This window comes from Variovorax sp. Varisp46, from assembly GCF_059491885.1.
The window spans coordinates 3,236,954-3,291,751 of record NZ_CP168515.1; the positions used below are offsets into that span (position 1 = coordinate 3,236,954).

The 54,798-nt window shown below is 65.6% G+C and carries 54 protein-coding genes, 4 tRNA genes and 2 pseudogenes (2 of these 60 only partly in view); 22 read left to right on the top strand and 38 right to left on the bottom strand.

Features of this window, described 5'->3' with window-relative positions; genetic code table 11:
* Together ACEN9N_RS15225 and ACEN9N_RS15230 are read right to left on the bottom strand one after the other, a co-directional pair.
* Window positions 1-602: the 5' portion of a bifunctional metallophosphatase/5'-nucleotidase gene (locus ACEN9N_RS15225; protein WP_495653907.1), read on the bottom strand. The gene continues 1,237 nt to the left of window position 1, outside the view; 602 of the gene's 1,839 nt are visible here — the first part of the coding sequence; the start codon lies at window positions 600-602; its stop codon lies off the left edge, out of view.
* A 93-nt stretch (window positions 603-695) separates the two neighbouring features.
* On the bottom strand, window positions 696-1,172 hold the full coding sequence (locus ACEN9N_RS15230) for a hypothetical protein (protein WP_495653908.1): 477 nt from the start codon (window positions 1,170-1,172) through the stop codon (window positions 696-698).
* Window positions 1,173-1,327: 155 nt separating this feature from the next.
* On the opposite strand from ACEN9N_RS15230, the gene ACEN9N_RS15235 reads away from it, so the two are divergent.
* A complete protein-coding gene (locus ACEN9N_RS15235) occupies window positions 1,328-1,537 on the top strand; it encodes a hypothetical protein (protein WP_056589843.1) in 210 nt (69 codons plus the stop codon).
* Window positions 1,538-1,638: 101 nt separating this feature from the next.
* On the opposite strand, the gene ACEN9N_RS15240 is transcribed toward ACEN9N_RS15235, so the two are convergent.
* The 4 genes from ACEN9N_RS15240 to ACEN9N_RS15255 form a co-directional block, all read right to left on the bottom strand.
* Window positions 1,639-2,013 (bottom strand): HU family DNA-binding protein, encoded by a 375-nt coding sequence (locus tag ACEN9N_RS15240; RefSeq protein WP_478180137.1) that lies wholly within the window; start codon window positions 2,011-2,013, stop codon window positions 1,639-1,641.
* A gap of 144 nt (window positions 2,014-2,157) precedes the next feature.
* On the bottom strand, window positions 2,158-2,448 hold the full coding sequence (locus ACEN9N_RS15245) for a glutathione S-transferase N-terminal domain-containing protein (RefSeq protein WP_495653909.1): 291 nt from the start codon (window positions 2,446-2,448) through the stop codon (window positions 2,158-2,160).
* Window positions 2,445-2,918: a MarR family winged helix-turn-helix transcriptional regulator gene (locus ACEN9N_RS15250; protein WP_413316055.1), complete on the bottom strand. Its 474-nt coding sequence runs from the start codon at window positions 2,916-2,918 to the stop codon at window positions 2,445-2,447. The genes ACEN9N_RS15245 and ACEN9N_RS15250 overlap by 4 nt, the downstream gene beginning before the upstream one ends.
* Before the next feature lie 48 nt (window positions 2,919-2,966).
* Window positions 2,967-3,557 (bottom strand): TetR/AcrR family transcriptional regulator, encoded by a 591-nt coding sequence (locus ACEN9N_RS15255; RefSeq protein WP_413316054.1) that lies wholly within the window; start codon window positions 3,555-3,557, stop codon window positions 2,967-2,969.
* Between the two features lie 306 nt (window positions 3,558-3,863).
* Between ACEN9N_RS15255 and ACEN9N_RS15260 the strand changes: the two genes are divergently transcribed.
* From ACEN9N_RS15260 to ACEN9N_RS15270, 3 genes are read left to right on the top strand one after another with little or no spacing between them, the layout of a single operon-like run.
* Window positions 3,864-5,048: an acetyl-CoA C-acyltransferase gene (locus ACEN9N_RS15260; protein ID WP_413316053.1), complete on the top strand. Its 1,185-nt coding sequence runs from the start codon at window positions 3,864-3,866 to the stop codon at window positions 5,046-5,048.
* A 16-nt stretch (window positions 5,049-5,064) separates the two neighbouring features.
* Window positions 5,065-6,843: an acyl-CoA dehydrogenase C-terminal domain-containing protein gene (locus tag ACEN9N_RS15265; protein ID WP_495653910.1), complete on the top strand. Its 1,779-nt coding sequence runs from the start codon at window positions 5,065-5,067 to the stop codon at window positions 6,841-6,843.
* A gap of 9 nt (window positions 6,844-6,852) precedes the next feature.
* The gene (locus ACEN9N_RS15270; protein ID WP_495653911.1) at window positions 6,853-8,373 is read left to right on the top strand and encodes an AMP-binding protein; all 1,521 of its coding nucleotides are present in this window, start codon (window positions 6,853-6,855) and stop codon (window positions 8,371-8,373) included.
* A 50-nt stretch (window positions 8,374-8,423) separates the two neighbouring features.
* On the opposite strand, the gene ACEN9N_RS15275 is transcribed toward ACEN9N_RS15270, so the two are convergent.
* The gene (locus ACEN9N_RS15275; protein WP_495653912.1) at window positions 8,424-9,410 is read right to left on the bottom strand and encodes an NAD(P)H-dependent flavin oxidoreductase; all 987 of its coding nucleotides are present in this window, start codon (window positions 9,408-9,410) and stop codon (window positions 8,424-8,426) included.
* Between the two features lie 7 nt (window positions 9,411-9,417).
* Window positions 9,418-10,158 (bottom strand): SDR family oxidoreductase, encoded by a 741-nt coding sequence (locus tag ACEN9N_RS15280; RefSeq protein WP_413316049.1) that lies wholly within the window; start codon window positions 10,156-10,158, stop codon window positions 9,418-9,420.
* 161 nt (window positions 10,159-10,319) lie between these two features.
* On the opposite strand from ACEN9N_RS15280, the gene ACEN9N_RS15285 reads away from it, so the two are divergent.
* Both ACEN9N_RS15285 and ACEN9N_RS15290 read left to right on the top strand, forming a co-directional pair.
* Window positions 10,320-10,910: a 2-hydroxychromene-2-carboxylate isomerase gene (locus ACEN9N_RS15285; protein WP_495653913.1), complete on the top strand. Its 591-nt coding sequence runs from the start codon at window positions 10,320-10,322 to the stop codon at window positions 10,908-10,910.
* Window positions 10,911-10,925: 15 nt separating this feature from the next.
* The gene (locus ACEN9N_RS15290; RefSeq protein ID WP_495653914.1) at window positions 10,926-12,617 is read left to right on the top strand and encodes an AMP-binding protein; all 1,692 of its coding nucleotides are present in this window, start codon (window positions 10,926-10,928) and stop codon (window positions 12,615-12,617) included.
* A 431-nt stretch (window positions 12,618-13,048) separates the two neighbouring features.
* Here the strand turns inward: ACEN9N_RS15290 and ACEN9N_RS15295 are convergent, their stop codons facing one another.
* The 14 genes from ACEN9N_RS15295 to folC form a co-directional block, all read right to left on the bottom strand.
* The gene (locus ACEN9N_RS15295) at window positions 13,049-13,720 is read right to left on the bottom strand and encodes a glutathione S-transferase family protein (protein ID WP_413316046.1); all 672 of its coding nucleotides are present in this window, start codon (window positions 13,718-13,720) and stop codon (window positions 13,049-13,051) included.
* Between the two features lie 59 nt (window positions 13,721-13,779).
* Window positions 13,780-14,307: an isocitrate/isopropylmalate family dehydrogenase gene (locus ACEN9N_RS15300; protein WP_413316045.1), complete on the bottom strand. Its 528-nt coding sequence runs from the start codon at window positions 14,305-14,307 to the stop codon at window positions 13,780-13,782.
* 4 nt (window positions 14,308-14,311) lie between these two features.
* Window positions 14,312-15,229 carry a Bug family tripartite tricarboxylate transporter substrate binding protein gene (locus tag ACEN9N_RS15305; RefSeq protein ID WP_413316065.1) on the bottom strand — a complete coding sequence of 306 codons (918 nt, stop codon included), beginning with the start codon at window positions 15,227-15,229 and terminating at the stop codon, window positions 14,312-14,314.
* Window positions 15,230-15,323: 94 nt separating this feature from the next.
* Window positions 15,324-17,318, bottom strand: coding sequence for an aconitase family protein (locus ACEN9N_RS15310; protein WP_495653915.1), 1,995 nt, complete (start codon window positions 17,316-17,318; stop codon window positions 15,324-15,326).
* An 81-nt stretch (window positions 17,319-17,399) separates the two neighbouring features.
* Window positions 17,400-18,296 (bottom strand): LysR substrate-binding domain-containing protein, encoded by an 897-nt coding sequence (locus tag ACEN9N_RS15315; RefSeq protein WP_495653916.1) that lies wholly within the window; start codon window positions 18,294-18,296, stop codon window positions 17,400-17,402.
* A gap of 834 nt (window positions 18,297-19,130) precedes the next feature.
* Window positions 19,131-19,207, bottom strand: a tRNA-Asp gene (locus ACEN9N_RS15320).
* Between the two features lie 69 nt (window positions 19,208-19,276).
* Window positions 19,277-19,352: transfer RNA gene (locus ACEN9N_RS15325), tRNA-Glu, on the bottom strand.
* Between the two features lie 51 nt (window positions 19,353-19,403).
* Window positions 19,404-19,479, bottom strand: a tRNA-Ala gene (locus tag ACEN9N_RS15330).
* A gap of 36 nt (window positions 19,480-19,515) precedes the next feature.
* A complete protein-coding gene (gene gltX, locus ACEN9N_RS15335) occupies window positions 19,516-20,904 on the bottom strand; it encodes a glutamate--tRNA ligase (RefSeq protein WP_007835507.1) in 1,389 nt (462 codons plus the stop codon).
* A gap of 4 nt (window positions 20,905-20,908) precedes the next feature.
* The gene (locus ACEN9N_RS15340; RefSeq protein WP_413316064.1) at window positions 20,909-22,135 is read right to left on the bottom strand and encodes an O-succinylhomoserine sulfhydrylase; all 1,227 of its coding nucleotides are present in this window, start codon (window positions 22,133-22,135) and stop codon (window positions 20,909-20,911) included.
* An 11-nt stretch (window positions 22,136-22,146) separates the two neighbouring features.
* Window positions 22,147-23,649, bottom strand: coding sequence for an amidophosphoribosyltransferase (gene purF, locus ACEN9N_RS15345; protein ID WP_007835511.1), 1,503 nt, complete (start codon window positions 23,647-23,649; stop codon window positions 22,147-22,149).
* Window positions 23,650-23,661: 12 nt separating this feature from the next.
* On the bottom strand, window positions 23,662-24,147 hold the full coding sequence (locus ACEN9N_RS15350; RefSeq protein ID WP_007835514.1) for a CvpA family protein: 486 nt from the start codon (window positions 24,145-24,147) through the stop codon (window positions 23,662-23,664).
* 21 nt (window positions 24,148-24,168) lie between these two features.
* Window positions 24,169-25,035, bottom strand: a complete 867-nt coding sequence (locus ACEN9N_RS15355) for an SPOR domain-containing protein (RefSeq protein ID WP_495653917.1) — start codon at window positions 25,033-25,035, stop codon at window positions 24,169-24,171.
* A 61-nt stretch (window positions 25,036-25,096) separates the two neighbouring features.
* Window positions 25,097-26,404 carry a bifunctional tetrahydrofolate synthase/dihydrofolate synthase gene (gene folC / locus ACEN9N_RS15360; RefSeq protein WP_495653918.1) on the bottom strand — a complete coding sequence of 436 codons (1,308 nt, stop codon included), beginning with the start codon at window positions 26,402-26,404 and terminating at the stop codon, window positions 25,097-25,099.
* Window positions 26,405-26,440: 36 nt separating this feature from the next.
* Here folC and ACEN9N_RS15365 point away from each other — a divergent pair, with 36 nt between their 5' ends.
* From ACEN9N_RS15365 to argG, 4 genes are all read left to right on the top strand, one after another.
* Complete coding sequence (locus ACEN9N_RS15365) at window positions 26,441-26,794, top strand: ArsC family reductase (RefSeq protein WP_413316039.1); 354 nt, start codon at window positions 26,441-26,443, stop codon at window positions 26,792-26,794.
* A gap of 59 nt (window positions 26,795-26,853) precedes the next feature.
* Window positions 26,854-27,438: a hypothetical protein gene (locus ACEN9N_RS15370; RefSeq protein ID WP_495653919.1), complete on the top strand. Its 585-nt coding sequence runs from the start codon at window positions 26,854-26,856 to the stop codon at window positions 27,436-27,438.
* Between the two features lie 125 nt (window positions 27,439-27,563).
* Window positions 27,564-27,887: a pyrimidine/purine nucleoside phosphorylase gene (gene ppnP / locus ACEN9N_RS15375; protein ID WP_495653920.1), complete on the top strand. Its 324-nt coding sequence runs from the start codon at window positions 27,564-27,566 to the stop codon at window positions 27,885-27,887.
* A gap of 16 nt (window positions 27,888-27,903) precedes the next feature.
* Window positions 27,904-29,244 carry an argininosuccinate synthase gene (argG, locus tag ACEN9N_RS15380; protein ID WP_413316036.1) on the top strand — a complete coding sequence of 447 codons (1,341 nt, stop codon included), beginning with the start codon at window positions 27,904-27,906 and terminating at the stop codon, window positions 29,242-29,244.
* A 74-nt stretch (window positions 29,245-29,318) separates the two neighbouring features.
* On the opposite strand, the gene ACEN9N_RS15385 is transcribed toward argG, so the two are convergent.
* Together ACEN9N_RS15385 and murB are read right to left on the bottom strand one after the other, a co-directional pair.
* Window positions 29,319-30,161, bottom strand: a complete 843-nt coding sequence (locus ACEN9N_RS15385; RefSeq protein ID WP_495653921.1) for a glycine-rich domain-containing protein — start codon at window positions 30,159-30,161, stop codon at window positions 29,319-29,321.
* A gap of 4 nt (window positions 30,162-30,165) precedes the next feature.
* On the bottom strand, window positions 30,166-31,218 hold the full coding sequence (murB, locus tag ACEN9N_RS15390; RefSeq protein ID WP_007835527.1) for a UDP-N-acetylmuramate dehydrogenase: 1,053 nt from the start codon (window positions 31,216-31,218) through the stop codon (window positions 30,166-30,168).
* Window positions 31,219-31,263: 45 nt separating this feature from the next.
* Between murB and ACEN9N_RS15395 the strand changes: the two genes are divergently transcribed.
* Together ACEN9N_RS15395 and ACEN9N_RS15400 are read left to right on the top strand one after the other, a co-directional pair.
* Window positions 31,264-31,749, top strand: a complete 486-nt coding sequence (locus ACEN9N_RS15395) for a YajQ family cyclic di-GMP-binding protein (RefSeq protein WP_007835529.1) — start codon at window positions 31,264-31,266, stop codon at window positions 31,747-31,749.
* A gap of 10 nt (window positions 31,750-31,759) precedes the next feature.
* The gene (locus ACEN9N_RS15400) at window positions 31,760-32,404 is read left to right on the top strand and encodes a retropepsin-like aspartic protease family protein (RefSeq protein ID WP_413316329.1); all 645 of its coding nucleotides are present in this window, start codon (window positions 31,760-31,762) and stop codon (window positions 32,402-32,404) included.
* 10 nt (window positions 32,405-32,414) lie between these two features.
* Here the strand turns inward: ACEN9N_RS15400 and ACEN9N_RS15405 are convergent, their stop codons facing one another.
* Genes ACEN9N_RS15405 through ACEN9N_RS15420 form a run of 4 tightly spaced genes read right to left on the bottom strand, consistent with a single transcriptional unit; the run spans window position 32,415 to window position 35,014 of the window.
* Window positions 32,415-32,768 carry a RidA family protein gene (locus tag ACEN9N_RS15405; RefSeq protein ID WP_413316331.1) on the bottom strand — a complete coding sequence of 118 codons (354 nt, stop codon included), beginning with the start codon at window positions 32,766-32,768 and terminating at the stop codon, window positions 32,415-32,417.
* Between the two features lie 7 nt (window positions 32,769-32,775).
* Complete coding sequence (gene plsY / locus ACEN9N_RS15410; RefSeq protein WP_007835533.1) at window positions 32,776-33,411, bottom strand: glycerol-3-phosphate 1-O-acyltransferase PlsY; 636 nt, start codon at window positions 33,409-33,411, stop codon at window positions 32,776-32,778.
* Between the two features lie 53 nt (window positions 33,412-33,464).
* Window positions 33,465-33,956: an aminoacyl-tRNA deacylase gene (locus tag ACEN9N_RS15415; RefSeq protein WP_007835536.1), complete on the bottom strand. Its 492-nt coding sequence runs from the start codon at window positions 33,954-33,956 to the stop codon at window positions 33,465-33,467.
* Window positions 33,953-35,014 (bottom strand): aldo/keto reductase, encoded by a 1,062-nt coding sequence (locus ACEN9N_RS15420; protein WP_495653922.1) that lies wholly within the window; start codon window positions 35,012-35,014, stop codon window positions 33,953-33,955. The genes ACEN9N_RS15415 and ACEN9N_RS15420 overlap by 4 nt, the downstream gene beginning before the upstream one ends.
* A 126-nt stretch (window positions 35,015-35,140) precedes the next feature.
* Between ACEN9N_RS15420 and ACEN9N_RS15425 the strand changes: the two genes are divergently transcribed.
* Window positions 35,141-36,070 (top strand): alpha/beta fold hydrolase, encoded by a 930-nt coding sequence (locus ACEN9N_RS15425; RefSeq protein WP_495653923.1) that lies wholly within the window; start codon window positions 35,141-35,143, stop codon window positions 36,068-36,070.
* 258 nt (window positions 36,071-36,328) lie between these two features.
* Here ACEN9N_RS15425 and ACEN9N_RS15430 read toward each other — a convergent pair whose 3' ends face one another.
* Genes ACEN9N_RS15430 through ACEN9N_RS15445 form a run of 4 tightly spaced genes read right to left on the bottom strand, consistent with a single transcriptional unit; the run spans window position 36,329 to window position 39,088 of the window.
* Window positions 36,329-36,679, bottom strand: a complete 351-nt coding sequence (locus tag ACEN9N_RS15430; protein ID WP_495653924.1) for a hypothetical protein — start codon at window positions 36,677-36,679, stop codon at window positions 36,329-36,331.
* 25 nt (window positions 36,680-36,704) lie between these two features.
* Complete coding sequence (locus tag ACEN9N_RS15435) at window positions 36,705-37,532, bottom strand: MetQ/NlpA family ABC transporter substrate-binding protein (RefSeq protein ID WP_007835546.1); 828 nt, start codon at window positions 37,530-37,532, stop codon at window positions 36,705-36,707.
* A 28-nt stretch (window positions 37,533-37,560) separates the two neighbouring features.
* Window positions 37,561-38,223, bottom strand: a complete 663-nt coding sequence (locus ACEN9N_RS15440; RefSeq protein ID WP_495653925.1) for a methionine ABC transporter permease — start codon at window positions 38,221-38,223, stop codon at window positions 37,561-37,563.
* Entirely contained in the window at window positions 38,216-39,088 is an 873-nt protein-coding gene (locus tag ACEN9N_RS15445; protein WP_495653926.1) for a methionine ABC transporter ATP-binding protein, read from the bottom strand. Before ACEN9N_RS15445 ends, ACEN9N_RS15440 begins: the two co-directional genes overlap by 8 nt.
* 240 nt (window positions 39,089-39,328) lie before the next feature.
* On the opposite strand from ACEN9N_RS15445, the gene ACEN9N_RS15450 reads away from it, so the two are divergent.
* The 7 genes and pseudogenes from ACEN9N_RS15450 to ACEN9N_RS15480 all read left to right on the top strand — a co-directional run.
* Window positions 39,329-40,141 carry a MetQ/NlpA family ABC transporter substrate-binding protein gene (locus ACEN9N_RS15450; RefSeq protein WP_495653927.1) on the top strand — a complete coding sequence of 271 codons (813 nt, stop codon included), beginning with the start codon at window positions 39,329-39,331 and terminating at the stop codon, window positions 40,139-40,141.
* Between the two features lie 204 nt (window positions 40,142-40,345).
* Window positions 40,346-41,450, top strand: a protein-coding gene (gene prfB / locus ACEN9N_RS15455; protein ID WP_108137465.1) for a peptide chain release factor 2 whose coding sequence is annotated in 2 segments (ribosomal slippage) — window positions 40,346-40,426 and window positions 40,428-41,450 — 1,104 coding nt in all. Because the reading frame shifts where the segments join, the coding sequence is not laid out codon by codon here.
* Window positions 41,450-42,121: an HAD family hydrolase gene (locus tag ACEN9N_RS15460; protein WP_007835554.1), complete on the top strand. Its 672-nt coding sequence runs from the start codon at window positions 41,450-41,452 to the stop codon at window positions 42,119-42,121. Before prfB ends, ACEN9N_RS15460 begins: the two co-directional genes overlap by 1 nt.
* Complete coding sequence (gene pepN, locus ACEN9N_RS15465) at window positions 42,108-44,804, top strand: aminopeptidase N (protein WP_413315794.1); 2,697 nt, start codon at window positions 42,108-42,110, stop codon at window positions 44,802-44,804. Before ACEN9N_RS15460 ends, pepN begins: the two co-directional genes overlap by 14 nt.
* A gap of 23 nt (window positions 44,805-44,827) precedes the next feature.
* Entirely contained in the window at window positions 44,828-45,841 is a 1,014-nt protein-coding gene (locus ACEN9N_RS15470) for a class 1 fructose-bisphosphatase (protein WP_413315795.1), read from the top strand.
* A 25-nt stretch (window positions 45,842-45,866) separates the two neighbouring features.
* Window positions 45,867-45,942, top strand: a tRNA-Thr gene (locus ACEN9N_RS15475).
* 185 nt (window positions 45,943-46,127) lie between these two features.
* Window positions 46,128-46,292: pseudogene (locus tag ACEN9N_RS15480) on the top strand (IS30 family transposase); the annotation flags it as partial.
* Between the two features lie 12 nt (window positions 46,293-46,304).
* On the opposite strand, the pseudogene ACEN9N_RS15485 reads toward ACEN9N_RS15480, so the two are convergent.
* From ACEN9N_RS15485 to ACEN9N_RS15500, 4 genes and pseudogenes are all read right to left on the bottom strand, one after another.
* Window positions 46,305-46,550 (bottom strand): annotated as a pseudogene (locus ACEN9N_RS15485) (transposase); the annotation flags it as partial.
* Window positions 46,551-47,051: 501 nt separating this feature from the next.
* Window positions 47,052-47,393: a hypothetical protein gene (locus ACEN9N_RS15490; protein ID WP_413315796.1), complete on the bottom strand. Its 342-nt coding sequence runs from the start codon at window positions 47,391-47,393 to the stop codon at window positions 47,052-47,054.
* Window positions 47,394-47,395: 2 nt separating this feature from the next.
* A complete protein-coding gene (locus tag ACEN9N_RS15495) occupies window positions 47,396-48,217 on the bottom strand; it encodes a hypothetical protein (RefSeq protein WP_495653928.1) in 822 nt (273 codons plus the stop codon).
* Window positions 48,218-48,244: 27 nt separating this feature from the next.
* Complete coding sequence (locus ACEN9N_RS15500) at window positions 48,245-48,403, bottom strand: hypothetical protein (RefSeq protein ID WP_413315798.1); 159 nt, start codon at window positions 48,401-48,403, stop codon at window positions 48,245-48,247.
* Window positions 48,404-48,793: 390 nt separating this feature from the next.
* Here ACEN9N_RS15500 and ACEN9N_RS15505 point away from each other — a divergent pair, with 390 nt between their 5' ends.
* Window positions 48,794-49,786, top strand: a complete 993-nt coding sequence (locus tag ACEN9N_RS15505; protein WP_413315799.1) for a helix-turn-helix transcriptional regulator — start codon at window positions 48,794-48,796, stop codon at window positions 49,784-49,786.
* A gap of 319 nt (window positions 49,787-50,105) precedes the next feature.
* Here the strand turns inward: ACEN9N_RS15505 and ACEN9N_RS15510 are convergent, their stop codons facing one another.
* Window positions 50,106-53,714 carry an indolepyruvate ferredoxin oxidoreductase family protein gene (locus tag ACEN9N_RS15510; protein ID WP_495653929.1) on the bottom strand — a complete coding sequence of 1,203 codons (3,609 nt, stop codon included), beginning with the start codon at window positions 53,712-53,714 and terminating at the stop codon, window positions 50,106-50,108.
* Between the two features lie 92 nt (window positions 53,715-53,806).
* On the opposite strand from ACEN9N_RS15510, the gene ACEN9N_RS15515 reads away from it, so the two are divergent.
* Window positions 53,807-54,328, top strand: coding sequence for an Lrp/AsnC family transcriptional regulator (locus ACEN9N_RS15515; RefSeq protein WP_007835568.1), 522 nt, complete (start codon window positions 53,807-53,809; stop codon window positions 54,326-54,328).
* A 38-nt stretch (window positions 54,329-54,366) separates the two neighbouring features.
* Here ACEN9N_RS15515 and ACEN9N_RS15520 read toward each other — a convergent pair whose 3' ends face one another.
* Window positions 54,367-54,798: the 3' portion of a DUF2252 domain-containing protein gene (locus tag ACEN9N_RS15520; protein WP_495653930.1), read on the bottom strand. It continues 771 nt past the right edge of the window; only the last 432 of its 1,203 coding nucleotides appear in the window; its start codon lies off the right edge, out of view; the stop codon is at window positions 54,367-54,369.

Below are 54,798 nucleotides of genomic sequence, written 5' to 3' on the forward strand. Positions count from 1 at the left end.
TCGCCCTTCACGGTGTTGGCCGCGAGGAAGCCGAAGTTGGCGCCCGGGAAATTCTTGTTCACGCGGCAGGGTTCGAGCGCGGTGTTCTTCGCGCAGCCACCGTTCTTCATGCGCAGCAGTTCGGTCTGGCCCTTGTCGAACTCGTGGTTGCCGACCGCGTTGAAATCGATCTTCATCGCGTTCACGGCCTCGATGGTCGACTCGTCGAGGAACAGCGCCGACACCAGCGGCGAGGCGCCGATCATGTCGCCGGCCGACACCACCGCGTTGTTCGGATTCTTCTCCTTGAGCGAAGCGATGGCCGAGGCCAGGTAGGCCGCGCCGCCGGCCGGCACCGGCACCGTGCCGCCGCCCTTGGCGGGCGCGTTGATCGACAGCTTCGGCGGTTCGAGGTTGCCGTGCAGGTCGTTAAAGGCAATGAGCTTCACGTCCACGGTGCCGGGCACGGCAGGTGCGGGCGCCGGTGCCGGCGCAGGCGGATTGCTGGCCGCGGATGGCGGCACGAAAGGAACGAAATTGTTCGAACTGCCGCTGCCTCCGCAGGCGGCCAGGGTGGCGGCCACCACGCCCGCGACGGCAAGGTGCTTCAACGATGGATGCATGGACCTCTCCTCTGTTTTGGAATGCAGCCGATGCTGGAGACGGCACATGACGAGACCGTGAAGGCCCCTCGGCTGCGCAAGGGGATCGGCCGCTCAGGGCAACGGCACGAGGCGCACCGCGACCCCGGGGCCGAAGGCGGCCTGCAGCAGCGCCCTCGCCTGCACGCTGCGCTCGTCGGTCAGCGACTGCACCGCGAGCCAGCCTCCGGTCGGCCCGCGCTGCAGGTGCCAGCCCTCCTGCCCGAGGCTGATGAGCCGCGCGAGCGACGCTGCGTCGGCCACGGGCAGCGCCGTGGGCGTGATGTCGAGCCAGTCGGTCACCTGGTCGCTCTCGCCGCCCAGGCGCGCGGCCGCGCCCTCGGCAAGCGTTTGCTGCGTGGCGGCGTCCTGCACCGCGCCTTGCAGCACGATGCCGCCGCCATGCCAGCGGATTTCCAGCGACGGGGGAGCTGCACCAGCCATGCGGACCTGAGCGTTGCTGCCGGCAGTCGGGTGCCACGCGACGGCGGCCGCCAGGATCGCGAGACAGGCGATCGACGCCGCAAGAATTCTGCCGAGGGGATTCGTCATTTCGAGGCGCGAGCGTGCCACGCCACGCGTGACGCCGGTGTGACGGCCGCCCCGCCTACACGCATCGCGGCGCCGCGATGACCCCGAGCCGAGCCGGATCCGATACGCTCGAGGTCCGCCTCCCGCATTCCCCAAACATCCCGAGGAACGAACCCATGGCAGCGAACGCGAAAGTCACAGGAAATGTCGAATACCGGGCCGGCGACGGCCCCCTGATCCTCATTCCCCAAGGACCGATCGAGGTCGAGCTGGCACCCGACAGCGCGGTCATCAGTTGGGGCGATGCCGGCAACATTCAGACCACGGCCATTCCGCTTGCCGAATACCAGCGCTACCTGAGCGAGGGCGTGATCCAGACCGACTGAAGCGATGCGCATGCGCACCGCCAATGAAAAACGGCCCCGAGGGGCCGTTCTTCATTGTTCTGCATCCGCAGCGCGAGGCTGCGGTGCATCACAGCCGGTTCTTACTTCTTCTTCGCAGCGACGGCCTTCTTGGCGGGTGCGGCGGCCTTCTTCGCTGCGGGCTTCGCGGCCACGGCCTTGTCGGCCTTGCGCTTTGCAGCCTTCGGGTCCACGGCGGCCTTGAAGGCGGCGCCCGGCACGAACTTCGGCACCTTCTGTGCGGCGATCTTGATCTTGGTGCCGGCGCTGGGGTTGAAGCCCGAGCGTGCGGCGCGCGCCACTTGCTTGAAAGTGCCGAAGCCGACGATCTGGACGGGGTCACCCTTCTTCACTGCGGCGACGATCGAGCCCGTGACGGTCTCGAGGATGCGCGCGGCTTCTGCCTTGCTGACGTTGTGGGCGGTGACGATTTTTTCGACGAGTTCGATGCGGTTCAACTGAGTTTCCTGATAGGTTTGATTTCGCCATGTTGCCTATGGCGGCGCAGCACGAATACAAGCTGCAAGCGGGGCGGAGTTTATTCGACTGCGAGAGCCCGGATGTAACGCGGTCGCTTCAGGCCTTGGTGGATCAGCCTTCGATCAGGCCTTCGGCCAGTATCGCGGCGCGAACGGCGGGGCGTTTCGCGGTCGATTCCATGTAGCGGACGATTGCCGGCCAGGGGGAAAAGTCGAGGCCCGGGTGTCCGCTACCAGCACCGCACCGTCGTCGAGTTCGAGCGCGGGCACCTTGCCCATCGGATTGATCGGCAGATAGCTCTGGCCGGTGGTGGGAAGCGTTTTGGTCTCGAAGTCGACCATCTCCGCGCTCAGGCCGGCCTCGCGCAGCACGATGTGCGGGGCAAACCCGGGACATGGTTTGATGTCGTTCATTCCATTGCTGAAATGCGCATCAAGCACTCCCCGATGAGCGCATGCAATGCGCTGGCATTTCGGCTCCCAATCAACTGGTGCACTTTGGCTTGGGCCATGCTCCAGTGAGGCATGCCCTCGGCACACTTGTCGCGGCCCGCAGCGGTGATACGCACGCTCCGAGTGCGCCCGTCAGTACCCGGTCCAAGATCCACCCAACCTGTCGAGATGAGGGGCTTGAGAGTGCGTGTCAGCGTTGATGGAGAGAGCGACATCGTCTCGGCCAGATCGCAGGGGCGCACCGGCCCGTGTGCCAGGACTTCCGTCAACAGCCGGTACTGCGTGATTCTGAGACCGACCTTGCCGAGTTCCGCGTCATAGTGCTGCCTGATCAGGCGGGCGAGCTGATGCGCCTTGGTGTCGGTGCAGGCTGACCGCTGAAGGCCCGCGGCAGCCACCACGCTTACCTGCGGTGCAGAAAGCGTTTGCATCAGCGCAATTGCAGGAGTGGCGCGCCGAGACAACATCGGTGTCGGCTGTCAGGATGCTTTGGACGGCTTTGCGGGGATCTCGTCCAATGTGTGCGTCTGGTCAATGAAGCGGCGGCTGGAGGCCAGGATTTCCTTGCGGGTGCGCTCCGATTCGACCGCACGCGACAGCACCAGTGCGCCGACGCACTGGGCAATCAGCGCCCATGCCGCATCCGGGTCGCCGATGCGCGAGCTCCAACTCTTCTGCAGGCGCTTCAATCCGTCTTCGACCGCAGCACGCACCTCGGGCCCCGCCCTTGCGATCTCCGGCCCGAGGGCCGGCAGAACGCACCCGGTTTCAGGGTGCAGCGCGTGGTACGAACTCAGGTAGCTGCGCAACCGCTTGGCGACATGATCGGGTGGAGAGTCTCGGTCTCCGGCCAGCATGTCGGTGCTGTTGGAGATCTCGTGTTCGAGGAGCTCGGCGAACAGCGCCTCCTTGGACGGGAAATGCCCGTAGAAGGCACCGCCGGTCAGGCCGATGCTCGCCATCAATTCATCGACGCCAGTGGTTCCGAAGCCGCCCTTCTTCGCGATGGCGCGGGCATTCGCGAGCAGTTTCTTGCGGGTTTCCTCTTTGTGATTTGCCGGATAGCGCATGAATAGGCCTCTACAGATCGTGGAGCATCCATCATAGCATTTCGCCCGTTTGTTAAACGATCGTAATTTTACCAGTTCATCGACCTTCCGGGCGAGGGTTTCTCCCTGCTGCAAACCCACTCCAGCGTGTTGACGCTGCCCGTGCTGCAAATCTATAGTTCACCATCGTTTATCAAACGATCGTTATTTAAAGTCAAGCGGGTCATCCGATGACCCAACTGACCCAGTTGATGGTGCAAGGCAAACCGCAGGGTTGTGGCGAGCCGCTACGCCAACCTTTTTAACGCCCCCCTTGGAGTCTGAACCATGAGAGAAGCTGTCATCGTTTCTACCGCGCGCACGGGCATCGGCCGCGCGTTTCGCGGCGCGTTGAACAACATCAAGTCGCCCACGCTGATGGGCCATGCGATCCAGCACGCCGTGCAGCGGGCGGGCGTCAATCCCGGCGAGGTGGAGGATGTGGTCATCGGCAGCGCGATGGCCGCCGGCACCGCGGGCATGAATATCGGACGCCTTGCGGCGCTCGCGGCAGGACTGCCGCAGTCGGTGCCGGGCCAGACCATGGACCGGCAATGCGCCTCGGGCCTGATGGCCATCGCGACGGCGGCCAAGCAGATCATCGTCGACGGCATGGACGTGACCGTGGGCGGGGGGCAGGAAAACATCTCCGCCGTGCAGAACCCGTTCGTCAAGTGGGTGGGTGAAGAGGCCGACCCGCTGCTCATCGCGCGCGTGCAGCACGCCTACATCCCGATGCTGAACACGGCCGAGATCGTGGCGAAGAAGTACGGCATTTCACGGGAGGCGCAGGACGAATATTCCGCGGAAGCCCAACGCCGCACCGCGCTGGCCCAGGAGCGCCGCCTGTTCGACGACGAGATCGTGCCGATCACGGCCAGCATGGCGGTGGCCGACAGGCAGACAGGCGCGATCAGCTACCGCGACGTCACGCTGGATCGCGATGAAGGCAACCGCCCCGACACCACGCTAGAAGGCCTCTCCAAGCTCAAGCCGGTCATCGAAGGCGGTGTCATCACCGCGGGAAACTCGAGCCAGCTTTCGGATGGCGCATCGGCCTGCGTGCTGGTGGAGCGCGCGGTCGCCGAGCGCCGCGGGCTCAAGGCGCTGGGCACGTACCGCGGCATCGCGGTGGCCGGGCTCGCGCCGGAAGAAATGGGCATCGGCCCGGTCCTGGCCGTGCCCAAGCTGCTGAAGACCCACGGGCTCAAGGTGAGCGACATCGGCCTCTGGGAACTGAACGAGGCCTTTGCCTGCCAGGTGCTGTACTCGCGCGACCGCCTGGGCATCGATCCGGAAAAGCTGAACGTCAACGGCGGCGGCATCACGATCGGCCACCCCTACGGCATGACCGGCTCGCGGCTGGTGGGACATGCGCTGATCGAAGGCAAGCGGCGCGGCGCACGCTTCGTCGTCGTGACGATGTGCATCGGCGGCGGCATGGGCGCCGCGGGCCTGTTCGAAGTGGCTTGAGACAAGGAAGATCACGATGACTTATCAGGCTCCCATGCGGGACATTCAATTCGTGCTCCACGAGGTGCTCCAGGTGCCCGCCCTGCTGGAGGCCTGCGGCCAGCCGGAGTTCGACGCCGAAACCATCGACCAGGTGCTCGCCGCGGCCGGCCAGTTCGCATCCGAGGTGATCGCACCGCTCAACGGGCCCGGCGACGAGCACGGGTGCAGCATGCCCTCGCCCGGCGTGGTGCAGACCCCGCCCGGCTTCAAGAAAGCGTACGACGAGTTCACCAAGAACGGCTGGGCTGGCCTGGCGTGCAGCCCCGAGTTCGGCGGCCAGGGCTTTCCTTCGGTCGTGGCCAATGCGGTCTATGAAGTCTTCGGCGGCGCCAACATGGCGTGGTCGTCCTACCCTGGCATGTCGCACGCCACCTACGTGAACGTGGCGGCCAACGGCTCCGAGGAGCAGAAGGCGCTTTACCTGCCGAAGATCGCCTCGGGCGAGTGGGCCGGAACCATGTGCCTGACCGAGCCCAATGCGGGCACCGACCTGGGCCTGATGCGCACGCGCGCCGTGCCGCAGCCCGATGGCAGCTACAGCATCACCGGCAGCAAGATCTTCATCTCGGGCGGCGAGCAGGACCTGACCGAGAACATCATGCACCTGGTGCTCGCGCGCAAGCCGGACGCGCCGCCCGGCGTGAAGGGCATCTCTTTGTTCATCGTTCCCAAGTTCCTGCCCGATGCAAGCGGCACGGCCGGCGCGCGCAATGCGGTGGTCTGCGGCTCCATCGAGCACAAGCTGGGCATCCACGGCAACTCGACCTGCACCATCAACTTCGACGGTGCCACTGGCTGGCTGCTGGGTGCGCCCAACAAGGGGCTGGCGGGGATGTTCGTACAGATGAACCACATGCGCGTGCTGGTGGGCATGATCGCCATCGGCCTGATGGAAGCGGCCTACCAGAAGGCCCTGGCCTATGCGAAGGAGCGCCTGCAGGGCCGCGCCAGCGGGGCAAGGTCGTCCAGCGAAGTGGCCGACCCGATCATCGGGCATGCCGATGTGCGCCGCATGCTGCTCACGCAGAAGGCGAACATCGAGGGCGCGCGCGCTCTGGCGCTGTGGGCGGCGCAGCTCAGCGATCTGCAGCGCCTTCATCCCGATGCGGCCAAGCGCAGCGAGACCGCCGAACTGCTGGGCCTTTTGACCCCGCTCGTGAAGGCACTGTCGAGCGACCTCGCGGTGGAATGCACGCTGCTCGCGATGCAGGTGTTCGGCGGACACGGCTACATCCGCGAGAATGGTGTGGAGCAGCACCTGCGCGACGTGCGCATCGTGGGCCTCTACGAGGGCACGAACGGCGTGCAGGCCATGGACCTGCTCGGGCGCAAGGTGCTGGCCGACCAGGGCCGGCAGATGGGCGTCTTCCTGGACATGGCCGGCGCATTTGCCGAGGCGTGCAGCCCGCGCGAGGCGATGCGCGAGTTCGCGCAGCCGCTCGCCGGGCTGGTCGCCGACATCAGGCAGCTCACCCGCGAACTGGTGGACACTTCGGCGCAAGACCCGCACGCCGCAGGCGCGGCTGCTGCGCCCTATCTGCGCCTGGTTGGGCACCTGGCGCTTGCCTGGAGCTGGGCGCGCATGGCCGAGGTGGCGCTCAGGAACGCCGATTCCACCGACCCGATCTATGCGTCGAAGATTGCCACGGCCCGCTTCTACTTCCAGCGGCTGCTGCCGCAGACGGCAGCGCTGTGCGGCGAGATCCGGGCGGGCTCGTCCGCATTGATGGAACCGGCCGTCGATCTTTTCTGAACCCCGGGCATGTACCACCTGAGCCGCTTCGCGGCCGCCACGCCCGGCAAGCTGGCGGTGCACTTTCTCGAATCGGGCGAGGCATTCAGCTTCCAGCAACTGGAACGCGAGGCGAACCGGGCGGCCAACGCGTTGCTGTCGCTCGGCCTGAAACGCAACGACTGCATCGTGCTGTGCATCGAGAACGCGCCGGCGTTGCTCTTTCTTGCGCTCGGCGCGCAGCGCATCGGGCTGTACTACGTGCTCGCCTCGACGCGGCTGTCGGCCGCGGACTTCGAGTACATCGTGAAAGACTCAGGAGCATCGGTCGCCATCGTGTCCTTGGCCTGCATGAGCGCCGAAACGGCTTCGTCGCTGGACCTCGGCAGCGCACGGCGCGTCGGCATCGGCTTTGCGGATACGGCCATGGAACGCTGGGAGACGCACTTTCTCGCTGCGCCGGACGGCCTGCCGCCCACGCCCGCGCCAGGCCGCGAGATGCTGTATTCATCGGGCACGACCGGCCGGCCCAAGGGCGTGCGCAAGCCGCCCTTCGAAGGCGCCTTCGATGCGGTGGACAACCGCAACGCCGCGGTGGCGCGCTCGTTCGCGCTCGACGCCTCTTCGGTCTACCTGTCGACATCGCCGCTGTATCACAGCGCACCGAACCGGTTCCTGTCGGCGGCCATCCATGCAGGCGCCACCAGCATCGTGATGGCGAAGTTCGATGCCGAACGTTCACTCGCCGCCATCGCGCATTTCGGATGCACCCATTCGCTCTGGGTGCCGACCATGTTCCACCGCCTGCTGCGCCTGGAAGCGGAGGTACGCAGCCGCTACAGCACGGCCTCCATGGTCCACGCGGTCCACGGCGCGGCGCCCTGCCCGGTGCACGTCAAGCAGGCGATGATCGACTGGTGGGGCCCGGTCCTGCATGAGTACTACTCGGGCACCGAAGGCATCGGCGCCACCGCCATCAGCTCCCGCGAATGGCTCCGGCACAAGGGCTCGGTCGGGCGCGCGACCGACGGCATCCTGCACATCCTGGACGATGCCGGCCGTGAGCTGCCGCCGGGTGAGACCGGGCAGATCTACTTCGAAAGCAATGCCCAGTTCGAGTATTGGAACGACCCCGCCAAGACCCGCGCGGCGGCGAGCCCGCAGGGCTGGCGCTCCTTCGGCGACATCGGCCATCTCGATCGCGAAGGCTACCTCTACCTGACGGATCGCAAGGACTTCGTCATCATCTCCGGCGGCGTCAACATCTACCCGCAAGAGATCGAGGAGGTGCTGCTGCAGGATCCCCGTGTTGCCGATGCCGCGGTCTTCGGCGTGCCAAACGACGAGTACGGCGAAGAGATCAAGGCCGTCATCCAGCCGGCGCATCCGGATTTCACGGGCCCGGCCGTCGCCGAGGCGCTGAAGGCACGCTGCCGCGAGTTGCTCGGTCCGCTCAAGGTGCCGAGAAGCATCGATTTCGAGTCCGACTTTCCCCGGCACGCGACCGGCAAGCTTTACAAGAAGTTGCTGCGCGATCGCTACCTGGCCTAGAGGGTGCAAGTCGCCGGCCCGCTCCGCAGCGAGCCGGCGGATGCCCAAGGCTAGGCCAGCGCAGGCTCAAGGAACCCGGCGAGCCGCTGCACGATCAGCTGCTCGGCCTCTTCCATGATGCGATCGATCAGCTCCTGCACCGTCGGAATGTCGCGGATCAGGCCGACCACCATGCCACAGCTCCAGGCGCCGGCATCCATCTCGCCTTGCAACATCACGCGCGGATAGACCCCCGCGACTTGGTCGATGATGTCCTCGAACTTGAGGTCGGCGCCCTTTTCCTTCTCGATCCTGATCAGCTGCTCCACGGATGAATTGGTCAGCACGCGCTCGGTGTTGCGCAGGCCGCGCATCACGAGCCGCGTGTCCAGCTCGGTGGCCGCCACGATGGCGTCCTTCACGTTCTGGTGGATCGGCGCTTCCTGTGTGGCCACGAAGCGCGTGCCCATGTTCATGCCCTCCGCGCCCAGCGCCAGCGCCGCCACCAGGCTGCGCGCATCGGCCATGCCGCCGGAGGCCACGAACGGGATCTTCAGCTCCTCGGCCGCGCGCGGCAGCAGGATCATGTTCGGCAGGTCGTCCTCGCCCGGGTGGCCGCCGCACTCGAAACCGTCCACGCTCACGGCGTCGCAGCCGATGGCCTCGGCCTTCAGCGCATGCCGCACCGACGTGCACTTGTGGATCACCTTGATGCCGGCCTTCTTGATCGCGGGCATGTAGGCCTCGGGGCTGCGCCCTGCCGTCTCGACGATGCGCACGCCCCCCTCCGCAATGGCCGCGATGTATTCCGGGTACGGCGGCGAAGACAGGGTTGGCAGGAACGTGAGGTTCACGCCGAAGGGCTGGTCCGTCATGTCGCGGCAGCGGGCGATCTCCTTGGCCAAGAGCTCGGGTGTCCTTTGGGTCAGGCCCGTGATGAGCCCGAGCCCGCCGGCATTGGAGACCGCCGCGGCGAGTTCCGCGAAGCCGACGTAGTGCATCCCGCCCTGGATGATCGGGTGGCGGATGCCGAAGAGTTCAGTGATGCGTGTTTTCATGTGTCTTTCACCAGGTTTCCATGTAGGGGCGCAGGTCCATCTCGAAGGTCCAGGCGTCTCGAGGCTGGGTGTGCAGGTACCAGTAGTTCTCCGCGATGTGCTCGGGATTCAGGATGCCGTCCTGCTCCTTGAGCGCATAGCGTTCGGGGAAGTTGCTGCGGATGAACTCCGTGTCGATGGCGCCGTCGACCACGATGTGCGCCACGTGGATGCCGCGCGGGCCGAGCTCGCGCGCCATGCTCTGGGCCAGTGCGCGCAGGGAATGCTTGGCGCCTGCAAAGGCCGCGAAATTCGCTGCACCGCGAGTCCCCGCCGTCGCGCCGGTGAAGAGAATCGTGCCGCGTCCCCGCGCGACCATCCTGCGGGCGACCTCGCGTGCATTCAGGAATGCGCTGAAGGCGGCCATCTCCCAGATCTTCATGTACTTGCGCCCCGTCTCCTCCAGGATGCTGCTGGGCACGTTGGCGCCGATGTTGAACACCATCACCTCGATCGGGCCGTGCTCCTTCTCGATCTGGTCGACGAGGGCGACGACCTCTTCCTCCTTGCGCGCATCGCTGCCGTAGCCGAACGCCTGGCCGCCAGCGGCGCGGATGCGTTGGACGGCCGGCTCCAGCTTGTCCGCCGAGCGCCGAGTCAGGCACGCGACGTAGCCCTCTCGGGCGAAGCGCGCGCCGATCGCGCTGCCGGTGGCGTCGCCTGCGCCGACGACGAGGGCCACACCGCGTTGGTTGGCTGTTGGGTCCATGCGTTCTCCTTTAAAAAACGTTCGTTAAGTCATCGCACGTTAATCAATGAACGTTCGCTTGTCAATCAAGAAGGAAGTCCAGTGAAACCCCCGTTGACGTGAGCGCGGCAATCACATAGCTTCCGTTAAACAAACGTTCGTTAACTAAAAGGAGCCCGTGAATGCGCAAGTCAGTTGATTTCTTCTTCGATGTCGGCAGCCCCTCGTCCTATCTGGCATGGACGCAGTTGCCCCGCCTGTGCGCCAGCCATGGCGCCGACCTCGTCTACCGGCCAATGCTGCTGGGCGGCGTCTACCAGGCCACGGGCAACGCCTCGCCGGCCAACATTCCCGTCAAGGGGCGCTATACGCAGATGGACTACGAGCGCCATGCGCGCCGCTATGGCGTGCCGTTCCAGGGCAATCCGCACTTCCCGGTCATCACGCTGTTCCTCATGCGCGCGGTTACCGGCATCCAGTTGCGGCGTCCGGAGCAGCTGCAGCAACTGCTCGGCTGCGTGTTCAAGGCGCTCTGGATCGACGCGCTCAACTTGAACGATGCGCAGCTCACGGCCCGCATCCTGGCCGAGGGCGGGTTCGATCCCGCCGAGATCGAGCGCCTGACGCAGGACGCCGAGATCAAGGCCGCGCTGAAGGCCACGACGCAGGAAGCGGTCGGGCGCGGCGTGTTCGGTGCACCCACGCTCTTCGTCGGCGATCAGATGTTCTTCGGGCAGGACCGCATGGACTTCGTTCGCGAAGCCCTGTCCTGAGTCGCCGCCAACCGCATGAAGGAAAAACTCATGGAACACCGACCCTGGCATGCCTCCTACCCCGCAGGGCTTCCCCGCGAGATCGTCCTGGACGACAGTGAATCCCTCGTCACCTTGCTTGAACGTGCGTTCACGAAGCACAGTACCAGGACGGCCGTCACCTGCGCCGGAGAATCGCTGACCTTCGCGCAGGTCGAGCATGCGTCGGCGCTGCTCGCGCGGTCCCTGCAAGCAGCCGGGCTCAAGCGCGGTGACAGGGTCGCCCTTCTGCTGCACAACAACCTCATCTACCCCGTGGCTTTGGCCGCCGTCCTGCGCGCGGGCATGGTGGGGGTGACCATGAACCCGCTCTACACGGCACGCGAGCTGGCATACCAACTGGCCGATTCGGGGGCGTCCGCACTGGTGGCTGCCGAGCCGTTCATGGGCGTGGTCACCGAGGTCCTCGGCCAGACACAGCTTCGGTATGTCATGACCGTGCCGATGCAACAGGTGAAGCAGGCATTGTTCGCGACGGGCGGCGATGCAGGTGCGCCAGCTGCGAACGATGAACCTCGCGTCGTCGGTTTGCGCGAAGCGACCGCCGCGCTACCGGACGCCGATTTCGCCAGCGAGCACGTGCGCCCCTCCGACCTGGCTTTTCTGCAGTACACCGGCGGCACGACGGGTGTTTCCAAGGGCGCTTGCCTGACACACCGCAGCGTGCTTGCCAGTTCGCTGCAGATGCGGTCATGGCTGGGGTTGGCACTCGACATCGACAACTTCGAAATCGTAACGCCGTTGCCGCTGTATCACATCTTTCCACTCGGCATGGCTCTGACGGCCCTTGCCAGCGGCGCTCACAACCGCTTGGTCGTCAATCCGCGCGACGCCCAGGCGCTTTGCGCCGAACTCGAGCGCGCGCCCTTCGACATGCTGATCGGCGTCAATACGATGTTCAATGCCTTGGTGGCGTTGCCCGAGTTGCCCGGCATCGACTTCTCCCACTGCAATGTGGTCATCGGCGCCGGCGCCTCGATCCAGTCGGCCGTTGCAGCCAAGTGGGTTGCGGCCGGCGGCCCACCCATCACCGAGGCCTATGGGCTTACTGAAACGTCGCCCAGCGTTACCTTCAACGCGCCGGGGCGCAACGGCACCATCGGTGCGCCAGTGCCGTCAACCGACGTTCTCATCGTCGACGAGGCGGGCGAACCAGTGCCGCTCGGCACGCCCGGCGAGTTGCTGATCAAGGGCCCGCAGGTCTTCGCGGGCTACTGGAACCGCGAGGAGGAAACGCGCAGGTCTTTCACGCCGGATGGCTGGTTCAAGACCGGCGACATCGTCACCATGGATGCACAAGGTTTGATGTACATCGTCGACCGGAAGAAGGACATGATCCTGGTCTCTGGCTTCAATGTCTACCCGAACGAAATCGAAGGCGTGGTCGCCATGCACCCGGACGTGCTCGAATGCGCGTGCGTCGGGGTGCCTGACGAGCGCTCGGCGGAGGCCCCCCATCTCTTCGTCGTCCGCCGCGTACCTGGGCTGAGGGCGGAAGAGTTGGAAGCGCATTGCCGCAAGCTCCTTGCCGCATACAAGGTGCCTCGCCACATCACGTTCCTCGAGTCGCTGCCCAAATCAGCAGTGGGAAAAATTCTGCGCAAAGAACTGAGGCCAATTTCCAGCGGTGCCACGGACGCGGCACCCAAGGTTGAAGTCGCCGGATGAGTAGCTGAATCGACGTCGTCGGGGCGCGGCGTTCGAACGAACAACATCACGATTCGAAGATGAGGACCGGCCCATACCTTCATCGAATCCCCAGTACTTCGGCACGACCTCGCTAGAAAATTTTGTCTTTGCGTTGTTTGCCCACGCCGGAATGCTTTTCTTCAGAGTGTCCAAGTCGAGCTTTGTTCGACCAGATCGCGGACAAGTGGTCGATGATGATTCTGGCCGTGCTGGATGACGAGCCGCACCGGTTGACCCGCGAGGGCTTTGATCTTCTCGTGAGTGACTGACAGAGGCCAATGGTCCGGCTCTTGCCAAACTCATGCTGCTGAGGAGCCTCGCACGGCGACCGAAACCTGCCGGCCAAGATGCTTGTCGGTCGCCACGGCACCAGATGTTTGCGCCCGCCCGAACACCAACGTGCAACCCAGCTATTCGGCCCTGATGTCGGGCGACGCAATTGTGGGCACCCCCTGCAAGATGGCGGCACCGTTCTGGGTCACCATCGCGCGCCGGTAAGCAGGCCTCGCCTGCAGGCGTTCCCAGTAGGCGCGAACCGAAGGCGTGAACTGCTGGTCGAGGCCGAGATGCTCGGCCAGCAGCAGCGCGTAGCCGACCGAAACATCGGCGGCAGTGAAACGATGCGCACAGAGGAACTCCTGCTCCACTAAGAGGGGTTCCAGCGTCCGCAACCTCGCGAGGAACCACTTGCCGTAGTCATGGGCCACCTGGGGCTGACGCCGCTCGCCCGTTTCGAAGTGCAGATAGCGCAGCACCAGCGTCTGCGGGAACGTCAAGGTCGCTTCGCCGAAATGCAGGTAGTTCAGGTAAGCGCCAAAGGCCGGCTCATCGACGCCGACATCAAGCTTTCCTGGTGAGAAGCGCGCCGCCAGATACTGGCAGATTGCGGAAGACTCTGTCATGCGAACAGTCCCGTCGATCATGGCCGGTACCGTCCCCAGGGGGTTGATCTCCAGGTACGATCGGGCAAGCACGCGAGGCGGGAACGGCATCATCTTCAGGTCGTACGGAATCCCGAGTTCCTCCAGCATCCACAAGGGACGAAACGAACGTGCGCTCACGCAATGGTGCAGGGTGATCATGGCTTCAGTGCTCGGAAATGGCGGGTGTCGGTCCGCTTTTTACAGCGTTGGCAATGAGGTCACCCATGCGCGCCGCTCCAACCAGCCGGGTGCTGCTGCATTGGATGTCCGCGGTTCGGTAGCCTTGGCCGAACACCGAGCGTATCGCAGCCTCCGATGGCCGCGGAAAGGTCGGACCGGCGCGCGGAGTGGCGCAACAGAAGCCCAAAGGCGCGGATGCAGGCGATCGGATTCGCGATATCTTGCCCGGCGATGTCGAGCGCAGTTCCATGCCCTGCCTCGAACATGCCTTTGGCGCCTTTTCCCAGCATCGCCGATGCCGACAACCCGATCGATCCTGTCAGCGCCGACGCCGCGTCGCTCAGGAGATCGCCAAAGAGGTTGCCCGTCAGGATGACGTCGAAGGATTCCCCGTCCGGCGCGCTGCGCTGGCCGCGCGGCAGACTGGTGTAGACGTCTCCGTTCAGCTCGCGCACCACCAGCAGGTCGGTGCCCGCGACGCGTTCGGCACGCAACGGCGAGAGCCGCGCCAGATCCGGCGGAACGACGACCTCGCCTGGCAGCATCGCGATCCTGAATGCCGGCATGGCCTCAGTCCAGTGTGGCGCCGGACTGCTTCACCAGCTTCTGGTGCTTCGCCAACTCGGACTGGAAGAAGGCTGGCGCCAGGTCAGGCCCCGTGTTCAGGACCGTGAGCCCCTGGCCGGCGATGACGGTTCTTGCTTCCGGCGATACCAAGGCCTCTTGCACCGCCGCGGCATAGCCGTCGACCACGGGTTTGGGCAAACCGGCCGGACCGATCAAGGCAATCCAGGCGTCGAAGCTGTACCTGGGCACACCCGACTCCATCATCGTCGGCACGTCGGGCAAGGCCGCGGAGCGCGCCGGCGTCGACACCGCCAATGCGCGCAGTGCCCCGGCCTTGACCTGTGGGGCGACCTGCGAGATCGAAACGAACGCGAGTTGCACCTGCCCGCCGATCAGATCGGTGATGAGCGGTCCAGTGCCGCGATAGGGCACGTGCTTCATGTCGATGCCGGTCTCGCTCACCATCAGTTCCCCCGCCAGGTGGAGCACGCTCCCGTTGCCGGCGGACCCGTAGTTGAGCTTGCCGGGATTGGCCTTCGCATAGGCCAGCAGCTCCTTCACGCTCTTCACCGGAAGCGCGTTGTTCACCACCAGCACGACCGGCACCGTGGCCAGTACCGCGATGGGCGTGATGTCCTTCATGCTGTCGTAGGGAATCGTCTTGTAGATGCCTGGATTGATGACATGGTTGGACGACACCATGCCGAGCGTGAGCCCATCCCTGGGTGCCTTCACGATCTGTGCGGTGCCCGGAATTCCTCCAGCGCCGACGACGTTCTCCACCACGATCGGATGGCCGGTCGCGCGTCCGAAGGCCGGTGCGACTGCGCGGGCGACCGCATCGACCGTCGAACCTGCGGCCAGTGGAACGACGAGCCGTATCGGCCGGTCGGCATTCGAGGATTGCGCGGCGGCGAACAAGGACGTGGCAAGCAACGCTGCCGCTAAAGAAACGGAAATGGCTTTCCGGAGGAAATGTGCATGCATGGGTTTGTCTCTCTTGCTTTGTTGGAATTCATGGATGGCGCGCCTGGAGCTCGGCAAACGAAACGAGTTCGCCCGCAATCGCGCTGGCCGCCACCGTGGGCGGGCTGGCGAGCCAGACTTTTCCGGGGCCGCCCCGGCCGGGGAAGTTGCGGTTGATGGCGCTCACGGTGACCTGGTCGGCCCGCACCGAACCACCCGGCCCGCAGTTGCCGCAAGCGCCGCAGGAGGGCTGAAGAATGCGCGCGCCCACGCGTTCGAACGCATCCATGTACCCAGCTGCAATGCAATGGTCGCGTACCGCGGTGGTCCCGAACTGGAGATACAGGTCCACCCCGGGCGCGACCTTGAGTCCGCGGTCCGCCGCCCACCTGAGCACCGCGTGGTAATGGTCGAAGTCTTCGCGCTTGCCAGCCGTGCACGAGCCCCCGTAGGCGATGTCGATGCGCACCCGCTCGCCGACCGCCGCCAGCGGCAGGCCGTTGCCGGGATCGCCCGGTGCCGCGACCATGGGGGAAAGCTGCGTGCAGTCGACGTGGAGCGTCCTGGCGTAGACCGCGCCGTCGTCGCTGCGCATCCAGGGCTCGACTTCGAAACCGATGCCGCGGCGCTCGCGCAGGAAGCGCACGGTCTCGGCATCGGGAGCGACCAGGCCGGTGAAGCCACCGAGTTCCGCCGTCATGTTGGTGAGCGTGGCGCGCTCGTCGGTGGTCGCGCGCCGCACCACCTCGCCCGTGAACTCGAACACCTTGCCCACCCCGCCGCCGTCGCGCACGAAGGGCAGCGCGAGCAGATGCAGCACGACGTCCTTGGCGGTCACGCCAGGGGCAAGCGAGCCATCCAGCACGATCTTCACGGACTGCGGCACCGTCAGCCGCACCGCTCCCGTCACGAAGGCATTCGCCATGTCCGTGGTTCCCACGCCAAAGGCCACGCAACCAAGGGCACCGCTGTGCGGCGTGTGCGAATCCGTGCCCACCACCAGTTGGCCCGGCAGCGCATAGTGCTCCGCCACCATCGCGTGCGAGATGCCGGCCACGTTGGTGCCGTCGTCCTTCGCAGCCTGTTCCTCCGTCAGTGTGCGGTGCGAGCGCAAGCCGTAGGCAGCCGCGAATTCGCGCTGCGCCTCGACCATGCGATGCACATTCGGCACCAGGCCGCCGCGCACGTGCGCGGGGCTCTCCTCGACATAGGACGTGTGGTCTTCGAAGACGACGATGGAATCGGCGTCGTGCAGCACCAGCGGCCGGCCGAAGGTGGCGTGCAGCATGTGCGCGGCCATGCCTGTGTAGTACTCGTGGATGAAGCGAAGGTCGGCGCGCACGAAGGCACCGACGCCCGGCGCGGGATGCGCCTGCGTCAGTTCGGTGGCGAGCGCGTGGCGCGCCACGATCTTCTCGAACAGCGTGCGCGGACGCGCGCCCTGAGTCTTGGGCGGCACCGTGATGTCGCGCATGGATCGCTGGCCGAACCTCAGCAGCCCGCCGCTCTTCAGGATCGCGGCGGCCAACGCGTCGCGGCCGGCCACGAGGTCGTCGACCGGAATCGCCTCGCCCGCCTGGACGCGCGCGACCAGGCCGAAGTCGGTCGAGGTGAACAAGCCGATGTTGTCGGCGTTCTGCCGGTACAGGCGCTCGAAGCCTTCGGCGATGACCAGCCGCACGCCGGCCGCCTTCTCGGCGGTGGGGCTGTGCTCGCGCGAGGAGCCCTTGCCATAGCGCCTGCCCGCGACCACGACCTCGATGCCCGACGCTCGGATGGCATCGATGCCGATCGGGAATGCCTCGCCCGCCTTGAAGCCGGTGTAGGGGTAGCGCCCCAGCTTGTCGTCGTAGTGCGTGAGGATCGGAAGCGGCGTGATCTCGTCCGTCGAAACATCGTCACGCAATGGCGACGCGTCGGCGAGTTCGAGGCGCTCGCCCTTCAAGCTCAGCTCGACCATGCGTGCGGAACAGCTCAGGAAAAGGACGCGCGGGTCGAACCGGATGCATTCGGCGCTGGCGGCGGCTGGCGTGGAGGCTGTCATGCCCCCGATGTTCGCGGGCAGTGGCAGCGCCATAAAGCGCTCGCTCGGCACAGGGGATCTCGCCATCCGCGAGATCGGTGATTACCCTTGCAGACTCTCGATCAGGGCCGCAACTGCGCGAGGCTGCGGGGTCTTGCGCAGGGCGTAGATGTTCAGGACGCGGTCGGCCCATTCTTCCGCCAGCGGGCGCTTGGCAAAGCGGTCGGCCCCCGCATAAGCCGTCACGGCACTTCGAGGCACCACGGCGATGCCGAGGCCCGCCTCCACCATGCGGCAGACGGCATCGAAGCTGCTGACCGTCACCTTCGGATTGAAACGCCTGCCCAATGCTGCGGCGCGCTCGTTCAGGGACCGGTCCATCGCGCCGCCCTGGTGAATGCCCACCAAAGGAAATTCGAGCGCACGCGCAAACGTGACGATCTGCAGGGCCGCCAATTCATGCCCCGAGGGAAGCACCACGAGCAACGGGTCGGAGGCGAAGCGCCAGGCATCCATGCCCGCCGGCACCGCGACGTCGACACCCACACCGACATCGGCGCGATCATCCAGACAGGAGCGCAGCACGTCGCGCGTGTCTTCCTCGCGCAGGGCGACCTCCACGCCCGGATATGCCTCCATGAAGCGGTGCAGGCGCTCGGGCAGGAAACCGATGACGGAGGACATGTTGGCATGAAGGCGCACCCTGCCCCGCACTTCGCCGCCTTCGCTCTGCACTTCGCGCAACAAGGCTTGCAGTTCGTCGTCGAGGCGTTCGCCGCGCGCCAGCACCAGCCTGCCGGCATCGGTGAGTGCAATGCCACGTGGCGACCGCACGAGCAGCGGCGTCTCGAAGGCATGTTCCAGGTCCGCGATCCTCCGGCTCAAGGCCGAAGGTGCGATGTTCTCCACTGCAGCAGCACGGACGATGGAGCCGGCGCGGGCCGCCGCTACGAACAACCTGATGCTGTAGGAATCGATTCGACGGTTCACGGGCTTCATCGCTTGGTGGGCTGCCTAGTGTGGCACACGGATTTGCTGCGTCGCCTCCTACCCTGCAAGTGCGAAGCACCGTTCGCGAGGAAGACATGACGCGCGAGATCGTGATCGATGCGCTGCGAATGGCGTGGTTCAAGTGTCATCCGGGCAAGCAGGGGAAGATTGATCTTTCGAAGCAAAGCGACTCAGGCCGCCCAGTACGCCAGTCACGACTTCAGGGATGCACTCAAGGAGTACGGCATCGGCCAAGGACGAAACCGCCGCGCGGCTGACTCGACACGGGCCTATGTCGGTCCGATGCAGTTCGAGCAGGACTGGCTTACCAACTCGACGATGACATTGGTTCGCTCTTTTTCACCGAGCGAACCAGCATGCCCCCCGGTTCGCAACTCCGCTTCGGGACGCTGCACATTGCTGCGGTAGGTTGGGCTCAGTAGACATCCTCGGCAACCGATGGACATACCACGACGGCACTGGACGCCGCCGTGGAAACCGAAGGGCAAGGTCACATGCGAGCTCAAACCAACGATGAATCAAGCCAAGAAGTCGCCGCTGATCATGCAGCTCAACGAACTTTGCAGGCGGCTCATCTGCTTCAAGAAGCGCTTGGGCTTCTTCGCGCCGATCCAACGCTGCCGACGGCACACACGACGAGGCGCATGCCCGACAGGCTTCTGAGACTGCCTGAAGTCGATGCCGACGATGTGAACCCGATGCGCGGATGCCGCATTTCTACAACGGATCAGGATCGTCGGAAATCTAGGGCAACGTTAGGACACGAAGGCCTCAAATGACAAAAGGGTTAGCAGATACTTATCTGCTAACCCTTATGAATATTGGCGGAGTGGACGGGACTCGAACCCGCGACCCCCGGCGTGACAGGCCGGTATTCTAACCAACTGAACTACCACTCCTGGTAGACAACGTTCACTCCTTGCGGAGCCAAGTGCTGACGACTTGTGCCTGCTTCACTTGCGCGAAACTGGCGACCCTACGGGGATTCGAACCCCGGTAGCCACCGTGAAAGGGTGGTGTCCTAGGCCTCTAGACGATAGGGTCAAAACCTTGGACGTGCTGCGATCAGCATCTCTAACCTTCTCGACACTTTGATGGTGGAGGTAAACGGGATCGAACCGATGACCTCTTGCATGCCATGCAAGCGCTCTCCCAGCTGAGCTATACCCCCGTGTGGGTGTCGAGCCTCGAATTATAGCCCGATTTTTCAGGCCTTTTTCAATCGCTCGATAACTTTTTCGCGGGAAAAAATTTCGAGCACTGAATCGAGGGACGGTGTCTGCGATGTTCCCATCACAAGCACTCGTACTGGCATCGCCAACACCGGCATTTTCAATGCATGTGCGGCGAGAACTTCCTTGATGGTAACTGCGATTGAGGCCTTATCCCAGGTCACGCCCATCAATTTTTCAACGAGTGTTGCAATCGCGGGCTTCACTGCATCGGTGATGTGCTGCGCGCGATCGGCTTCGGTCACGTCGATGTCCGCATAGAACGCGGCAGCCCACCCCGCCAGCGCCACCGTGGTGTCGCAACGGTCCTTGAACAGCGCGCAGATCGCAGGCAAACGTTCATCGGCGACGATGCCGCGCTTTTGCAACTGTGCTGCAACAAGCGGGGAGAGCTCGTCGCCGCTCTTCGCCTTGATGTACTGCGCATTCACCCAGGCAAGCTTTGCCGCGTCCCACTGCGCGGGGCTCTTCGACAAGTGCGAGCCGTCGAACCAGCTCACCATCTGCTCGCGCGTGAAGAGTTCATCGTCGCCGTGGCTCCAGCCGAGGCGCGCGAGGTAGTTGAGCATGGCCTCGGGCAGGTAGCCGTTCTCTTCGTAGGCCGTGACGCTCACCGCGCCGCGGCGCTTCGAGAGCTTCTGTCCGTCGTCGCCCAGGATCACGGGCACATGGCCGAACTGGGGCAGCGGCGCACCAAGCGCGCGGAAGATGTTGATCTGCCACGGCGTGTTGTTGATGTGCTCGTCACCGCGGAACACGTGCGTGATGTTCATGTCCCAGTCGTCGACCACCACCGCGAAGTTGTAGGTGGGCACACCGTCGGGCCGCAGGATGATGAGGTCGTCGATCTCGCGGTTGTTGATCGTGATCTCGCCCTTCACGAGGTCGTTCCACGTGACGTCGCCTTCGGGCGGGTTGCAGAAGCGCACCACAGGCGGCACGCCTTCGGGCACGGGCGGCAGCACCTTGCCTGGCTCGGGGCGCCAGCGGCGGTCGTACAAGGTCTTCTCGCCGCGTGCACGTTGCGCCTCGCGCATCTCCTCGAGCTCCGCGGGCGTGCAATAGCAGTGGTAGGCGGTGCCGGCCGCGAGCATCTGCGCGACGACTTCGCGGTAGCGCTCGAGGCGCTGCATCTGGTAGATCGGGCCTTCGTCGTAGTCGAGGCCAAGCCAATGCATCGACGCGAGGATCTGGTCGGTCGAGTCCTGCGTGGAGCGGGCCACGTCGGTGTCCTCGATGCGCAGCACGAACTCGCCGCCATGGTGGCGCGCATAGGCCCACGAGTAGAGGGCCGTGCGTGCCGTGCCCAGATGAAGGAAACCCGTGGGGGATGGGGCGATGCGGGTGCGTACTTTGCCGGTCATTTCGTTATCGTGGATTCAGGGTGCTCAGGCCGCGCGCGATGTCGGCCTTGATGTCTTCGACATGTTCGAGGCCAACCGCGAGGCGAATCAGCCCCTGGCCGATGCCAGCCGCCTGGCGCTGCGCCTCGGTGAGGCGGCCATGCGAAGTGGTGCCGGGGTGCGTGATGATGGTCTTCACGTCGCCGAGGTTGGTGGCAAGGCTCACCACGCGCGTGCTGTTCATGACATGGAAGGCATTGGCGCGCGCCGTCTCGGGCGAGTCGCCGACCACGTCGAACGACACCACCGCGCCGCCCTGCCCCGACTGCTGCTGCATCGCCAGTTCGTGCTGCGCATGCGAGGCGAGCCCCGGATAGTAGACGCGTGCGATGCCCGGCTGCTTCTCGAGCCATTGAGCAATGTCCATCGCGTTCGCGCAATGCGCCTTCATGCGGATGCCGAGCGTCTCGATGCCCTTGAGCACGACCCACGCATTGAACGGTGCCAGCGCCATGCCGGCGGTGCGCACGATGGGCCCGAACACATCGACGATGAGCTTCGAGGGACCGCAGATCGCGCCCGCCATCACGCGGCCCTGGCCGTCGAGGTGCTTGGTGCCCGAGTGGATGACGAGGTCGGCGCCCAGCGCCGCCGGACGCTGCAGGATCGGCGTGCAGAAGCAGTTGTCGACCGCCAGCAGCGCGCCCGCCGCATGCGCCACATCGGCCAGCGCGCGGATGTCGCAGACCTCGGTCAGCGGGTTGGTCGGCGTCTCGGCAAACAGCAGCTTGGTATTGGGCTTGACCGCCGCGCGCCATTCGGCCACGTCGGTCTGCGACACGAAGGTGGTCTCGACGCCGAACTTGGCGAACTCCTTGCCGAACAGGTTCAGCGTGGAGCCGAACACCGAGCGCGAGCAGACCACATGGTCGCCTGCCTTCAGCAGGCCCATGCACATCATGAGAATCGCGCCCATGCCGGTCGAAGCGCCGATCGCCGCTTCCGTACCTTCGAGCGCCGCGATACGCTGCTCGAAACTGGTCACGGTCGGGTTCGAGGTGCGCGAGTAGGTGAAGCCCGGCTCGGTGCCAGCGAAACGGCGCATCGAGGTTTCCGCATCGGGCTGCACGAAGCCGCTGGTCAGGAAAAGCGCGTCGGAATGCTCGCCGTACTGGCTCGGCGCGAGCCCGGTGCGCAGCGCGAGCGTCTCCGGATGCAACCCGGGCGGCAGTGTTCGTTCTTCGTCGGTCACTTCGTCTGCTCTCACTCGCTGTGGTTGGGAAGCGCGAGGCGCGAAGAATCCTCTTCGGTCTCTTCGACGCGGGGACGGTTGCCGTTCATGCGCGAGATGGCCTCGGTATCGATGTCGCCGGTCACGTACACGCCGTCGAAGCACGAGGCGTCGAAGCCGTCGAGCTTGGGGTTGAGCGAGCCGATCGCGCGCTTCATGGCATCGACGTCCTGGTAGATCAGCGCGTCGCAGCCGATCAGTTCGCGGATCTGCTCGACCGTGCGGTCATGCGCCACCAGTTCGCCCTTGGTCGGCATGTCGATGCCGTAGACGTTGGGGTAGCGCACCGGCGGCGCGGCGCTGGCCAGGTAGACCTTGCGCGCGCCGGCGTCACGCGCCATCTGCACGATTTCCTGGCTGGTGGTGCCGCGCACGATCGAGTCGTCGACCAGCAGCACGTTGCGGCCCTTGAATTCGCTGGCGATCACGTTGAGCTTCTGGCGCACCGACTTCTTGCGCACGCCCTGCCCCGGCATGATGAAGGTACGGCCCACATAGCGGTTCTTCACGAAGCCTTCGCGGTACGGCACGCCCAGCAGGTGCGCGAGCTGCGTGGCGCTCGGACGGCTCGACTCGGGGATCGGGATGATCACGTCGATCTGGTTCGGCGGCACGGTCGAGACCACGCGCTTGGCCAGCGTTTCGCCGAGGTTCAGGCGCGCCTGGTAGACCGAGATCCCGTCGAGCACCGAGTCCGGGCGCGCAAGGTACACGAATTCGAAGATGCAGGGGTTCAGCGTAGGCGACTCGGCGCACTGCATCGAGTGCACCTTGCCTTCGAGGTCGATGAACACGGCTTCGCCCGGGGCGATGTCACGCTCGAACACATGGCCCGAGCCTTCGAGCGCGACCGATTCGCTGGCCACCATCACGGCGCCGTCGGCGCTGCGGCCCATGCACAGCGGGCGGATGCCGTAGGGATCACGGAAGGCGAGCAGGCCGTGGCCGGCAATGAGCGATACCACGGCGTACGAGCCGCGCAGGCGCTTGTGCATGTTCTTGACCGCGGCGAACACTTCGGCCGGGTGCAGCGGCACGCCGCGCGACGAGCGTTCGAGTTCGTGTGCCAGCACGTTGAGCAGCACCTCGGAATCGCTCTCGGTGTTGGTGTGGCGGTGATCGGTGGAAAACAGCTCCGCGCGCAGCGCATGCGCGTTGGTCAGGTTGCCGTTGTGCACCAGCACGATGCCGAAGGGCGCATTCACGTAGAAGGGCTGCGCCTCTTCCTCGCTGTAGGCATTGCCGGCGGTCGGGTAGCGCACCTGGCCCAGGCCCACGCTGCCCGGCAGCGCGCGCATGTTGCGCGTGCGGAACACGTCGCGGACCATGCCCTTGGCCTTGTGCATGAAGAACTTGCGTTCCAGCAAGGTCACGATGCCGGCCGCATCCTGGCCACGGTGCTGCAACAGCAGCATCGCGTCATAGAGCAGCTGGTTGACGGGTGCGTTGCTGACAACGCCGACGATTCCACACATGAACGATTCCTCTCAGGGCAGGTAGCTTGCCAACTTTTCAGGCAGCGCGGGTTTCAGGCCCTGCAATGCCGCATCGAGAACAATGGCGCTGCGCGATTCGTGCCACCAGGCACTGTCGCTCAACACCAGCAAATGAACAACGACGGCCAGCACGAGCAGGGCCACCGCGCCCCGCGCCGCACCGAACGCTGCTCCCAGAATCCGGTCCACCGGCCGCAGGCCCACGACCGTGATCAACTTGCGCGTGAGCGCCGCCACCAGGCCCACGCCGAACACCACCGCCACGAAGACGAGCACGAAGGCCAGCGGATAGCGCCAGGCCCCCTGCGGATCGCCGAACGGCAGCCATGCCGCCACGCCGGAAGCCAGCCACTGGGCGGCGATGAAAGCCGCCACCCAGCCGATCAGCGAAATCACTTCGAACACCAGCCCGCGCATCAGGCCGAACAGCATCGACACCCCGATGAGCGCGACGGCGATCCAGTCGAGCAAGGCCACGGCAACAGCAGGCGACGGCTCTTACAACGTGAGGATCGCAGCCGCCAAAGACAAGCCCTTGACCCTTTCCGCCGCGCGGTCGGCCTCGGCACGCGAACCGAAGGGGCCCACACGCACACGCGTGCGCTGCTCGCCGTCGGCTGTCTTGGCCACGTGCACGTAAGTCTTGAGGCCGGCCTTCTCGAGCTTCTGGCGCACTTCGCGCGCCTTGTCGGCGTCGGCGAAAGCGCCGACCTGCACCACGAAGCGGCCGCCTTCATCGGCGGCGGGCTTCGGCGCGGCAGCCGTCGCGACCGGCTTGCCTTCGAGCAGCGCGCGGGCACGGGCAGCATCGCCCGAGTCGGCCGGCTTGGGCTTCGCTTCTGGCTTGGGTTCGGGCTTCGGCTTGGGCTCGGGTTTGGGTTCCGGCTTGTGTTCGGGTTTGGCCTCCGGCTTGGGCTTGGGCTCCGGTTTGGGATCGGGCTTGGGCTCGGCGGCCGCGACGGGCGGCGTGCTGGGCACGGGCCTGCCGGATTCGATCACCGTGCCGTCGGCGGTCTCGGTGATCATGCCGCCGGACGATGCCGAGGCCACGCGCGAACTGCTGCCGCTGTCTGGCGCTGCCGGCGCGGTGCTCGTGGTGGCCGCAGGCGCGACGGGCACGGGCAGTGGCTTGACCTTGTTGCGGTCGGGAATCTCGATGGGAATGTCGACCGACACGGGGCGCGGCTGTGTATCGAACAGCAGCGGAAAGCCGATCACGCCGAGCAGCACCAGCACCGCTGCGCCGAGCAGCCGGTGGCGTGCACGCCGACGCATGGTTTCGACACTTTCCGCGGGGACGGCGGCAGGGGCGCTGCGTCCTTCGTTGCCTTGCGGGCCGCGCGTGCGGAACTTGAAAAACGCCATGAAGTTCGATCCCTGAAGGAGTGCAGCGAGGTGGTGCCAGATGGTGTGGACAGCCCGACGATCAGCCGCCTGGCAGCAGGTGTTTGGCTTGCAGCCGGGGGGTGCCGTTTTCGAGCACGCCACCCACGGTGAAGAACGATCCGAAGACCACGATTCTATCAGCGGGCCCCGCCTGCCCGATGGCTGCGCGCAACGCTTCCATCGGGGCCGCGTACACGCTGCCCGAGGCGTCGGTTCGCGTGTTCTGCGCCTGCCAGCTGGCCAGCAGGTCGGCCGCCTTGGCGGCGCGCGGCGTGGGCAGGTCGGTGAAGTACCAGCGGTCGATCAGCGGCCCGATACGCGCGAGGATCGGTGCAAGGTCCTTGTCGGCCATCACGCCGAACACGCCATGCGTTGTGGGGTAGAAGCCCATCGCATCGAGGTTCTCGGCCAGCGCGGCCACGGCATGGGCGTTGTGCGCCACGTCGAGCACCAGCGCCGGTTCGCCCGGCACGATCTGGAAACGGCCCGGCAACTCGACCATCGCGAGCCCGTTGCGCACGGCCTGCGCGGTGATCGGCAGTTGCGGGCGCAGCGCTTCGAGCGCCGCAAGCACGCCGGCCGCGTTGATGAGCTGGTTGGCCCCGCGCAGCGCCGGGTAGGCCAGCCCGCTGTAGCGCCGGCCACGGCCCGACCAGCCCCACTGCTGCTTGTCGCCCGACACGTTGAAGTCGGTCCCAAAGCGCCAGAGGTCGGCGCCGATCGCGTTCGCATGGTCGATCACGCTCTGCGGCGGCATCGGGTCGCTCACGATGGCGGGCTTGCCCGGCCGCATGATGCCGGCCTTCTCGAAGCCGATGCTTTCGCGGTCGGGCCCGAGGTATTCCATGTGGTCGAGGTCGATGCTGGTGATGACCGCGCAGTCGGCGTCGATGATGTTGACCGCGTCGAGCCGCCCACCCAAGCCGACTTCGAGGATCGCCACATCGGGCTTTTCCTCGGTCATGCAATGCAGGATGCCGAGCGTGGTGAACTCGAAGTAGGTCAGGGGCATGTCGCCCCGCGCCTTCTCCACCACTTCGAAGCTTGCTATAAGTTTGGAAGCATCGACGGCTTCGCCCTTGAGCCGCAGGCGCTCTTCGAAGCGCACGAGGTGCGGCGAGGTGAACACCGCCGTGCGATAGCCCGCGTGCGTGAGGATCGATTCGAGCATGGCGCAGGTCGAGCCCTTGCCGTTCGTGCCCGCCACCGTGATGACGGGGCAGTTGAAGCGCAGGCCGAGGCGCTGCGCCATTTCCTTGGCGCGCTCGAGCCCGAGTTCGATGTTCTTGGGATGGAGTTGCTCGGCGCGCGCGAGCCAGTCGTTAAGGGTTTCCATGGAGGCCGGCATTGTCGCCGACTGGCCGCCCGGGGCATCATCGCGGCCATGACAACCCTATACGGCATTCCGAACTGCGACACCGTCAAGCGCGCCCGCGCCTGGCTCGATGAACATGGCGTGGCCTACACCTTCCACGATTTCAAGAAACAGGGCGTGCCCGAGGCCGAGCTCGACCAGTGGCTGAAAAAGCCCGGATGGGAGGCCCTGGTCAACCGCAAGGGCACCACCTGGCGCAAGCTGGACGACGCCACCCGCGAGGGCGTGGTCGATGCCGGCTCGGCCCGCGCCGTGCTGCTGGCCAACCCCAGCCTGATCAAGCGGCCGGTGGTCAACTGGGGGGCGAAAAAACCCGTTACGACAGGGTTCGACGCCGACGCCTGGGCTGCCAACGCCGTGTAAACGCCGGAACCCGGCCTGCCTGCCCGGCCTCCAACCCCGATCTGCAGGAGAAACACACCATGAATACGCATGTTTTTCGCACCCTCGCCGGGATTTCCGCGGCCGCAGCGTTGGCCGCCGGCACCGGGCTCGTGCACGCCCAGCAGAACCAGGTGGTCCAGGCCCGCGTGATCTCCGCCACGCCGATCCGCGAAACGACCGGCAGCGACGTCAACTACAACGTCACCTATGAATACAACGGCCGCCAGTACACCACCCGCATGAACAGTCGGCCCGGCGCGACCATTTCGATCCAGGCCAACGCCTACGGCGTGACGACCTCACCGGTGGCGCCGCAGTCGCAGCTGCAGCCCTATCCGGTCGAAGCCGACAACGGCAACGGTTATCCGCAGTATGGCGGCTCGCCATGGGACAGCGTGGTGCCCGAGCCGGGCGTGGTGGTCTCCGACGCTCCCGCGCCGGTCTACCAGCCGGCGCCGGTGTATGCCGCTCCCGTCTACGTGCAGCCAGCCTACCCGTACCCCTATGCCTATCCCTACGTCTATCCGCCGGTCGGCATCTCGCTGAACCTCGGCTATTCGCGCGGCTGGGGCGGTGGCTACTACCGCGGCTGGGGTGGCGGATACCGCGGCTGGCACCGTTGAGCCGCTGACCGGCGGCCCAAGCCGCCCGAGCCCCTAAAATCGAGGACTTTTCCAACCCTTGACGGGTGCGCCGCTGGTGCGGTGCGTCCTCGATTTGCCGACCGCTCCCGCGCCGGCGCCATCCAATGACGACTACCGACACCCTCAACAGCGCCGCAGTGGCCACCAAGGCCAATGTGTATTTCGATGGCAAATGCGTGAGCCACAGCCTCACGCTGGCAGATGGCACGAAGAAATCGGTCGGCGTGATCCTGCCGTCCACCCTCACCTTCAACACCGGCGCGCCTGAAATCATGGAAGGCACCGGCGGCAGCTGCGAATACCAGCTCGCGGGCAGCGCCGAATGGATCGCCTCGGGTCCGGGCCAGAAATTCAACGTGCCGGGCAACTCGAGCTTCCAGATTCGCGTGGCCGGCGAGCCCTACAGCTACATCTGCCACTTCGGCTGAAACCGGACCTCCTGACATGTCGACCATCCTCCAAAACGTACCCGCCGGCCAGAAGGTCGGCATCGCCTTCTCGGGCGGCCTGGACACCAGCGCAGCGCTGCACTGGATGAAGCTGAAGGGCGCCGTCCCCTACGCCTACACCGCCAACCTCGGCCAGCCCGACGAGCCGGACTACGACGAGATCCCGCGCAAGGCGATGCTCTACGGCGCCGAGAACGCCCGCCTGATCGACTGCCGCGTGCAACTGGCCAACGAAGGCATCGCCGCGCTGCAGGCCGGCGCCTTCCACGTGACCACCGCCGGCGTCACCTACTTCAACACCACGCCGCTGGGCCGTGCCGTCACCGGCACGATGCTGGTGTCGGCCATGAAGGAAGACGACGTCCACATCTGGGGCGACGGCAGCACCTACAAGGGCAACGACATCGAGCGCTTCTACCGCTACGGCCTGCTCACCAACCCCAACCTGAAGATCTACAAGCCCTGGCTCGACCAGGCCTTCATCGACGAGCTGGGCGGCCGCGCCGAGATGTCGGCGTTCATGCAGAAGGCCGGCTTCGCCTACAAGATGTCGGCCGAGAAGGCCTACTCGACCGATTCGAACATGCTCGGCGCCACGCACGAGGCCAAAGACCTCGAGCACTTGAACAGCGGCATCCAGATCGTGCAGCCCATCATGGGCGTGGCCTTCTGGAAGGACGAAGTCGAAGTCAAGCGCGAGACCGTCTCGGTGCGCTTCGAGGAAGGCGTGCCCGTCGCGCTGAACGGCGTGCGCTACTCGAACCTGGTCGACCTGATCCTCGAAGCCAACCGCATCGGCGGCCGCCACGGCCTGGGCATGAGCGACCAGATCGAGAACCGCATCATCGAGGCCAAGAGCCGCGGCATCTACGAGGCTCCCGGCCTCGCGCTGCTGTTCATCGCCTACGAGCGCCTCGTCACCGGCATCCACAACGAAGACACCATCGAGCAGTACCGCGACAACGGACGCAAGCTCGGCCGCCTGCTCTACCAGGGCCGCTGGTTCGACCCGCAGGCCATCATGCTGCGCGAGACGGCGCAGCGCTGGGTGGCACGCGCCATCACCGGCGAAGTGACGGTCGAGCTGCGCCGCGGCAACGACTACTCGATCATGAACACCGAGTCGGCCAACCTCACGTACAAGCCCGAGCGCCTGAGCATGGAAAAGGTCGAGGGCGCATTCACGCCGCTGGACCGCATCGGCCAGCTCACGATGCGCAACCTCGACATCGTCGATACGCGCGAGAAGCTCGCGATCTACACGCAGGTCGGCCTGCTGTCGTCGAGCGAAGGTGCTTCGCTGCCGAAGCTGGCCAACGACGGCGACGCGAGCTGATCGCAGCGCCCTGTCTCCTCGGAGGCAGAAACGACGACGGGCCCCTCGGGGCCCGTTTTCCTGGCGCGCGGGTGTCAGTCCCCGCCGCCTCCTCCGCAGCCGCCGCCACACCCGCCCCCGCCGTCGGACGAGCCCCCGCCATCGCCGGAGCCGCCATCCCCGCCACTGCTGCTCGATTCGCTGCCGCCGAACCCGCCCGCATCGCCCGCACTACCGCCATCCGACGATGACGATTCGCCGAAGCTGGTACCGCACTGGGCATCGGAGCCGATATGCCGCTCGACCGCCCGGCAATCGGGCACGTAGTGGAAGCCGCCCGCAATGGCGAACTTGATGTCCAGCGCAAACAGCAGCGGCAGCCGCGCCGGCTTGCGCGGATCGATGCTCTCCTCCTTGCAGGCCCAGTACCAGGTGCGGCGCAGGCCGTCGTTGCGCCGCGCGTCCTTGCCCAGCACCTCGGCCGGACTGTGGTGCAGCATGGCGCCGAAGGCCGCCTTGCACCAGTTCTGGTAGCCCTGCGTGTGCAGGATGAACTCGTGCCACGCCGTGTCGACCACCTTCGAAGGCATGGCGACGAACTTGCGGTCGCTGCGCAGGTGCGACATGAAGAATTGGCGCAGGCCGCGCAGCACCAGCTCGGCGTCGCGCCGGCTCAGTTGCGGATGCGCCTCGCGCAGCTTGCCGATGAGAAACGACGGCAGCCGGGCCTCGCGGATGAACTGGCGGCGCAGGCTGGTTTCGAGGAACTTGAGCACCGCCGAGAACAGCAGCGCCACCACGATCACGGCCACCACCGAACCCCAGCGGCGCGAACCCAGGAACACGGCGGCCAGCGCGACGAGCGGCACCGCCCGCCGGGCCCACACGAGGGCACCGATGCGGCGGCGGAAGTTCAGGTGCAGGAAGTCGAGATCCATGCCGTCAGACCACCACCGGTTCCGGCTCCAGCCGGATGCCGAAGCGCTCGTACACGCTGGTCTGAATGGCCTTGGCCAGGGTCATCACCTCGCCGCCCGTCACCGGGTTCTCGCGACCGCCGCGGTTGACCAGCACCAGCGCCTGCCGCTCGTACACGCCGGCATTGCCCACCGACTTGCCTTTCCAGCCGCAGGCGTCGATGAGCCAGCCGGCCGCAAGCTTGATGCTGCCGTCGGCCATCGGGTAGTGCACGATCTTCGGGTCACGCGCAATGATGTCGGCGCACTGCTCGGGTGTGACCGTCGGGTTCTTGAAGAAGCTGCCGGCGTTGCCCAGCACGCGCCAGTCGGGCAGCTTGGCGCGGCGGATGGCGCAGATCCAGTCGAAGATGTCCTGGGCGTCCGGCGTGAAGTTGCCGGTTTCTTCCATCTTGCGCTCCAGGTCGAGGTAGCCGACCACGGCCTTCCACGGCTTGGGCAAACGGAATCGCACCCGGGTGATCACCGCCCGGCCCGCCAGCCCGAAGTCGTTCGGGCCGCTGCGCACGTGCTTGAACACCGAATCGCGGTAGCCGAAGGCGCACTGCGCGGCATCGAGCGTGAAGCTGCGGCCGGTTTCCAGGTCGTAGGCGTCGAGCGACTCGAAGCGGTCCTGCAGTTCGACACCGTAGGCGCCGATGTTCTGCACCGGCGAGCCGCCCACCGTGCCCGGAATCAGCGCCAGGTTTTCGAGCCCCGGGTAGCCGCTGCGCACCATCCATTCGACGGCGTCGTGCCAGTTCTCGCCGGCACCGGCCTCGACGATCCAGGCGCGCGGGGTTTCTTCCACCAGCCGCAGGCCCTTGATCTCGATCTTCAGCACCAGCGGCTTGACGTCGCCCGTGAGCACGATGTTGCTGCCGCCGCCCAGCACGAAACGGGGCGCATCGCGCCATGCCGCGTCGGCGTGCAGCGCGACCAGGTCGGCTTCGCTGGCGATGCGCACAAGATGCAGCGCACGCGCGACGATGCCGAAGCTGTTGTAGGGCTGCAGCGGGACGTTGGACTCCACGATCATGGGAGAATTGTCGCATCCAGCCCAAGTGAATTCAGGAGAGAGTCCATGCCGTCCTTCGATACCGTCTGCGAGCCCAACCTGCCCGAAGTGAAGAACGCGGTCGAGAACACCGCCAAGGAGATCGCAACGCGCTTCGATTTCAAGGGCACGGCCGCTGCCGTCGAGCTCAAGGACAAGGAAATCACCATGATCGGCGACGCCGAGTTCCAGCTCGTGCAGGTGGAAGACATCCTGCGCAGCAAGCTCACCAAGCGCAGCGTCGACGTGCGCTTCCTCGACAAGGGCGACGTCCAGAAGATGGGCGGCGACAAGGTCAAGCAGGTCATCAAGATCAAGAGCGGCATCGAGAGCGAGCAGGCCAAGAAGATCACCCGCATCGTCAAGGACAGCAAGCTCAAGGTGCAGGCCGCGATCCAGGGCGACGCGGTGCGCATCACCGGCGCCAAGCGCGACGATCTCCAGGCCGCCATGGCGCTCATCAAGAAGGACGTGCCGGACATGCCGCTCACGTTCAACAATTTCCGCGACTGAGCCCGGCCGCATGAAAGCGCTCGTCGTCGCAGCGCAGCTGCTGGCTGCCGCTGCCGTGGCGCACGCCGCCGGCTCGGTGACCCTGACCGGCAGCATCGGCAGCCGCGCCATCCTGATCGTGAACGGCAACCCGCCCAAGACCATCGCGGTTGGCGAGAGCTACCAGGGCGTGAAACTGGTGTCGCTGCAGGCCGAGCAGGCCGTGGTCGAACTCGATGGCAAGCGCGTCAACCTGCGCATGGACACGCCGGTCAGCATCGGTGGCGGGGGTGGAACGGGCGGTGGGGGCAGCCGCGTCGTGCTGTCGGCAGACAGCCGCGGGCATTTCATGACACAGGGCGCCATCAACGGCCGGCCCGTCACTTTCATGCTCGACACGGGCGCCACGTCGATCGCACTGTCGGCCGACGATGCCCTGCGCATCGGGCTCGACTACAGCAAGGGCCAGCGCGTCGTGATGAACACCGCCAACGGGCAGGCGCAAGGCTACCGGCTGCGCCTGCAATCGGTGCGCGTGGGCGACGTCGAGGTCTACGACATCGACGCCATCGTCTCACCGCAGGCCATGCCTTTCGTGCTGCTGGGCAACAGCTTCATCAACCGCTTCTCGATGCGGCGCGACGCGGACCAGATGGTCCTCGAAAAACGCTATTGAAGCCCAGGTGTCAGGCCTGCGCGGCCGTTACGACGATCTCGATCTTGTAGGCCGCATTGGCCATCTTGGCCTGCACGGTCGCGCGCGGCGGCGTATTGCCGGCCGGAATCCACGCGTCCCACACCTCGTTCATGGCGGTGATGTCGGTGATGTCCGCCAGGAAGATCTGCGTCATGAGGATGCGCGACTTGTCGCTGCCGGCCTCGGCCAGCAGGCGGTCGACCATGGCCAGCACCTGCGCGGTCTGGCCGCGGATGTCCTGCGTGGTGTCGTCGGGCACCTGGCCCGCGAGGTAGACGGTGCCGTTGTGCACGGCCGTCTCGGAAAGGCGGGGGCCGACGTGGAAGCGGGTGATGGAAGCCATGGTGTTTTCAAGCCTTTTTCTTCGAGCCGAGTTTCGACTCCGTGCCGGCCGCGAGCCGGCGGATGTTTTCGCGGTGCCGCCAGATCAGCAGCAAACTCATGACGATGATCGCGACCAGCACCGTGCGGTCGAGTGGCCACGCAATGCCGCCGCCAATCAGATAGTAAGCCGGCGCAAAGAAGGCGGCCGCCAGCGACGACAGCGACGAGTAACGAAAGAAGACCGCGACGATCAGCCATGTGGCGCCGGTCGCCAGCCCCAGCCAGGGCGCGATGCCCACCAGCACGCCCGCCGCGGTGGCCACGCCCTTGCCGCCCTGGAAGCCGAAGAACACCGGGTAAAGGTGGCCGAGGAACGCAGCCAGGCCGGCCAGGGCGGCGACATCCTCCCCCAACCCCCATTGCGCGCCGAACCGGTGGATGAAGAACACCGGCACCCAGCCCTTGAGCGCATCGAGCAGCAGAGTGGCCAACGCCGCGCCTTTGTTGCCCGAACGCAGCACGTTGGTGGCGCCGGGGTTCTTGCTGCCATAGCTGCGCGGATCGGCCATGCCGAGCGCCTTGCTCACGATGACCGCGAAGGACAGCGAGCCGATCAGGTACGACGCCACGATGGCGATGAGGGAAGGCAAGTTGAAACTCAAGGCGGCGCTCCGCGGAGATGGTTGTTGTTCTATCCGGCGACGACCGCCGCCGGCTATTCTGCCAGCGCACACTGCACGGGCTTCGCGCCCAGCAGCGCCACGCACACCTGCGGATCGATGCCGATCAGGTAGCCCCGGCGCCCGCCGTTGAGCACGATCTTCGGCAGTTCGAGAACAGTGGCCTCCACGTACACCGGCATCTCGCGCCGCGTGCCGAACGGCGACGTGCCGCCCACCATGTAGCCGCTGTGCCGCTGCGCCACCTCGGGCTTGCAGGGCTCGACCGACTTGGCGCCGATCTGCCGCGCGAGGTTTTTGGTCGACACCGTGCGGTTGCCGTGCATCAGCACGATCAGCGGCCGGGCGTCCTGGTCCTGCATCACCAGCGTCTTGATGACGGTGAACGGGTCGAGCCCGAGCATCTCGGCGCCGCGCTGCGCGCCGCCGTGCTCGACGTACTCGTAGGGATGCTCCGTGAACGCGACCTTGTGCGTCCGCAACAACTGCGTTGCGGGCGTTTCGGACACGTGGGTCTTCTTGCTCACGCCGCCGGGTCGCGGATTTCCCAGCGGATCTTGTCGATCTCCGCCAGGATCTCGGGCGACAGCGTGGTGCCGTACGCGTCCAGGTCTTCTTCCAGCTGCGCCAACGAGGTCACGCCAATGATCGTGCTCGCCACCTGCCACTTCGTGTAGCAGAAGGCCAGCGCCAGTCGGGTCGGCGTCAGGCCGTTGTCGCGTGCCAGCTGGTTGTAGCGCCTGGCCGCACGCAGCGAATCGGGACGGCCCCAGCGCTGCTTGCGCACCGATTCATAGCTCGAGATCCGCGCGCCCTTGGGCGCATCAGGCCCCTCGATGCCGCTCTGGTCGTACTTGCCCGTCAACAGGCCGAAGGCCAGCGGCGAATACGCCAGCAGCGACACGCCCAGCCGGTGCATCGTCTCGTCCAGCGCATTCTCGTGCCCTCGGCTGATGAGGCTGTACACGTTCTGCACCGTCGCCACGCGCGGCAGCCCGTGCTGCTCGGCCAGCCGCACGAACTCGTGCACGCCGTAGGGCGTTTCGTTCGACAGGCCGATGGCGCGCACCTTGCCCGCCTTCACCAGCCTGCCCATCGCTTCGAGCTGCTCCTGGATCGGAGTCTGCGATGTTTCCTTCACCGGGTCGTAGTAGATGTTGCCGAACATTGGCACGTGGCGTTCCGGCCAGTGGATCTGGTAAAGATCGATGACATCGGTCTTCAGCCGCTTCAGGCTGGCGTTGCACGAGGCCTCGATGTCGGCCGCCGTCATGCCATTGCCTTCGCGCACCCAGGGCATGCCGCGCGACGGGCCGGCCACCTTGGTCGCGACCACCAGCTTCTGGCGCGCGCCGGGGTTGGCGGCGAACCAGTTGCCGATGATGGTTTCGGTGACGCTGTAGGTTTCCTTGCGCGCGGGCACCGAGTACATCTCGGCGGTGTCGATGAAGTCGACGCCGCGCTCGAGCGAGCGACTCAGGATGGCGTGGGAGGTGGGCTCGTCGACCTGTTCGCCGAAGGTCATCGTGCCGAGGCAGATCGGGGTGACGTGCAGGTCGCTTTGACCAAGTTGGATCTTTTTCATGCGCGGGATGCTACCGCCCCGACCCGCAACCCGCTGGCCGCTGCACCAAAACCCGGGCATTCCGTGGCGGCCGGCTGTCGTGCGCCGGACTGCGTCAGCACAAAGGCCTCTTTATCATCGGCGCCCATGTACCAAGTCCTCCGCCCCTCCCGCAGCGAATTCGTGCCCGTGCGCAACCTCAGCTACCACGTGCGCCTCTGGGGCCAGCCCTCCGATGCGCGACCGCCGCTGGTGCTGGTGCACGGCTGGATGGACGTGGCGGCGTCGTGGCAGTTCGTGGTCGATGCAATGGAGCAGGAGCGCTTCATCATCGCTCCCGACTGGCGCGGCTTCGGCCTCACGGACGGTGGCGGCGTCGACAACTACTGGCTCGCCGACTACCTGGCCGACCTCGAATGGCTGCTCGACCACTACGCTGGCGAGGGCGACAACGCACGGCAAGTCGATCTCGTCGGCCACAGCATGGGCGGCAACGTCGCCATGCACTACGCCGGCGTGCGGCCCCAGCGCATCCGCCGCCTCGTCAACCTCGAAGGCTTCGGCATGCCCGCGCGCAAGCCCGAGGAAGCCCCCGCGCGCTACGGCCAGTGGATCGACGAACTCAAGCGCCTGCACCGCGGCGAGATGGCGCTGGCCGGCTACTCGGCCGTGGACGGCGTCGCGCGCCGCCTCATGAAGACCAACCCGCGCCTCACGCCCGACAAGGCCCAGTGGCTCGCCAGCCACTGGGCGGCCAACCACGCGCAAGCCGATGGCGGTGAGCGCTGGCAGATCCTCGGCGAGGCGGCGCACAAGATCGTCAACGCCCACATCTTCCGGGTCGACGAAACGCTTGCGCTGTATGCGCGCATCACCGCACCGCTGCTGATGGTCGAGGCCGCGGACGACAGCCTGCAGGGCTGGTGGAAGAACCGCTTCACGCTCGACGAATTCCATGAACGGCTGAAGTCGGTCGGCAACAGCCGCATCGAGCGCCTCGAAGACGCGGGTCACATGCTGCACCACGACCAGCCGCAGCGCGTGGCGCGGATGATCGAAGCGTTCCTGGCGGCCTGAGCCCGCCTCTTGTTCAACCGCGGCTCGGCTCGCTGTCGAGGCTGTCCATCTGCGCCGCGACAATCGACGTGATCGTTCAGAGCCATCGTTGATCGGCAAGCACCGGCAGCGTGCCCAGGTGCATAGGGCGTCGGGCGCTCCCCGCAGCGAAATAAAGAAAGGAAGCGGCGGAAGGCCGGGGGACATTCGCGGTGGGCAATACCCGGCGGCCTGTGCACGCGCCCCGAACAAGGGCGCACCATACCCGCGCCGCCGCCTCTACTCTTCGTCAGCGTCGTTGCCCGTCAGCGAGAGAACTTCTTCGACGAAAGCCTCGAAGAGCGGCAACGAAGCAGGCAAGGCGTCGAAAGACTCAACCTCGCCCGCATCGAAGAAGTGCGGCTTGCCGTCCGGCACCGACACCCATTCGCCGGCCTCGACAAGCAGCCCCAGGTAACCGTCGGCGGTCGGCACATAGAACAGCCCGGCGCTCTCCAGCACGCGCTGCCCCTTCTTCTTGCCACGCCCCCAACTCACGCCCTGCCCGGACAGGTGCTCGGTGATCCAGCCGTCGCACATATGCGTGTCGCGCCAGCTTCCTTGGGCATCGAATACGGCGAGCACTGGCATGGGGCGTCCTTTGTTGTCTGCGAAGTTACTGCAGGAAGCTGGGCTTGGCGTAGCCCTGGAACTTGCTGTCGACCACCGCCTTGAACTCCTTCGACCGGTAGGCCTCGGCGATGTCCTTGGCCCATTGCGTGTTCTTGTCGGCGGTCTTCACGGCCACCACATTCAGATAGTAGTCCGGCGTTTTCTCCAGCACCACGGCTTCGGTGAGCTTCAGGCCCGACGAGATCGCGAAATTGCCGTTGACGATGGCGTACTCAGTGTCGCCCAGCGAACGCGGCAGTTGCGCGGCTTCGAGCGGAATGAACTTCAGCTTCTTCGGGTTCTCGGCCACGTCCTTTTCCGTCGAGCGCAACACGTCGATGCCGGGCTTGAGCGTGATCAGCTTGTTCTGCTCCAGCAGCACCAGCGCTCGGGCCAGGTTGCTCGGGTCGTTCGGCAGCGTCACGCGGTCGCCTTCCTTCACGTCGGCCAGCGTCTTGCGCTTGGTCGAATACACGCCCATCGGGGCGATCGGACCCTGCACCAGTTCGGCCAGGTCGAGCTTCTGGTCGGCCGCGAACTTCTTCAGGTAGACCTGATGCTGGAAGAAATTGGCGTCGAGCGAGCCCTGGGCCAGTGCGAGGTTGGGCTGCACGTAGTCGTTGAACTCGACCAGCTTCACCTTGTAGCCCTTCTTCTCGAGGATGGGCACGATGCCGGCCTTGAGCTGGTCGGCGTTGGAGCCGGCGGTGCCGCCGATCACAAGGTTCTTCTTGGCGGGGTCTTGCGCGTGGGCCTGCAGCGAGAGGCCGCCGAGCGAGACGGCAGCCAGGGACAGGGCGAGAACGGAACGGCGCAGGAATGCGGTTTTCATGGGATAGGGAAAGCTGAGAAAAAAAGAATCAACGCTTGTCCAGCCTGCTCGCCGTGGTGTTGCCCACGAATTGCAGGATCTGTACGAGCACCACGAGCAGCGCCACGGTGAGCACCATCACGTCGGTCTGGAAACGGTAGTAGCCATAGCGGATGGCCAGGTCGCCGATGCCGCCACCGCCCACCACACCGGCCACCGCCGAGTACGAGAGGAAGCTCACGGCCAGCACCGTCAGCGCCAGCACCAGGCCCGAACGTGCCTCGACCAGCAGCACGCGCCATACGATCTGCAGCTCGGTCGCGCCCATGGCATGCGCCGCCTCGATCACGCCGCGCGGCACTTCGCGCAGGCACTGGTCGACCAGCCGCGCCAGGTACGGAATGGCCGCGAACGACAGCGGCACCGCAGCCGCAAACGGCCCGATCGACGTGCCCGCAATCACCCGCGTGAACGGCACCAAGGCCACCAGCAGGATGATGAAAGGGAACGAACGCACCGTGTTCACCAGCCAGTTGAGCACCAGGAACGCGGGCTTGTTCTCCAGCGACTGGCCGGGCCCCAGCAGGAACAGCAGGATGCCCAGCGGCCCGCCGATGAGCACCGCGGCCGAGAGGCCGATGGCCAGCATCATGAAAGTCTGGCCGGTGGCGACCCACAGCTCCGGGAGGATGGGGGCGATGTTCTCAAACATAGGCCGCCTCCAGCGCGTTGCGCTGCACCGAAGCCGGACGCGGCACGACCGGCAGGCGCGCCTCGCGTTCGCGGCGACGCACCAATTCGTCGATCTCGCGGCCCAGCGCGGTCTTGCGCTCCTCGCCCGGTGCATCGACCGCGAACTGCTCCACGAGCCGGCCCTTCTCGAGGATGGCCACGTTGCGGCACAGCACCTCGACCACCGACAGCTCGTGCGTGACGATCACGATGGTCACGCCGATCTTCTGGTTGATGCCGCGCAGCGTCTCCAGCAGCGAGCGCGTGGTTTCCGAGTCGAGCGCAGAGGTGGGCTCGTCGCACAGCAGCACCTGCGGGCGCGGCGCCAGCGCGCGGGCAATCGCCACGCGCTGCTTCTGCCCGCCCGAGAGCTGGGCCGGGTAGGTGTCGATCTTCTCGGCCAGGCCCACAAGCGCCAGGCACTCGCGCACACGGGCATCGATCTCGGCCTTCGAGTGGCGGCCGTGAATCTTCAGCGGGAAGGCCACGTTGTCGAACACCGTGGCGTTCTGCAGCAGGTTGAACTGCTGGAAGATCATGCCGATGTTCTGACGCGTGTCGCGCAGCTCGCGGCGCGAGAGCGTGGTGAGGTCGCGCCCGCCGACGAGCACCTTGCCCGCATCGGGCCGCTCCAGCAGGTTGATGAGACGCAGCAGTGTCGATTTTCCGGCACCGCTCTTGCCGATCAGGCCGAACACGTCGCCCTGGTGGATGTCGAGCGAGAGCGAGTGCACGGCGTCGAACACCTCGCCGTTGGGCAAGGCGAAGGACTTCTGCACCGATTGAAGACGGATGACTGGCGCCGCGTGAATGTCGCGGCCCGCGTCAGGCGTAGGTTGGGTCATGGAAAAAAGGCGCGGCCCGCGCGGCGCGCTGGTCGCGTAGGTTCGCGAAAAAGTGTCGAGTATGAAAAGAAAGGCAACGAAAGGGAACGAACAAATCGGCGCTTGCTTATGCCTTTGAACACATAAGGGCACAAAGGTGTGACCCGATAGGCGCCATATGGATATGCGCATTGGTTCGTTTCCAAACGGCGTCCGCAATGCCACATTCGCGCCTTCTTTTTTTTGATTTCGCACAACAACATGCACAGCACTTTTCGCCGCCGCACCCTCGTCCTGGCCACGCTTGCCGCCGCCCTCCTTGCCGGCAACACCGCCTTCGCGCAGGACAAGAACACGCTCAAGGTCGGCGTCTCCGTCGGCAACGGCGAGCAGATCTTCGAGGTGGTCAAGAAGGTTGCCGCCAAGGACGGCCTGAACATCCAGGTCGTGGTGTTCAACGACTACCAGCTGCCCAACGCGGCGCTGGCCTCGGGCGACCTCGACGCCAACGCCTTCCAGCACCAGCCCTTCCTGGACAACCAGAACAAGGCGCGCGGCTTCGACATCGTGCCCGTCGGCCTGACCATCACCGCGCCGCTGGGCTTCTACTCGCACAAGATCAAGGCCGTCGACCAGCTGCCCAACGGCGCAACAGTCGGCATCCAGAACGATCCGTCGAACGGCAATCGCGCGCTGTTGCTGTTGCAGCAGGCCGGCCTCATCACGCTGAAGCCCGAGGCCGTGAAGAACAACACCGCCACGCCGCTCGACGTGGTGACCAACCCGAAAAAGCTGAAGCTGGTGGCGCTCGACGCAGCCCAGCTGCCGCGCTCGCTCGACGACCTGACCATCGCCGCCATCAACAACGACTACGCCGAGAAGGCGGGTCTGTCGCTGAACAAGGACGCCGTCATCAAGGAAGCCGCCAAGAGCCCGTACGCCAACCTGATCGCGGTGCGCCGCGCCGACAAGGACAAGCCCTGGGCCAGGCGCCTCGTGGCGGCGTACCAGTCGCCGGAGGTGAAGAGCTTCATCGAGACGCAGTTCAAGGGTTCGCTGATCCCCGCGTTCTGATTTCGGGGTATTTCCCCCTCCCCCGCTGGGGGAGGGCTGGGGTGGGGGCACGGCGGCGCATCCATGGAGCGCCCTGCCCGCCCCCATCCCAGCCTTCCCCCAGAGAAGGAAGGAGCAATACAGGGCCTCGGCAGGGCGGGTTTTCGGAGCGTGAGAAAATGTCGGGTTCCCCCCGAACACCAACCCTCACAGTCAGGACACCCCATGGACGCAGAACAGATCAACCAAATCGGCGCAATGCTCGCGGACCTGAGCGTTCGTACGGTCGATTTACGGAGGTATCTTTGACTACGATGCCAAAGCTGAACGACTGAGGACAGTCAACGCATCGCTCGAAGACCCGAACGTCTGGAACGACCCGAAGAAGGCCCAGGAACTGGGCAAGGAAAAGAAGTCGCTCGACGACGTGGTCGTCACGCTCGACCGGCTCACCAACGGGCTCTCGGACAACACCGAGCTCTTCGAGATGTCGAAGGAAGACGGCGACATGGACGGCCTGCAGGCCATTGCCGATGACGCCGCCACGCTCGAAGCCGACATCAAGCAGCTCGAATTCCGCCGGATGTTCAACAACCCGGCCGATCCGCTCAATGCCTTCGTCGACATCCAGGCCGGCGCCGGCGGCACCGAGGCCTGCGACTGGGCCAGCATGCTGCTGCGCCAGTACCTGAAGTACGCCGAGCGCAAGGGCTTCAAGACGCAGATCGAAGACGAAACGCCCGGCGACACCGCCGGCATCAAGGGCGCGACCATCAAGGTCGAGGGCGACTACGCCTTCGGCCTGCTGCGCACCGAGACCGGCGTGCACCGCCTGGTGCGCAAGTCGCCGTTCGACTCGTCGGGCGGTCGCCACACCAGCTTCGCCAGCATCTTCGTGTACCCGGAGATCGACGATTCCATCGAGATCGAGATCAACCCCTCCGACGTGCGCACCGACACCTTCCGCGCCAGCGGCGCCGGCGGCCAGCACATCAACAAGACCGACTCGGCCGTGCGCCTGACGCACATCCCGACCGGCATCGTGGTGCAGTGCCAGGACGGCCGCAGCCAGCACAGCAACCGCGACGTGGCGTGGAAGCGCCTGCGCTCGCGCCTGTACGACCACGAGATGCGCAAGCGCCAGGAAGAGCAGCAGAAGCTCGAGGACAGCAAGACCGACGTGGGCTGGGGCCACCAGATCCGCAGCTACGTGCTGGACAACAGCCGCATCAAGGACCTGCGCACCAACGTCGAAGTCTCGGCCACGCAGAAGGTGCTGGACGGCGATCTCGACGTGTTCATCGAAGCCTCTCTGAAGCAAGGCGTCTGATGAAGGTCGAAGCGCTGATCTTCGACATGGATGGCACCATGATCGACTCCATGCCCTGGCATGCGCGCTCGTGGGTGGAGTTCGTGGCGCGCCACGGGCTGAAGCTCGACGTGAGCGACATCCTCGCGCGCACCACGGGCCGCACCGGCACCGAGTGCATGCGCGAGCTGTTCGAGCGTGACCTCTCCGACGCCGAGTGCCAGGTGCTGGTGCACGAGAAAGAAGAAATCTACCGCGCCATGTTCAGCGACAACTTCACCGAAGTGGCGGGCTTCTCCGCCTTTGCCAAGGCGGCTGTCGCGCGCGGGCTGAAGGTGGCGGTCGGCACGGCCGGCGACAGGCACAACATCGAGTTCGCCATGTCGCGCCTGAAGATGGACCCGCTGCCGCTGGCCATAGTGGGCGGCGATGAAGGCTTCAGCGGCAAGCCCACGCCCGCCATCTTTCTCGAAGCTGCACGCCGCATCGGCGTTGCGCCCGAACGCTGCATCGTTTTTGAAGACGCGCCCTTCGGCATCGAAGCCGCCCGCCGCGGCGGCATGCGTGCCGTGGCCGTATGCAGCACCCATACCGCCGCCGAGCTTGCCGGCCCCCATGTGATTGCCGCGGTTCGCGACTACGACGAACTCGCCCATTCGAATTTTCTGGAGACACTCGATGATGTTGCGTGACGCTCAAGGGCAACCGATTGCCATTCGCCGCGAAGACTATGCCGCTCCGGCCTACTGGATCGACACCGTCGACCTCACCTTCGACCTCGACCCCGCCAAGACCCGCGTGCTCAACCGCATGCAGATGCGCCGCAACCCCGAAGTGCCGCTGGAGCCGCTGCGCCTGCAAGGCGACGAACTGAACCTGGCGCGCGTGCTCGTCAACGGCCAGGGTGCGTCGTTCCGCATGGAAGGCGACCAGCTCGTCATCGACGGCCTGCCCGACGCGTTCGAGCTCGAAATCTTCACCACCTGCTGCCCCATCAAGAACACCAAGCTGATGGGCCTGTTCGTGAGCGAAGACACCTTCTTCACGCAGTGCGAGGCCGAGGGCTTCCGCCGCATCACCTACTTCCTCGACCGTCCGGACGTGATGGCGATGTACACCGTGACGCTGCGCGCCGCCAAGGCCGCCTACCCGGTGCTGCTGTCGAACGGCAACCTCGTAGAGCAGGGCGAACTGCCCGAAGGCCGCCATTTCGCGAAGTGGGTCGACCCCTTCAAGAAGCCCAGCTACCTGTTCGCCCTGGTGGCCGGCAAGCTGGTGGCACGCGAGCAGCGCATCACCGCGCGCAGCGGCAAGGAGCACCTGCTGCAGGTGTACGTGCGCGCCGGCGACCTCGACAAGACCGAGCACGCGATGAACTCGCTCATCAACTCGGTGCTGTGGGACGAAGCCCGCTTCGGCCTGCCGCTGGACCTCGACCGCTTCATGATCGTGGCCACCAGCGACTTCAACATGGGCGCCATGGAGAACAAGGGCCTGAACATCTTCAACACCAAGTACGTTCTGGCCAACCAGGCCACCGCCACCGATGCCGACTACAGCAACATCGAAAGCGTGGTCGGCCACGAGTACTTCCACAACTGGACCGGCGACCGCGTCACCTGCCGCGACTGGTTCCAGCTCTCGCTGAAAGAAGGCCTCACCGTCTTCCGCGACCAGGAATTCAGCCAGGACCTGTGCGCCGACGCCTCGGCCCGCGCCGTGAAGCGCATCGAAGACGTGCGCGTGCTGCGCACCGCCCAATTCCCCGAGGACGCGGGCCCCATGGCCCACCCGGTGCGGCCCGACAGCTACATCGAGATCAGCAACTTCTACACCGTCACCATCTACGAGAAGGGTGCCGAGGTGGTGCGCATGATGCAGACGCTGGTCGGCCGCAAGGGCTTCGAGCGCGGCATCACCCTCTACTTCGAGCGCCACGACGGCCAGGCAGTGACCTGCGACGACTTCGCGCAGGCCATTGCCGACGCCAACCCCGATTCGGAACTGGCACGCCTGCTGCCCCAGTTCAAACGCTGGTACAGCCAGGCCGGCACGCCGCGCCTCGCGGCCCACGGCGTGTACGACGCGCAGAGCCGCAGCTACACCCTGAGCGTGGTGCAGAGCTGCCCGCCCACGCCGGGCCAGCCGACCAAGGAGCCCTTCGTCATTCCGCTGAACGTCGGCCTCCTCGACGCCAGCAACGGCCGCGAACTGCCCCTGCAGCTCGAAGGCGAGAGCGAAGCCACGCACGGCACGCGCACCGTGGTGCTGTCGCGCGCCGGCGAGCAGATCACCTTCACCGGCCTGGACGCCGAGCCCGTGCCTTCCATCCTGCGCGGCTTCAGCGCGCCGGTGATCCTCGACTTCGAGTACACCGACGCCCAACTGCTCACCCTGCTGGCCAACGACCCCGACCCGTTCAACCGCTGGGAAGCCGGCCAGCGGCTGGGCCTGCGTGCCGCGCTGCAAGGCATTGCCGCACTGGCCACCGACACCACGCCGGTGCTGAACGACGCGTACATCGACGCCATGCGCAGCGTGCTGCGCAACCCGCAGCTCGACGCCGCCTTCAAGGAACTGGTGCTCACGCTGCCGTCGGAAACCTACATCGCCGAGCAACTCGACGTGGTCGATCCGCAGCGCGTGCACCTCGTGCGCGAAGCCATGCGCGCCCAGCTGGCCACCGCCCTCTTTGCCGACTGGCAGTGGGCCTATGAAGAGAACCACGACACCGGCGCCTACAGCCCCGACCCGACCTCGTCGGGCCGACGCGCGCTGGCCGGCATGGCGCTCAACTTTCTGTGCCTGGCGGCGCGCTCCTCGGGCGACGCCGTGTGGCCGGGCAAGACGCTGCAGCGCTTCAAGGACGCGGGCAACATGACCGACCGCTTCAACGCGCTCAACGCGCTGGTATCGTCGGGCCACACCCTGGCGGCGCAGGCGCTGGCGCGCTTCCACGCCATCTTCAAGGACGAGGCGCTGGTCATCGACAAGTGGTTCTCGCTGCAGGCCGGCGCCAGCGACCGCGGCGGCGACATCCTGCCGCTGGTGAAGCAGCTGATGAAGCACCCCGACTTCTCGCTGAAGAACCCGAACCGGGCGCGCAGCGTGATCTTCAGCTACTGCAGCGCCAACCCCGGCGCATTCCACCGCCCCGACGCGGCCGGCTACGTGTTCTGGAGCGAGCGCGTGATCGAGCTCGACGCCATCAACCCGCAAGTGGCTGCCCGCCTCGCCCGCGCACTCGACCGCTGGAGCAAGCTGGCCGAGCCGTACCGCAGCGCCGCGCGCGAAGCCATCGCCCGCGTGGCCGCCAAGCCCGACCTGAGCAAGGACACGCACGAAGTCGTGACCCGCGCCCTGGCGGGAAACTGAAGCAACCGAACCCCACAAGACACATGGCTCAACAAAAGATTTCCCTCACCCGCTACCTCGTCGAACAACAGCGTGCCGACGGCCTCATCCCCGGCCAGCTGCGCCTGCTGCTCGAAGTGGTCGCGCGCGCCTGCAAGAGCATCAGCCAGGCCGTCAACAAGGGCGCGCTGGGGGGCGTGCTCGGCACGGCCGAGAGCGAGAACGTGCAGGGCGAGATCCAGAAGAAGCTGGACATCATCGCCAACGAAGTGCTCATCGAGGCCAACGAATGGGGCGGCCACCTCGCGGCCATGGCCAGCGAGGAAATGGACAGCATCTACGTGGTGCCCAACCGCTACCCGCAGGGCGAATACCTGCTCATGTTCGACCCGCTCGACGGCAGCAGCAACATCGACGTGAACGTCAGCATCGGCACCATCTTCAGCGTGCTGAAGAAGCCCGACGACCACCCCGGCGTGCAGGAAAGCGACTTTCTGCAGGCCGGCACGCAGCAGGTGGCCGCCGGCTACTGCATCTACGGCCCGCAGACCACTCTGGTGCTCACCGTGGGCAACGGCGTGGCCATGTTCACCCTCGACCGCGAGCAGGGCAGCTTCGTGCTGACGCAGGAAGACATCCAGATTCCGGCCGACACCAAGGAATTCGCGATCAACATGAGCAACATGCGCCACTGGGACGAGCCCATGAAGCGCTACATCGACGAATGCCTGGCCGGCAAGGAAGGCCCGCGCGGCAAGGACTTCAACATGCGCTGGATCGCCAGCATGGTGGCCGACGTGCACCGCATCCTGATGCGCGGCGGCGTCTTCATGTACCCGTGGGACAAGCGCGAGCCCGAAAAGGCCGGCAAGCTGCGCCTGATGTACGAGGCCAACCCGATGAGCTGGCTGGTCGAACAGGCCGGCGGCGCGGCCACCAACGGCAAGCAGCGCATCCTGGACCTGCAGCCCACCAAACTGCACGAACGGGTGAGCGTGATGTTGGGTTCGCGAAACGAAGTTGAGCGCTTGACCCAGTACCACGCCGAGAAGGCCTGATTTCTTGGCTATAATCTGAGGCTTCGCCGGTGTAGCTCAGTCGGTAGAGCAGCTCATTCGTAATGAGAAGGTCGGGTGTTCGATTCATCTCTCCGGCACCAATACAGATAAGGCCCCGTAGCTATCAAATCGATAGCTACGGGGCCTTTTTCTTGCGCGATGTAACGGCCGATGTAAGAGGATTTAGAGGCATGACCATGTTGCTGTCGCTCTCCCCGCCGATTCCTTCTCGGAACGCGCTCGCGCACCTTCTCAAACTTCTAGCCCCTGCCCTCGTTGCCGCGGTCACGGGCTGGTGCGCCAGTACCTGCCCAAAGGTGCGGATCTATCGATCTACAGCCAAGTAGATTTGGACGCGATCTCCATGCGCTTGAACACCAGGCCTCGAAAGACACTGGACTACGGGACGCCTGCAAGTAGACTTCAGCGAGCCGTTGCAGCGACCGGTTGAATCCAAGGCAGCCTTTTTTAGGATGTCGCGCTCCTCGATCACACGCTTGAGCTCGGCCTTCAGCCGCCGCAGTTCGTCTGTCTGCGACACCCGCGCCTGCCGATCACCGGCCGGCATTCGCCGGGCCTTGATCCATTGATAAAGACTGTGCTGACTCACGCCCAGCCGGGTCGACACATCGGCCAACTTGTGGCCGTGCTCGGTGATCTGCTTGATCGCTTCGGCCTCGAATTCTTCGGGATATCTCTGCTTACTCATGGCACCTCCTATTGGGCCTCGGGTTTGAGGCTCAGAGGTGTCTAGAAAACTCGGGGCGATTCAATGCCCCGCCACAGCCAGTCTCGCGCCACCACTTTACCGGTGCTCCGAAAGAGAGTTGCAGCGCGAAGCTGTATTGACGCGGTTGAAGTGCGACCTCAATTCCGTTGATCTGCACACATTGTCTATCCCCGTAGAAATGGCAAGCCCCCCACACTGCAGCGTGATCGGGCACGGCAACGACGAATGAATCTTCCGCACGCTGGCCAAGCGCGCGAATCAGCCAATCCAATTCGTCATCGGTCACTCGAGAAACATCGACGCCGAACCTGCAGCCGGACTTCGGATCGCGCTATTACGCGAAACCTCAATGCGGTCGCGTCATGGATCGACTCCTGCTCTCCATTCGCCATTGCCCTCACATTCCGCCGCTTCCTGTGCAAACCTGTGTTGCGAACTGAGTCACGCCGCGCCATCGAGCTCAAAGCTGGCCAAACTTCGTCACCAAGTCACCTTCAATTCGGTCATACCGATCAGCGCGTCGTAGACCTCGGGTGCAACGTTGATGCAACCACCCGTGATGCCACGGCGCCCGGCGGCCGGGCCGCGTAGGCGTTCGAGCCGGTGCTGCGCCGGGTTGCCGAGCCAGACCCTGTGCACAGCGAAGACCTCGCGAGCCGTCTCCTTGAACTGCAGGACATCGCCGCCATAGCCCTCGGCCTGGACGATCCGCTGCGTGAGCGGGAAGGTGCCCACGGGCGTGTCCTTGCCGACCAGCGCCGGGTGACAGGCGCCCTGGAAGCAGATCATTGCGGCCGTGAGGCTGACGGTGGCGAGGGCCATGCTTACTCGCGGATCGGCTTGGCTTCGACCAGCTTGACGGTGGGCTCCGCCACGGCCATCAGGCAGTCACGGACGTAGAAGCGGCTGCTGATCTGCTGGAGCTGGCCGCTCTGCGCCGCGCCGCCTTGCGCGCCGTTGCCGCTGGAGCCGTAGCCGCCGAGCGAGAAGCTGCCCGACGAGGACGTGCCCAGGATCGCCGCGTACTGCGTCACCTGATGGCCGAAGAGCTTCCCGCCGATCTCGACGAACGGCTGGTCTGCTGGCTCAATGTCATCGTCTTCGCCTTGTTCCACGTCGCTCTGCCCGCCGAGCACACCGAAGCGCTTGCCCATGACCGGCCGCCGCACGACCCGGACGCGCGGGCCGCAGGCCATCGGGGTGACGATCATGTTCGCGGCGGCGAGCGGCGCGGCGGCCTGTCCGTGAATCACTGGCGCCCAAACCGTGGTGCGCTCCTGCACGTTCGTGTTCGACACTGAAAGGTTGCCGCCGCCTCCAGAGCCAGCCGCACCGGACGAACCGCCAGCATTGACTGTGACGTTCGCGACACCGCCGGTCCCGCCCGCGCCGCCCGCGACGGTGTTTGTGTTCGTGCTGTTGTTGGCCTGCTGCTGGCGTTGGTTGCCGCCCGCGGCGGTGCTGTTGCTCGTGCTGGTCGCCTGACTCGGGTTGCACGGATCGACCGACACGGAGACGGGCGAGTAGCTGGAAGTGTTCGCGTTCGCGGTCGGGTAGTTGTAGTTGTAGGAGTCCGAATACTGCGCGAGCGCAGGGAGGGCGAGTACCGCGAGAAGCGCGGCAGCGAGAAAACGAGAGAGTTTCATGATGGTGGTGGCCCTGTTCAATTTGGGTCAGTTGTTACCGCCGCTTTGATTGCCGCCGCCGTTGTTACCGCCGCCGCTGTTACCGCCGCCGCCGCTGGTCACCGGGTTAGGGCATGTGGTTTGCGCGACGGCAACCGACAATCCAAGCGTGAAGACGACAAGAACGGCGATGAGAGTCTTTTTCATAAGAGTGCAAGAAATCGATTAATGAAATTGCGAGGTGAGAGTTCGAAGAGTCAATGGAGCGCACTTCGCCACTGCTTGCGGTGGCGACCTGTTTCGGGATGAAGCCGGGTGTCCAGGCTTGCTCAGCCCACGAACGCAACCCGCATCCGTGTGCCAGAGGTCTTAAGCACGGGCCGTCCGTACCTACAGGCGCTCACGACAGGACAGGGCAGATTGTTGAAGACGGCAGGCATCCGTAGTGCGTGAACTAGTGCCCGCGTGAAGCTTTCACACATTTCGTGATGAAATCGAATACGCTTTGGCAATCAAAGTGTGAGCAACTTCATTTGCTTGGTCATCATCTTGCCGACCAAGTTGACAGCGAGTGCCATTTGACGTGTGATCTCGCGCATGCCTCCGCACTCCAGTCGACCGAAGAACCGCAGGACTCTGTCGATCGACCTGGAGCAGATTCGACGACAGCTTCGATGGCAGCCTTCGGTGGCGGGAAGCGAAGTACTGGGACCTCTGGAGGGGCTCTATCGGGCCGAAGATCATCGCTATCGTCGGGTCGATGACGGAACGCTGCTTCACGTCATGGACTACGAGACGCTGCTGCCCTACGAACTGAAGATCGAACGTGCGGACATGGTGTGCGTGCAGATCATGCTGGCGGGCACTTACATGCGACGGAGTGCCGTTCGATCACAAATCGTCGAGTCGTCCATGACTTCCATCTCCAACCTACCCGAATCTCTGTCGGTGACCAATGCAGGCCAGAAGCTGCAAGGGATCTGGATCGCCTGTGACAGGCGGCATTTCCTCTCACGCTACGGTCTGCAGCCTGACATGGTGCCTACCGACTATGTGCCTCTCTTTCAATCCGCGCGGGGGATGCCCGTCGCGATCGAGCTCGCAACTCAAGGACCGAACATCGTTGCTGCGCAGGAGATTCTTTCGTGCCGGATGAAGGAGCCCCTCAATAGTCTCTACGTGGCGGCCAAAGTAACGGAGATCCTCTGCAATGTCGTCGCTCAACTGCATTCGATGGCCGGCGCGAGAGGCCCCGGCCGCATCCACACGTGGGAAGCTACTCAACAGGCCATCGGGGCCGCAGCTGAAATTTATCGGCGCACGCTCAGCAGCCCCCCGACCGTCGACGAGCTGGCTCAGAAGGTCGGGCTCAATCGCAACATGCTCACAGCGGGCTTCAAGGCGCGCTTTGGGGCCACGCCTAATGCCTTTGCCCACGCGCTGAGAATGCGGGAAGCGAAGACACTGCTGGACGGCGGCCATCTTTCGATCAGCGACATTGCCAGGAGCGTGGGGTACAGCAGCTATGCCAGCTTTGCCCATGCGTTCCATGCCTACTACGGAGTGCCGCCAAAGAAACCGGCAGTCTGACATGACCACGGCAGCGGTGACGCGGCGGGTGCTGACGTTGAGCAGTTGGACCGCTTCGGCCCGGGAAACTTGAGGGGCTGCAAATTTGCAGAGAGCGCATGCTAGTTGCCGGAAGACAACCCCGCACCGATCTTCGCCAGCTTTGCCGCTACTGCCGCACCCTGCGACTCCGTCAGGTGCCGGCGATGCGGGTTGAGCGACACCACGAACCGATCGGAATGCAAATAGTCTTTACACAACCGTCAACAACTTCGATCAACTTTTTTTGAAGTCCCGTGGTGGCCACTCAGCCCATTCGACAAGCTCATCAATGCGGCCTCTATCGCGCGCTAGCCACGATCGCAATCCCCCGAATCTGCCCTGCCCCCGGCGCACGCTCCGGCTTCGCATAGTGCGCCGGCGCAAACCGGTGCAGCAGTTCCGCCTCCTGCACTTTCGCGGCTTCGAGGTTCGCGAGCTTGACGTGGCCGAAGCCGCGAATCGACAGCGGCAGTGCCGCGATGCGCGCGGCCGTTGCCTGGTTGCCGGCCGAGAGTTCGCCGGCCATCGCATGGAACAGCCCGTCGAAATGCGCGATCAGCTCGCGCTCCGTCCGCCGCTCGCCGGTGCGGCCGAAGGGATCGAACGCCGTGCCCCGCAACCGCTTGCCATGCGCAAGCCAGCGCATGGCGGGCAGCATCCAGCCACCGATGCGGATCTTGGCGGGCGCATGCCCGTTCGCGGCACGCGAGACCAGCGGGGGCGCCATGTGGAATTCGAGCTTCAGGTCGCCTTCGAACTGCTCCGACAGCTTCTTCACGAACTCTCCGTCGGTGTAGAGCCGCGCCACCTCGTACTCGTCCTTGTAGCTCATGAGCTTGAGCAGGCTGCGCGCCGCGTTGCGCGTGAAAGGCAGGCTCGCATCGCCCCCCGCCAGCGCGGCTTCGCGCGCACGCAGGCTGCGGATGCGCGCTTCGAAACGGTCTGCCCATGCGGCGTTCTGGTAGCCCGTCAGGTGGCGGCGTGCATCGGCGATCAGCACGTCGAGCGGGCGCTCGTCGGCCTGCGAAGCGTGTGCGTCCGTAGGCGCTGCGCGCAAGTGGTCGAGCGCCGCAGGGTCGCCCGCCGCAAGCCGCCCCAGCGAGAACGCCGACTGATTGGCCGCCACGGCCACGCCGTTCAGCTCGATCGCATGCATCAGCGCCTCCAGGCTCAGCGGCACCAGGCCGCGCTGCCATGCATAGCCCGCCGCCACGATGTTCGCCGCCAGCGTATCGCCGAGGAATTCTTCCGCGAGGCTTTGCGCGTCGAAGGTCTCGACCTGCTCCTCTCCGGCGACGAAGCGCATCTTCTCCAGCAGCAGGTCCACGTGCAGATCGGCATCGGGGTTGCGCAGCGACTCGGCCACCGGAATCTCGTGGATGTTCGCAAGCACGCGCGTGCGTCCGTGCCGCACGGTCTGCAGCGCATCGGCCGACGCACCCACCACCACGTCGCAGGCGAGGATCGCGTCGGCCTGCTGCGTGTCGATGCGCACCTGGTGCAGCCGCTCGCGCGAATCGGCCAGCCGCACGAAGCTCAGCACCGAGCCGCCCTTCTGCGCGAAGCCCATGAAGTCGAGCACGCTCGCGGCCTTGCCTTCGAGGTGCGCGGCCATCGCGATCACCGAGCCGACGGTCACCACGCCGGTGCCGCCCACGCCGGTCACGAGCAGGTCGTAGGGCGCGGTCCACACGTGCGCATCAGGGTGCGGCAGTGCGGCCACGCGATGCAGGAAGGCGTCGCGCCCGGCGGCCAGCGCGCCGCGCTTGCGGCGCAGCTTGCCGCCCGTCACGCCCACGAAGCTGGGGCAGAAGCCCTTGGCGCAGGAATAGTCCTTGTTGCAGCTGGTCTGGTCGATCTTGCGCTTGCGGCCCATCGGCGTTTCATGCGGCAGCACGGCCACGCAGTTGCTCTGCACGGCGCAATCGCCGCAGCCTTCGCACACGGCTTCGTTGATGAACAGGCGCTTGGGTGGATCGGCGAGCTCGCCCTTCTTGCGGCGGCGGCGCTTCTCGGCCGCGCAGGTCTGTTCGTAGATGAGCACGGTCACGCCGGCCATTTCGCGCAGCCGGCGCTGCACGTCGTCGAGCGCGGCACGGTCGTGGAACTCGGTGCCTTTCGGAAAGCGGTCCTTGATGTCGTCGTACTTGCCGATGGCGTCGCTGACAACGACGACCTTGCTCACGCCTTCGGATTCGACCTGCCGCGCAATGGCGTCCACGCTGATCGCGCCGTCGACAGGCTGGCCACCGGTCATCGCCACCGCGTCGTTGAACAGGATCTTGTAGGTGAGCGTCGCCTTGGCCGCCACGGCCTGCCGGATCGCGAGATAGCCCGAGTGGTAGTAAGTGCCGTCGCCCAGGTTCTGGAACACGTGAGGCGTCTTCGTGAACATCGCGTGCGAGATCCAGTCGACGCCCTCCCCGCCCATCTGGATCAGCCCCGCCGTACTGCGGTCCATCCAGTTGGCCATGAAGTGGCAGCCGATGCCGGCGCGCGCGGTCGAGCCTTCGGGCACCTTGGTGCTGGTGTTGTGCGGGCAGCCGGCGCAGAAGTACGGCACACGTTTGACGGCGTCGCTCGCATTGCCAAGCAGCTCGGGCGGCGTGAAGTCGCGCACATGCTGCAGGTGGTCGCCCAGGTCGTGGTTGTCGGGGAAGTGCACGGCCAGCCAGTGCGCGACCAGTTCGATGAGCCGCGAGGGGCGCAGCTCGCCGAGCGCCGACACCAGCGGCTGGCCCTCGCGGTCGTGCTTGCCCACGAGCACGGGCCGGGCATCTGCGGGCGCGTTGTAGAAGATGTCGCGCAGCTGCGTCTCGACGACCGCGCCCTTCTCCTCGACGATGAGGATTTCGTCGAGCCCTTGCGCAAAGGCCTTGATGCGCGTCTGCTCGACGGGAAAGCTCAGGCCGATCTTGTAGAGCCGCACGCCGGCGCGGGCCAGTTGCTCCGGCGAGAGTTCGAGCCGGCGCAGCACTTCCATCAGATCGTGGTGCGCCTTGCCGCATGTGACGATGCCCACCTTCGCGCGCTCGCTCACGATGACGTGGCGATCGATGCTGTTGCGCTTGGTGAATGCGGCCACGGCCGTGAGCTTGTCTTCGAGCCGCGACTCGATGCGCAGAGAAGGCAGGTCGGGCCAGCGGTAGTGCAGGCCGTCCGCCGGCGCGCGATGGCCGGTGGCGGCGCGCACGGTGTCGGCGTCTTCCCAGGCCTCGACGCGCGCGTTGACCACGTCCAGGTCCACGGTGCCCGCGCTTTCGACCACCTCCGACAGCGCCGCCATGCCGACCCAGGCGCCCGAGTAGCGCGACAGCTCGTAGCCGTACAGGCCGAACTCCAGGTACTCGGCGATGCACGAGGGCTGCATCACCGGCATGCGCCAGGCCATGAAGGCGTGGTCGCTCTGGTGCGGCATCGACGACGACACGCAGCCGTGGTCGTCGCCCGCCACCACGAGCACGCCGCCATGCGGCGACGAACCGTACGCGTTGCCGTGCTTGAGCGCATCGCCCGCGCGGTCGACGCCCGGGCCCTTGCCGTACCACATGGCGAACACGCCTTCGACGGTGCGCTCGGGGTCGGATTCGACGCGCTGCGCGCCCAGCACCTGCGTGGCCGCCAGCTCCTCATTGACGGCCGGCACGAAGCGGATGCCCGTTTCCTTGAACCGTTCGCCGGCCTTCCAGATCGCCAGGTCGACCATGCCCAGCGGCGAGCCGCGGTAGCCGCTGACGAAGCCCTGCGTGTGCAGGCCGCGCTGCGCATCGCGCCGGCCCTGCATCACCAGCACGCGGATCAGTGCCTGCGTGCCGGTGAGGAAGACCGAGCCCGAAGGGGCCCAGAGGTTGTCGGAAAGCTGGTAGCCGGGCCGCCTGAGTGCGGTCGCGTTGTGTGGGGCGTTCATGCCCGGAATTGTTCTGCGGCATCCCGCGGAAGTGCTTCTTCAATACACTGGCGCCAACCCTTGTTTGAAGAATAATCTTCTCGGAGTTCGCCATGAACGTCGATTCTCTTTCTCTTGACGAGCATTGCCTCAAGATTCTTTCTGCACTGCAGCATGACGGCCGTCAGACGGTGCAGCAGATTTCCGAGGCCGTGGGCCTGTCGCCCACGCCCTGCTGGAAGCGCATCAAGGACATGGAGGCGGCCGGCGTCATCCGCGGCTACACGGCGCTGGTCGATCCCGAACTGGTGGGCCTGCACGTGTCGGCCGTGGCCGAGGTGAACCTCGACCGCCACAGCGAGGCGATGGTGCAGCGCTTCGAAGAGGCGGTGGCCGCGAGCCCGCAGATCATCCGCTGCGTGTCGGCGACGGGGCCCGCGGACTACATCCTGAACGTGACCGTGCCGGACATGAAGCACTACGAGCGCTTCCTGCACGAGGTGCTGTTCAGCCTGCCCGGCGTGACGCACGTGCGCTCGAGCATCGTGCTGCGCGAGATCAAATCGGAGACGGCGCTGCCGCTCGACCACCTGCTGCCTGGCAAGGCACGCGCCGCTGGGTCGCGGCGAAGCTAGGACTGCATGAACGGCTTGACGCAGCCCGGCGGGGAAGGCTACGCCATCTTCCCCGCGTCATGAGCCTGGCAGTAGGCCTTCCAGTCGTTCTCGACTTGCGCTGCGCACTGGTGCGCAGCGTCCAGCAGGTCGCGGCGCCACGACCTGGCCGAGGTGCCGAAGTCGATCAGCTCGTCTGCGATGGCCGAGCCCTGGCGCCCCGAACTGCGCAGGTGCGCCCAGGCCATGAGTTGCCCCATCTCTTCGATCACGCCGCTGACCTGGCCCAGTCCGGTGCGGCGCACGTCGAGGCTCACCCGGTCCTCGCTGGGCTGCAGGTCGCGCAGCACGTAGGAAGACTTGCCATCGACGATCGGATGCAGGAAGGCCATCGACACAGCCTGCATGCGGCGTTGGATTGCCACCACGCGATGCGCCTGCGACGGCCATGCGGGCTGCCTGATCTTCAGGTGCGGCACGAGCGACGACGA

Bases quoted from the DNA above. Each gene is read 5' to 3' on its own strand.
- ACEN9N_RS15425 (WP_495653923.1), top strand. From the start codon at position 35,141: ATGTACCAAGTCCTCCGCCCCTCCCGCAGCGAATTCGTGCCCGTGCGC.
- gltX (WP_007835507.1), bottom strand. From the start codon at position 20,904: ATGACCGGCAAAGTACGCACCCGCATCGCCCCATCCCCCACGGGTTTC.
- ACEN9N_RS15370 (WP_495653919.1), top strand. From the start codon at position 26,854: ATGAATACGCATGTTTTTCGCACCCTCGCCGGGATTTCCGCGGCCGCA.
- ACEN9N_RS15270 (WP_495653911.1), top strand. From the start codon at position 6,853: ATGTACCACCTGAGCCGCTTCGCGGCCGCCACGCCCGGCAAGCTGGCG.
- ACEN9N_RS15245 (WP_495653909.1), bottom strand. From the start codon at position 2,448: ATGAACGACATCAAACCATGTCCCGGGTTTGCCCCGCACATCGTGCTG.
- ACEN9N_RS15435 (WP_007835546.1), bottom strand. From the start codon at position 37,532: ATGAAAACCGCATTCCTGCGCCGTTCCGTTCTCGCCCTGTCCCTGGCT.
- ACEN9N_RS15405 (WP_413316331.1), bottom strand. From the start codon at position 32,768: ATGGCTTCCATCACCCGCTTCCACGTCGGCCCCCGCCTTTCCGAGACG.
- ACEN9N_RS15355 (WP_495653917.1), bottom strand. From the start codon at position 25,035: ATGGCGTTTTTCAAGTTCCGCACGCGCGGCCCGCAAGGCAACGAAGGA.
- ACEN9N_RS15300 (WP_413316045.1), bottom strand. From the start codon at position 14,307: ATGCCGGCATTCAGGATCGCGATGCTGCCAGGCGAGGTCGTCGTTCCG.
- folC (WP_495653918.1), bottom strand. From the start codon at position 26,404: ATGCCGGCCTCCATGGAAACCCTTAACGACTGGCTCGCGCGCGCCGAG.
- ACEN9N_RS15365 (WP_413316039.1), top strand. From the start codon at position 26,441: ATGACAACCCTATACGGCATTCCGAACTGCGACACCGTCAAGCGCGCC.
- purF (WP_007835511.1), bottom strand. From the start codon at position 23,649: ATGTGTGGAATCGTCGGCGTTGTCAGCAACGCACCCGTCAACCAGCTG.
- ACEN9N_RS15495 (WP_495653928.1), bottom strand. From the start codon at position 48,217: ATGAAACTCTCTCGTTTTCTCGCTGCCGCGCTTCTCGCGGTACTCGCC.
- ACEN9N_RS15295 (WP_413316046.1), bottom strand. From the start codon at position 13,720: ATGATCACCCTGCACCATTGCGTGAGCGCACGTTCGTTTCGTCCCTTG.
- ACEN9N_RS15445 (WP_495653926.1), bottom strand. From the start codon at position 39,088: ATGACCCAACCTACGCCTGACGCGGGCCGCGACATTCACGCGGCGCCA.
- ACEN9N_RS15385 (WP_495653921.1), bottom strand. From the start codon at position 30,161: ATGGATCTCGACTTCCTGCACCTGAACTTCCGCCGCCGCATCGGTGCC.
- ACEN9N_RS15450 (WP_495653927.1), top strand. From the start codon at position 39,329: ATGCACAGCACTTTTCGCCGCCGCACCCTCGTCCTGGCCACGCTTGCC.
- ACEN9N_RS15440 (WP_495653925.1), bottom strand. From the start codon at position 38,223: ATGTTTGAGAACATCGCCCCCATCCTCCCGGAGCTGTGGGTCGCCACC.
- ACEN9N_RS15235 (WP_056589843.1), top strand. From the start codon at position 1,328: ATGGCAGCGAACGCGAAAGTCACAGGAAATGTCGAATACCGGGCCGGC.
- argG (WP_413316036.1), top strand. From the start codon at position 27,904: ATGTCGACCATCCTCCAAAACGTACCCGCCGGCCAGAAGGTCGGCATC.
- ACEN9N_RS15250 (WP_413316055.1), bottom strand. From the start codon at position 2,918: ATGCAAACGCTTTCTGCACCGCAGGTAAGCGTGGTGGCTGCCGCGGGC.
- ACEN9N_RS15290 (WP_495653914.1), top strand. From the start codon at position 10,926: ATGAAGGAAAAACTCATGGAACACCGACCCTGGCATGCCTCCTACCCC.
- ACEN9N_RS15400 (WP_413316329.1), top strand. From the start codon at position 31,760: ATGAAAGCGCTCGTCGTCGCAGCGCAGCTGCTGGCTGCCGCTGCCGTG.
- ACEN9N_RS15395 (WP_007835529.1), top strand. From the start codon at position 31,264: ATGCCGTCCTTCGATACCGTCTGCGAGCCCAACCTGCCCGAAGTGAAG.
- ACEN9N_RS15310 (WP_495653915.1), bottom strand. From the start codon at position 17,318: ATGACAGCCTCCACGCCAGCCGCCGCCAGCGCCGAATGCATCCGGTTC.
- ACEN9N_RS15505 (WP_413315799.1), top strand. From the start codon at position 48,794: ATGCCTCCGCACTCCAGTCGACCGAAGAACCGCAGGACTCTGTCGATC.
- ACEN9N_RS15265 (WP_495653910.1), top strand. From the start codon at position 5,065: ATGACTTATCAGGCTCCCATGCGGGACATTCAATTCGTGCTCCACGAG.
- ACEN9N_RS15230 (WP_495653908.1), bottom strand. From the start codon at position 1,172: ATGACGAATCCCCTCGGCAGAATTCTTGCGGCGTCGATCGCCTGTCTC.
- ACEN9N_RS15490 (WP_413315796.1), bottom strand. From the start codon at position 47,393: ATGGCCCTCGCCACCGTCAGCCTCACGGCCGCAATGATCTGCTTCCAG.
- ACEN9N_RS15255 (WP_413316054.1), bottom strand. From the start codon at position 3,557: ATGCGCTATCCGGCAAATCACAAAGAGGAAACCCGCAAGAAACTGCTC.
- ACEN9N_RS15420 (WP_495653922.1), bottom strand. From the start codon at position 35,014: ATGAAAAAGATCCAACTTGGTCAAAGCGACCTGCACGTCACCCCGATC.
- murB (WP_007835527.1), bottom strand. From the start codon at position 31,218: ATGATCGTGGAGTCCAACGTCCCGCTGCAGCCCTACAACAGCTTCGGC.
- ACEN9N_RS15280 (WP_413316049.1), bottom strand. From the start codon at position 10,158: ATGGACCCAACAGCCAACCAACGCGGTGTGGCCCTCGTCGTCGGCGCA.
- pepN (WP_413315794.1), top strand. From the start codon at position 42,108: ATGATGTTGCGTGACGCTCAAGGGCAACCGATTGCCATTCGCCGCGAA.
- ACEN9N_RS15515 (WP_007835568.1), top strand. From the start codon at position 53,807: ATGAACGTCGATTCTCTTTCTCTTGACGAGCATTGCCTCAAGATTCTT.
- ACEN9N_RS15260 (WP_413316053.1), top strand. From the start codon at position 3,864: ATGAGAGAAGCTGTCATCGTTTCTACCGCGCGCACGGGCATCGGCCGC.
- ACEN9N_RS15500 (WP_413315798.1), bottom strand. From the start codon at position 48,403: ATGAAAAAGACTCTCATCGCCGTTCTTGTCGTCTTCACGCTTGGATTG.
- ACEN9N_RS15460 (WP_007835554.1), top strand. From the start codon at position 41,450: ATGAAGGTCGAAGCGCTGATCTTCGACATGGATGGCACCATGATCGAC.
- ACEN9N_RS15430 (WP_495653924.1), bottom strand. From the start codon at position 36,679: ATGCCAGTGCTCGCCGTATTCGATGCCCAAGGAAGCTGGCGCGACACG.
- ppnP (WP_495653920.1), top strand. From the start codon at position 27,564: ATGACGACTACCGACACCCTCAACAGCGCCGCAGTGGCCACCAAGGCC.
- ACEN9N_RS15470 (WP_413315795.1), top strand. From the start codon at position 44,828: ATGGCTCAACAAAAGATTTCCCTCACCCGCTACCTCGTCGAACAACAG.
- ACEN9N_RS15275 (WP_495653912.1), bottom strand. From the start codon at position 9,410: ATGAAAACACGCATCACTGAACTCTTCGGCATCCGCCACCCGATCATC.
- ACEN9N_RS15315 (WP_495653916.1), bottom strand. From the start codon at position 18,296: ATGAAGCCCGTGAACCGTCGAATCGATTCCTACAGCATCAGGTTGTTC.
- ACEN9N_RS15510 (WP_495653929.1), bottom strand. From the start codon at position 53,714: ATGAACGCCCCACACAACGCGACCGCACTCAGGCGGCCCGGCTACCAG.
- ACEN9N_RS15285 (WP_495653913.1), top strand. From the start codon at position 10,320: ATGCGCAAGTCAGTTGATTTCTTCTTCGATGTCGGCAGCCCCTCGTCC.